Source organism: Pseudomonas sp. LBUM1670, assembly GCF_059695695.1.
Genome location: NZ_CP166783.1, coordinates 2504764 through 2562434 on the forward strand (window position 1 = coordinate 2504764; position 57671 = coordinate 2562434).

Below are 57671 nucleotides of genomic sequence, written 5' to 3' on the forward strand. Positions count from 1 at the left end.
GGTGGAAGGCAATAGCTACGAGCAAAACGAGCAGAGCCTGCCGAACAACCTGCGCGATGCGCTGCGCGAGCTGGACGACAGCGAAGTCATGGCCAAATACATCGACCCGCTGTACATCGACGTGTTTGTGGCGTGCAAGGAAAGCGAGCTGGCCGAGTTCGAAAACTCCATCTCGGACCTTGAGTACAACTGGTATTTGCACACGGTTTGATGGGCCAAGTGGTGTACGCATTCCCTGCCTGCACCACCAATCAAATGTGGGAGCGGCGGTGCGACGATTCGACTTGCTCGCGAAAGCGGTGGATCAGTCAGCACTGATGTCGCCTGACACACCGCTTTCGCGAGCAAGCCCGCTCCCACAGGGGGACCGCGTTTCAAATCATTGATTGAGCAGTACTCAGTTCCACTACCAATTCCTCTGCGTCGAGTCACAACAATGACAAACACTCGCAGCGACTGGGAACAACGCTTCCAGTCCCTAACCATCGAAAGCCGCGCCTTCATCGATGGCCAATACCGCGCCGCCCTCAGCGGTGACACCTTCGAATGCATCAGCCCGGTCGACGGCCGCTTTCTGGCCAACGTCGCCAGCACTGACGAAGCCGACGCCAACGAAGCCGTCGCCGTCGCGCGCCGCACCTTCGATTCCGGCATCTGGGCGCGTTTGGCGCCCGCAGAACGCAAGCGCATTTTGATTCGCTTCGCGGACCTGATCCTGGCCAATCAGGAAGAACTCGCCCTGCTCGAAACCCTCGACATGGGCAAGCCGATCAACGACTCGATGAACATCGACATCCCGGCGACCGCCAACGCGATCCGCTGGACCGCCGAAGCGATCGACAAGATCTACGACGAAGTCGCCGCCACGCCGCACGACCAACTCGGTCTCATCACCCGCGAACCTGCCGGCGTGGTCGCCGCCATCGTGCCGTGGAACTTCCCGTTGATCATGGCCAGCTGGAAGTTCGCCCCGGCGCTCGCGGCGGGCAACTCGTTCATCCTCAAACCTTCGGAAAAATCGCCACTGACCGCGATCCGCATCGCGCAGTTGGCACTGGACGCCGGCATCCCGAAAGGCGTGTTCAACGTCCTGCCGGGCTACGGTCACACCGTCGGCAAGGCGTTGGCGTTGCACATGGACGTCGATGTGCTGGCCTTCACCGGCTCGACCGCGATTGCCAAGCAACTGCTGATCTACGCCGGCCAAAGCAACATGAAACGCGTCTGGCTCGAAGCAGGGGGGAAGAGTCCGAACGTGGTGTTCGCCGATGCGCCGGATCTGCGCGCGGCAGCACAAGCAGCGGCCAGCGGGATCGCCTTCAACCAGGGCGAAGTCTGCACCGCCGGTTCGCGCTTGCTGGTCGAGCGTTCGATTCGCGAGCAGTTCATTCCGCTGCTGGTGGAAGCGTTGCAAGCCTGGAAACCGGGGCACGCCCTCGATCCGCAAACCACGGTCGGCGCGGTCGTCGATCAGCGTCAACTGGACAACGTGTTGCGCTACATCCAGGTCGGCAAAGACCAGGGTGCGCAACTGATCGCGGGCGGCAGCCGCACCCTCGAAGCCACCGGTGGCCTGTACGTGGAACCGGCAATCTTCGACGGCGTGACCAACGCCATGACCATCGCCCGTGAAGAAATCTTCGGTCCGGTGCTGTCGCTGATCACCTTCGACACCGCCAAAGAAGCCCTGGCCATCGCCAACGACAGCATCTTCGGCCTGGCCGCAGGCGTCTGGACCAGCAACCTGAGCAAGGCGCACACCTTCGCTCGCGGCCTGCGCGCGGGCAGTGTCTGGGTCAACCAATACGACGGCGGCGACATGACCGCGCCGTTCGGCGGGTACAAGCAGTCGGGTAACGGTCGGGACAAATCGCTGCACGCGTTCGACAAATACACCGAACTCAAAGCGACCTGGATCAAGCTCTAACACTTCTACAACGGCGGTCGCCGGCGAGTGTCGGCGGCCATCGGAGAAACCTATGAAACAAGACTCTGTTAAACAAAAGCATGTAAACAGCTACTACGCCGCCACCCGCAACTTCACCGGCGACTTCCCGGTGCTGGAACAAGCGGTGGACTGCGACGTCTGCATCATCGGCGCCGGCTACACCGGTTTGTCCTCGGCCCTGTTCCTCGCCGAAGCTGGCTATAGCGTGACCGTACTTGAAGCCGCCAAAGTCGGTTTCGGCGCCAGTGGTCGCAACGGCGGCCAACTGGTCAACTCCTACAGCCGCGACGTCGATGTGATCCAAGAACGCTACGGCGACAAGACCGCCGAAGTCCTCGGCAGCATGATCTTCGAAGGCGCCGACATCATCCGTCAGCGCATACAACACTACGACATCCAGTGCGACTACCGCCCGGGCGGCATCTTCGCCGCGCTGAACAAAAAGCAACTCAAAGGCCTGGCCGAGCAGAAAAACAGCTGGGAACGCTACGGCAACAAAAACCTGAAAATGCTCGACGCGGCCGACATCAAGCGCGAAGTCGGTTGCGACAACTACGTCGGCGGCCTGCTCGACCTGCAGGGCGGCCACATCCACCCGCTGAACCTGGCCCTGGGCGAAGCCTCGGCCATCATCGGTCTGGGCGGCAAAATCTACGAGCAATCGGCCGCCGTGGAAATCACCTACGGCGAACCGATCACCGTGCGCACCGCCAAAGGCCTGGTCCGCGCCAAGTACCTGCTGATCGCCGGCAACGCCTACCTGCCGCAAGACCTCGACAATCGCGTCACGCGTAAAAGCATGCCGTGCGGCTCGCAAATCGTCGTCACCGAACCGTTGTCCGAGAAAGTCGCGCGCAGCCTGATCAAAAACAACTACTGCGTCGAAGACTGCAACTACCTGCTCGACTACTACCGCCTAACCGCCGACAACCGTCTGCTGTACGGCGGCGGCGTGGTCTACGGTGCGCGCGAACCGGACGACATCGAGCAGTTGATCAAACCAAAAATCCTCAAGACCTTCCCGCAACTGAAGGACGTGAAGATCGACTACCGCTGGACCGGCAACTTCCTGCTGACCATGTCCCGCATGCCGCAATTCGGCCGCATCGAGAAAAACGCCTACTACATGCAAGGCTACAGCGGTCACGGCGTCACCTGCTCGCACCTGGCCGGCAAACTGATCTCGGAAATGATCCGCGGCGACGCCGAACGTTTCGATGCTTTCGCATCCTTACCGCACATGCCCATGATCGGCGGCCGCACCTTCCAGGCCCCACTCACCGCCATGGGCGCCGCGTATTACGCGCTGCGTGACCGCTTCGGCATCTAACCCCAGCGCAACCCCTGTAGGAGCAGAGCTTGCTCGCGAAGACGGCGGCACAGTCAACATTGATGTCGCCTGACACACCGCCTTCGCGAGCAAGCCCGCTCCCACAGTAGATCTTTGGTGTACACAGAATCTGTGCACCACCGGGACCAAACTGTGGGAGCGGGCTTGCTCGCGAAGAGACCATATCAGTCACCAACAACCTCACCTGACACACCGCAACCCCTGTAGGAGCCGAGCTTGCTCGCGATGACGCCATCCCAGTCGCTATCAATACCGGCTGACACACACTAATCGTACTTACAGTTTTCACGGCTGAACCGCCTGGCTTCAGGTCCGAACAACCTTTTCACCCACCCATTCATCGAACCTGCTGAGCAACACCAACAAACGTGATTTAATACCCGCCTTTCACAATTCCGGGACAGGGAAGCGGTACTTTCGCGGCCAAAAGTCGCCCGCCATCCACCCCCATAACCCTTAAGTTTTCCTCGCATAAGGCTGTCATGGACACGGGCTCACGACTCAAACTAGTACGCGAAAGCTACAAACTCTCCCAGCGCGAGCTGGCCCGGCGTAGCGGCGTCACCAATGCCACCATCTCCCTGATCGAACAAAATCGCGTCAGTCCCTCCGTCAGCTCCCTGAAAAAATTGCTCGAAGGCATTCCGATGTCCTTGGCGGACTTCTTCACCTTTGATCAGCCGCCGCGCGAGCATCAATACGTGTTCCGCGCCAATGAACAGCCGGATCTTGGGCGTCATGGCCTGCGGTTGTTGCTGATTGGCGCTTCGGTGCCGAGTCGGCAGATGCGGTTGTTGCGTGAGCAGTACGCACCTGGGGCGAGTTCGGGGGAAGAGCCGATTGTGCATTCGGAAGGGGAGGAGTGTGGGTTGGTTACGCGGGGGACGGTTGAGTTGACTGTTGATGGGCAGATTAGTGTGTTGAATGCCGGAGACGGGTATTACTTTCCGACGACGTTGCCGCACAAGTTTCGCAATATTGGCCAGGATGAAGCGGAAATCATCAGCGCGAACACTCCGGCCAACTTTTGATCAAAAAAACGGACGCCAGCCTGTAGCAGATGCCGAAGGCTGCGTTCGCCGATTTAATGATTCATGGGCTTAAATATTTTCTACTTTATCGACATAAGACTCGAAGAACCAGTCAGGGATATCTTCAGTACGGTATTCAAGGCTGTGCCCATCAGTAATCTCCGCAAGAAGAACTGCACTGTCACCGGAGTTATCGAAGATGTAAGCCCGATTGCAAACTGCAATGGCTTCCGGCAGTAGACCCAACGATTTGTAGTACCGTTCGCGCACCTTGTCAGATGCCACTGGATGGCCACCTTCGCGGACTCTGATTTGTACGCGGTCTATGTTGATTGCCGGGTTTTCAGTCGAAACGAAGTAAAGATATGTCCGATAACCGTGAGCTTGGGCTTCTTTCATGAAGTCGACCTTGCTGCGATGTGACATCACCGTTTCGAAGGTAAAACTCACACCTTTTTCCAGCAGGCGCTGGCGAATGAAGTCCGATATCACGGACGCCAGATAGGAATTGACGTGGACGTTTCGGTAGTCAACTTTGGTGCCCAGCAAACCAATTTGTTTGGCTTGATCGCTGAGTTCTTTGTTTCTTATCAGATAGTGATCGGCATGGAACGTGAGTAACTCAGGCAATGTAGTGGCGACTTCAAAGGTAGCCAAGTCGATGAACCCGGTAGCTTTTGCCTGCTTCTCGAGATCATCGGCATTCACGTACATCTTGATAAGGGCGGGATCAATTTCTCCCTTGATGGTGCTTTTGCCTGACCCGTTCGGTCCCGCAAATACTCGAAACCTAGGCACGACCACCAGCCGTTTGATCTTCGATACGGCGCACGGTGATCACCGCACCTACCTTGACTTTGCGGCGCGGCTTGGCTTTGGCTACAACCGTCTTGCTGCCATCAAGTGAGATCCATACCAAATCTCCGGAATCGACGCGAAGCACGCTATCGCTCACCAACAGTGCCCGAGCATAAGCAGTCTTGGTGGCTATTTGAGCGAGATCAGGTATCTGGCGCTCCAGAGCATCCATCTCCTTATCCGAAAGTTTTTTGGTTTTTGCAGTCATCGGGATTCTCCGCCTGAGCGAGTGCTCTGGTGCTTCTTGCCCGGATAGTACCGCATTAACCGGGCTTTCGAACGTCATCAGGTCCATATCAACTTCCTCGGTAGTGTAAGCCTTGATCACTGTGTGAAGGGACAGATTTTCCAACATAAAATGCGGGGGCTTTTGCCCGATAGCGCGCTGTAACGATCCACTGAAACCTGCTCACTGAAAAGAAAACGACCATTACCGTGTGTTCAAGCGACAAAAAAACCGCAACAACGAGGGTTGCTGCGGTTCAAAAGCTGTTCAGTATCCCTTGGGTGCCTCAAACCCCCGCTGCTCAAGCACCCGAAACACATCGCTTACATCCTGGACCAGAATCCGGGCGATGTTGGTGACGGTGTTGATGTCGTTTTCGGCGTAGTCGGGGAGGCTGGTACAGGCCATGAGGTTCAGGTATTTGAGGACGGCGTTGAGGCGTTCGCTGACGCAGTTGTGGAGTTCGCGGATTGGGGCGTCGCTGTCGATGAGGAGGACGGGGTAGTCCGTGGCGAATTGGGACATGGGGGTGAAGCGGCGCGGCGGATATTGGGTCGTCATGGATGTAGTCCTAAAAAGATGAATCACAATCGCCATTACTCGTTTACCGACGGAGGTCGGCTACGCGGGTCTGGCGGTCTTCGGTGTCTTCTCTTTTGGGCTGCGAATCCCGGTCACCGACAATGGCAGCGACGGGGGAAACTATAAGCTGCGATTTTGGTGCTCACAACCGGGCTGTAGGACGTTTTCGCGTTTGTTGTGACAAGGCTGAACGCCACTATTTTCGGGCTTGTCGCGGTGATTCGGGCTGTGTGGAGTGCCTTGGGAAATGGGGTGCAGGTTTTGGGGCTGCTTCGCGGCCCAACGGGGATGAATCCCCTCACCACAAAGGGTGAATTCCTACGAGATTTTCGGACGTCAGGTTTGAAAGTCGAGTGACCAGAAACGACAAAGCCCCGAATCATCGGGGCTTTGTCGTCTCAAATTGTGCAGTTTCTAAATCCTTAGCGTGGATTTTCCGGGGTCATTGTCTAGCCTGCGGCGAATGCGGATTGGGATCGGTGTGTTTCGGCCCTGCCATTGCCCACGCGATCAATCCGAACAGCGGTACAAACACGATCACCACCATCCATACGAGTTTGTTGCTGGATTTGCCTTCGGCTTTGCGCACTTTGTTGATTGCCCATAGCTCGACCAGCACAAGAACTGCGGCGAGTACGATCCAGATGGTTTCGGTTTGCATGGGTTGCCCTCCTGATGGTCTGTTAGTTAGGTGGGCAGGGGGCGGTGGGGTTCATTAAATTTTGAGGTTGTGGGTGTTTGGGGGGCGAGGCGCTGGTGGTTTGCTCGCGCAAGGTGAGACAGTCGAGGTTGATGTTGAATGTCCGGGCCTCTTCGCGAGCAAGCCCGCTCCCACAGGGGGGAGTGCAGGCGGACACTCTATTGCGTCCGCCTGTGATCCCTTTATACCGCGTGACCAATCACCTCGTTGATCCGCTGCGCAATGTAGTCCACGTGTGTCTCCAGGGCGAAGTGCTCTGTGTCCTAAACACGCCAACGCTTGCGGTAAATGGGCTCAACTCTTCACCTCTTGATTCCTGCCGTAGACATCTTCCAGACGCTTGATATCGTCCTCGCCCAGGTAGCTGCCGGTCTGCACTTCGATAACTTCCAACGGGATTTTTCCGGGGTTGGCCAGGCGATGTACCGATGCGATCGGGAGGTAGGTGGACTGGTTTTCAGTGAGCAGGAAGACCTTGTCGTTACACGTCACCTGGGCGGTGCCGGAGACGACGATCCAGTGTTCGGCGCGGTGGTGATGCATTTGCAGAGACAGTTGTGCGCCAGGTTTGACGGTGATGTGTTTGACCTGGTGGCGGATGCCGTTGTCCACCGAGTGGTAACTCCCCCAGGGACGATACACCGCGCAGTTGTTCTGGGTTTCCGAGCGGCCTTTTGCATCGAGCGCATTCACCAGTTTTTTCACGTCTTGCACGTTGTCGCGGTGCGCGACCATCAGTGCGTCCTCGGTTTCTATCACGACCAGGTTTTCCACCCCGAGCAGGGTCACCAGCTTGCTACTGCCATGGACGAAGCAACTGCGGCTGTCGTAGCTGACGACATCGCCTTTGAGCACGTTGCCATCGGCGTCCTTGTCATGCACATCCCACAGCGAAGACCAGCAACCGACATCATTCCAGCCGGCGCTGAGCGGGACGACCCAGGCGCGGTGGGTGCGCTCCATCACCGCGTAGTCGATGGAGTTGTCCGGGCAGCATTCGAAGGTGACGCGATCGATGCTGGTCACGCCTTCGCTGCTGGGGCTGCGCTCCAGGGCCATCACGCAGGTGTCGTACATGTCCGGTTCGTGAGTGCGCAGCTCTTCGAGGAAGCGGCTCGCACGGAACAGGAACATGCCGCTGTTCCAGAAGTACTCGCCGGAGCGGACAAATTCGGCGGCGGTTTGCGAGTCGGGTTTCTCGATAAATTTCTCGACCTTGAAGGCGCTGGCACCCGCATCGCAGCAGTCGGCCTTAATGTAGCCGAAGCCGGTTTCCGGGCGCGTCGCCGGAATGCCGAACAGCACGAGGTTGCCTTTGAGCGCTTCGTCCTGCGCGTTTGCCAGTGTGGCGCGCAAGGCGGGGACGTCGCTGATCACATGGTCGGCCGGAAGTACCAGCATGAGTTCATCGCGGCCTTCGGCGATCAGCTTGAGGGCCGCCAGTGCCACTGCCGGGGCGGTATTGCGGCCGAAGGGTTCGAGCAATATCGCCTGCGGCGTACAGCCAACGGCGGCGAGTTGTTCAGTGACGATGAAGCGGTGCTCTTGATTGCAAACCACGATGGGCTTGCCGATGCCGTCGAATGCCAGGCGCTGCAGGGTCTGCTGAAACAGCGACCCTTCACCCGCCAGACTCAGGAACTGTTTGGGATACAACTTGCGCGACAATGGCCACAACCGCGAACCACTGCCGCCAGACAGAATCACTGGAATCATTTCACTTTCCTCCCGCACCTTCATCACTCGACATGAAGGCGCTTCGACCAGCGAAGGACTGCCTTCCATTATTTGAAACAAAAGCTCAATTCAGAGCGGTCGCAATCAGGGCGTATTGGCTGTTGCACCTATTCTTTCTGTTCAGCAAATAGTTGGGTTATGTCGCCGCCCAGGCGGTAGTTTTTCATCGGTTCGACCGATTGGCGCCAGCGGTTGGTTTCCGCCGAGCAGTCGTACAGCGCGCAGTAAGGTTCCAGCCAGGCAAACTTGCCATCCTCGTTGAGGTCCTCGAGTTCTTGCTTGTAACCGGTCTTGCGTTCAAACGAGCGGGGATCCTTGATGCCTTCTTCCACCCGCGCCGCCAGACGCCGCATGGCACCGTGGTTTTCTTCGCGCAGGTCGATGTCATTGGCTTTGGCAAAGGACGCGATCATCATCAGCGGTCCCATCGCGTAGTTGTGGTAAGCGAGTGCGCGGGTGTCACGGCCCAGTTCGTTGGGCAGATAGCCGTCTGCATTGACCTGGGAAGCGCCGATGCGAAACTGCGCAACTGACCAGTCAAACAGGTCGCGCCGATCGACTACCACCGAGGCCGCCATGACCGACCATGCCGCCCAATACTGGTGATTGTTCAGGCGGTCCAGCGGCTGGTCGCGCCAGTCCCGCACCACCTGATCAGCGACCTGGCCGATCCAGGCCTCGATCGGCCGGGTCTGCGCCTCGCGGCCCCTCAATGGCTGCGAACGCGAAAACTTGAGCCGCAGATAGGCCGAAGAAATACTGCCCAGCGCCCATTTGCGCATCGACTTGCCGGTGTGGGTGTAGGTGGTACTCAGCAGCGCCTGCGCCTTGGCCCAATCGCCGAGCCAACTCAAAGTGCATTCCACGTGACCTGTGCGGCCGAGCCGTAAATAGGCGGCGACTTCTTTGTTGACGCCTTTTTCCAGTTCGTTGATATCGCCTGACATTTGCTTGTAGCGTTTGTTGGATTCCACGTTGAGCTGATCACGCGCCTTGCCCGAGCCCTCGTACTTGCTGGGGATCAACAGGTCACCGGTATAGGGTTTGGGCGCCGCCGGACAGCTCGGTGCGTCGCCTTTCTTGTCCACGGCCGGTGCGTAATAGCCCTGCGGCGGGCGAAGTTGAGCGGCCGCCGCCTGCACGGTGGGCGCCATCAAAATGAAGGCCACGCCAACGGCGGCCCAGTGCGTCTGACGGATCATTGCCCCTCCGATTGCGCGGTGCGCAGGGTAGGTGCCGCAGTGATGACTGGCTTGACACACAAGCGGGTCGAGAGCTCCCCGGAGGTCATTCCAGGCGGTGGCTGCACGTCCATGGAAAGGAAAGTCTGTTCGTCCCAGTCCCCGTCGGCGCGCAGCTCGAAGGCGAAGCGGCCCTGGGTATTGACCGTGGGCGAACGGCTCAAGCTGATGTTTTCCTGGCGACCGTTCATGTAGGTCATGGTCGCGTTCAACAGGTGCACGCCGGGATCAGCGAACTTGAGGTCGACCTGATAGCGATTGCCCTTGATCGGATACACATTGCCGCCACCGCCGTTGAACAGCACCTGATTGCGCCCGCTGTGCAGGGTCGAATTGCTTTTGAGCAGCGGTGCCTGGTTGTCGCAGCCATCGCCCAGCGCCGCCATCGCCTGCCGGTAGAAGCTGGATTTGCCGAGGCTGTCGAGATTGTCGGTTTCCCATACCAGCACCGCCGGCGGGGCTTTCTGGAAGTCGTCGCCGAGCAGGTAGGCGATCAACGAATCATCGTAGCCACCGCCCGGTACACTGAAGTTGCTGACCGGTGTCTCCAGGTACTGTTGGAGGAAGCCGGCAAAGTTGAACGCGTCACCGCTGGCGCTGGTGCCGATCAATGCGACCTTGGCGGGGCCTTTGGCGGTGCCCTCGGCCCGGGTTTGATAACGGGTGACATACTGCGCCGCATAGCCATTGCCGCAGATCTTTGCGGCGGCTTTTTGCAGCGTGCCAGAGCGTCCCAGCAGACCGGCGGGCTGGCTGGCGAAGACCTGATGCGGCAATGCCTTGAGCACATCGTTGCCCTTGAGCGTCTGGGCCACCAACTGGGCACTGCGTTCGGCACCATAGGGCGTCCAGTTGTGGTCGCCCTTGAAGTAGAAGGGCTGCCCGGCGGGCGGGGGTGCACTCAACAGGTTGGTAAAGTCGGCGACCTGAATGCCCAAGTCGCGCACCCGGTCCAGCGCTTGCAGATAGTTCTGCCGAGCCCTGGCCTGATCGAAGCTGGCCAGTGCCAGCGGTGTCAAGCGGTCGGCGTGCAGCAAGCCGCGGCTGGGTGGCATCACCAGCACCAGTTCGACCCCGCGTTGAGCCAGCCCGTCGCGCAGGCGCTTGAGTGCTTTATAACCGCTCTCATCCAGGCCGAAGTCAGTGCGAAAATCGCTACGGGTGCGAAACAGCCACTGGTCCTTGGCCTCCATCAGGGTCGCGTAGTTTTTCAGCTCCGGCTGCTCGTAATAGGTCGCCTGCGCTGCTTGCGGGCACAGCTGACAGCAGGCCTCGGCCGTGTACTGCGGCTGCGCCTGTCCCCACGTCGGAACGGACAGCAGGCATAGAGCGGCAAATCCATGAAGGGTGTTCATTGGCAGGCTCCTCACAGTTTCTCGGGCAGAATCAACGCGGCGGCATGGCGGCGCAGGAGGATGTCTATCAAGTCGCCCTGAACCTCCCCGAGCAAACCGGTGAAGGCAAGGCCGTCCTGTTTCTGTGGCGCCAGAAAGGTCAAGTTGTAAAGTTCCAGGCGCGAGGGTGAAAACACGGTGATGGGGCTGGAGCCGTTGCCGATCAGCTTGCCGCCAACCACGGTGAGCGACAGCCTGGCTTCGTAGGGGTCTTCCTTGAGATCGCGGTCAGTGCCGCGCAAATCCTTGATGTGGCCATAGATGCCGGTCAGGGCATTGGCCATCAGCTCGTTTTCATAAAGCCGCACGCCGGTACTGTTACGAATCCGGATACCGTGCCGGCCATTGTCGCTCGCGCGGTTGCGCCAGAGCAGGTTATTGCCGCTCTCATACAGGGTTACACCGTCGGAGAGGTTCTTGTAGGTCTCGTTGTAGGCCACAAGGTTATTGACGCTGGAACGGTCCAGGACGATGCCCGACAGGTGGTTGTTGTAGGCGCGGTTGTAGATGATCCAACTGTCATTGACCTCGCGCGATACGATAATGCCGTGCTTCTTGCGGGTACCAAAGGCGTCGTTGTGGGCAATGATGAGCCGGCGCGAACGGTCGTGCGGGTCGATACCATAGACGATGTTGTCGCGATAGGAATTGCCGAGGATCACCACGTCGTCGGCCTCATAGCAATAGAAGCCGTACCAGTTGTCGACAAACTCGGAATTGAGCAGCCAGCCAGTCGGCCGCTTGCGTTTCATCCTCGGCGCCATGCTCGGGCTGTACTGGGAAATACTCACCCCATAACTCTTGCTCGCGGTGTAGCCGAAGCTGGTGATGGTGCTATTGACGATGTAGGTCTGGGTGCCGCCCCAAGACACCAGGAAGGGCCGGAACTCGCCCTCCTTTTTGTACCAGGCCGGGCTGTCGTCCTTCTCGCTCCAGGCGCTGACTTTGGTATCGGTAATAAACAGCTTGCCGTCATTGACCAGGAATGAACCGCCTTCCTGGGACAAGCGCAGCTCCTTGACAGACTTGTCGATATGCAGGGTTGCGCCGGGACGTATGACGATCGGCAGGCGCACCAGAAACACCCCCGGCGCGGTTTCGCGCAAGGCGGTCGGTGGCAGGTTGCGCGCCAGTTGCGTCAGGCTCATGTAGCCACGGTCGATGAAGATCGCCACGGGCATTTGCTTCTGGCGCACCACCCATTCCTTGAGGCGATCCTCGCCGCCGATGAATTCGTCGAGCGCGTTTTCCTTGAGCATCGGCTGGATCAAGGCGCGGCCGGCGGGTTTGTAGGAAATCTTCGCTGCGACTGCCTCGGCCGTATAGCCCGACAGGTCGGGCATTTTCGGCTCCTTGATCAGCAACGGCTTTCCTGGAGCCTCAGTGATGGTGTAACGCGGCGCCAGGATGTCATTCGCCGCACTGGCCCCTGCCGCCTGCACCAACAGCAGTCCGGCGAGCAACAGCCCTATCTTGACGACACTGTCCATAAGTCTCACTCATCAAAAAATGCAATCTGGTGTGATCAGTGCGACGTTGCCCGCGATGGCATCATCGCGGGCAACACCCTTGGCCTAGATTTTCCAGACGAAATCAATGAACGCCCGGTGCATGCTCGAGTCGGTGTCGTTGGCGTAGGCGTCACCTGGGAAGAACACGCCGAGGCGCAAGCGGACCAGCGCCGAAGGTTCGTCGACCCAATCCACCATGCTCGCGGGCAACAGGCCTTGTTTGAAGTACTTGGTCATGACCAGATCGACTTCCTGGCCCAGGTCCTTCTCACCATCTACCAGCGCCGCATTGACGATCCCGTCGTCGCCGGTTTCCGTTTGGTCGTCTACCCGCCAGAAACGGTGGTAGACGAGGCTGGCGTCGTAGTCCTCGCGCATCTGCCAGGAGCCGAACAAAGTCGCCGACTGCAGATTGCTCAGTTCACCGCGAAAGGCTTCGCCGAAGCGGTGTACGCGCGAACGCGTGCCGGTGTAGTTCGAGCGGTTGCTTTGCAGGCCGGTTTGCTGGAACTGATTCTCCCCGTCGTCCCCGCCGCCGTCGCCGCGGGCGGCGGCGGCACCGAGGCGCCAGCTTTCATCAATGTTCCAGCGCAAACCCAGGTCCGCGGCCCAGGCGTTGACGTCGCCACTGGTGTGGCCCGTCGCGACCCGATCGCCGGCAGGGTCGAGCTCGGTCGTGAGGGTGTCGCGATCGCCGGTCAGCCAGGTTGCGTTGACCCAGTAATTGACTGGCATCGTCGAGCGATAGTTGTAGCCGTCACCGTTCGCTTCGAGACCGACCCAGGTCAGGCTGCCGGTGTTGGTCTTGTCGAGTGAATCGACCTGCTCGCCGGGATCGGGCAGGCTGCCGCTGTCCTCTGAGTGATGGACACGCAGGCCTACCCAATTATTGGGCGTCCATTGTGTAGAAATGTCGGCGAAGACATGGGAACGGTCTTCATCTTCGGGCGCCAGGTCGTCGAAATCGGTGCGATAGTCGGAAAAGCGTTGGGCGGCGCCGAGGTGGCTGCGCAGCAGGGTGGTTTCGAAGGTCCAGTTGAGCGCTTCGATGTTGGTGTCCATCCACTCGCCACTGTCCTCACGCAGACGCTGGCGCCCCAAGCGCAGATGCTCCCCCGGATAGGCCGTGATGCCCGAATAATCAACCCAGAACTCGCGAAGCGCCAGGTAGCTGTCATCCGCTTCACGGGTGTTGTTATCGTCGGCGCCGTTGTTCACCGTATCAGTGTCGATGGTATCGGTCGCCGCGACCGCCTGCGCCATCGTATAGGCACTCCAGTTTCCCCATTGGCCAAATGCCCAGGGGCGCAAGTCGATCCCTATATCGTTGAGGGTGCCACCGGGCGCAGTGCCCAGGTCCCGGTCGTCCTGTGACTCACCGGTAATCTTCACGTCCAGGCCGAAATTCTTCGGTGCCACTTCCGCTGCGAGCACCAGACTGGCGCTGCACATCAGTGAAACTCCCAGACCATAACCAGCCAATAATGCTTGCTTCATAGTAAGTCCTGTCCATTTTCCGGAGTTTGCAGCCTGGCTAAAGCAGCGCCCGTCAGACGGGCCTGGGCTTCTTCCTCAAGCAAGGGCTGCGCGAGTTTCCTTTCTGCCGGGGTCAGCCCCGACTGCAGGGCCGACAGCACTGGCCCTGCATTTACCGCACCTTTGCGTTGCGCAAGTTGCGCAAAGACAAAGGCGTTGATCCGATTGACCTTGACCCCGCGGGAGTCGGAAAACATGTGAGCCAAGGCCAAATCGGCGTTGGGCGAGCCGTTGCGGGCTGCCAGCAACAAATGTAGCAGGGCTTTCTGTGGTTCGACCTGGCCCAGATAACCGCGCCGGTATAACTGACCCAGGTAGTAATGCGCCCCGACTTCACCGCCCGCGGCCGCCTTGAGTAAATGCTCTTCAGCCAGGCGCGGATCCTGTGGCAACCATTTGCCGAGGTAATACAGTCGTCCGGTCAGCAATTCCGCCCGTGGGTCGCCTGCTTCGCGCCCGCGTTGCAAGGCCGAGAGCAGTTGCGGCGCATCGCCTTGCGCGGGGTAGTCGTCGATCAAACGTGCCAGGCTGGTCCAGGCCGGCGGATAGACCGGTGCCAGTTCCTCGAGCAGGCGCTGGGCGCTTTGCGGATCGGCCGGGCCTTCAAGGGCTGGCGACGACAGAACGCGCGCCACCGACTCGACCCGCAAGGGCGCTACTCGGCCCTCGCGCAAACCCTGGCGCAACTGCACCAGCAGGTCCGCTTGCGCCTTGGGCTGGGCGCGCATTCGGTTGATGGTGGCCAGCTCCACATAACAGGCATCGAGTACCGCCAGCCGAGCCCGGCACAACTGTTCGATCTGCGGCAGATGAGCGTTATAGGTGCCCTGATTGCGATAAATCAGAATCTGCGCCAGGTCCGCCTCGACAATGCCCTGAGCGCGCCAGCTATCGACTTTCTGCTGCGGATTCATCACAGGCGCCATTTGCGGGTAGCCCAGGTACAACAACGTCAGTGGCACTACCGCACTGAATTCGCCTTTGTCCAGCGCGCCTTCCAGCAATTGCCGGGCCTCGTGCACTTGCTGGGGATCACTCGGGCTCTGACGCAGCAACAAGCGACCCAGGCGTGACTGCGCCTTGACCGATTCCGACGCAGCCTGCCGGTACAAGGCTTCCGCCTCTTTCAGGCTCGCCGGGTCGCCCGCCGAGGCCGTCAAGTCGCCCATCCCGGCCTGGGCATCGGCATAGCCGTCCTCGGCCAGCGCCGAGTAGTTCTTGCGTGCCGTTTCATAATCGCCGCGCGCCATGGCCTCGCGCGCCAACCCTTGATCGGGCAGGGTGCCGCAACCGTGGATCATCGTCAGCGCAGCGGCCAGCGCAGAAAACCGCAGCCCCGATCGCCATGCGCCGTTCATTTTCCGGCCGCCATGACTTTATTCTCCCAGGCGTTCTTCACCCAGGTATTGGCCGCCGAGGCATTCTGCACCCAGACATTGCCCTGCAGGTCTTCGATACTGACCTCCACCGGGCGCCCGGCCTGGTCAGTCTGCAACGGGCTGTCAGGCTCAATGGTGACCCGCAGGTCGGAGGCCAGGCCGCCGTTGTCCAGCTCAACTGCGGTGATTTTGCCGGTGCGTGGCTGTTCTTCACCGATCAGTTGGAAGCTCGCTGACTTGCCAGGCTGGATCTTGGCAAAATTCTTATAAGGGAAGCGCGCTTCGATGGTTGCCACACCGTCGATCGGCATCAACTCGTAGACCGTGGTGCCCTTGCCGACAACCTGGCCATCCGGCACCAGCTGCGCCACCACCCGGCAATCGCAAGGGCTGGTCAGCGAACCTTGCAGGGTACGGCTGAACAGCCGCTCAAGGTTTTCCGGTGTCGCCTGCCCAGGCGGCAGGTTGCCTTTCATCACATCCAGCAACGAGGCGGAAAAGGTCGCCAACGGGGCCCCCTTGGGCACCACCGCCCCCACCTTGACCAACGATTTGACGCTGCCGTCACGCGGCAGGCCGATCAACTGGCCGGGCACATTGACCCGTGCGGATTCGGCGTGAGTGACGAAATAAATGCCATACAACTGGTGCGCCACATAACCAAAGGCAACCAGTCCCACCAGGAACATCAGGAGGCTCACCGTAGTCGCCCGCAAGCGTGCGAAAAAGCTCATGCCGTGGCCGCTTTCATGCTTTCGTGGCTTGGTGAAGGTGTCGCGCTGTTGGGTCGCGAGCATGTCTCCCAGGCTGATCACCCCTCCCGAGAGGTAGGAGGTGATGACATAACGCAATGCGGAGATCGCGCGCGGGCGCAGGTTGTGAAACTCGCAACCTATCCGCTGCCCCTCGTCGTCAATCGAGCGCACGACAAACTCCACGTCGATGGCAAACCCAAGTGCGTCGACCTGGAACACCAGTTTGCCTTTGTAATGGCGGCCCGCGATCAGTGGTGTATCCGGCTGATTCAGGCTGAAGCCACCGGCCGACAAGTCGATCAGCTCGCAATCGAACTTCTCCCGGTTCGGCCCGTGAAACTTGATCCGTGCCGGTAGATTCAGCCGCGCATGCTGACGCTGCACCTCTGACTCATGCACGACATTGTCATCAACAGCAATAACGGCTGTGTTCATAACGCGTCCCTTCCCATCCACGATTGAGACCGATCCGGCAGATCACAGCCGGTGTTACTGTTATCCGTTACCGCTATTTAAACGGCACGGCTTGTTCATTGCGCTGACACCTGCGCTACACAATCCACATCAGCAGCGCGCAAAACACACTGCCGGCCGAAAACGTCATGGCCCGCGACGACCAGGTATTGAACCAGCGCTGATAGCTCGCCAGTCCGCGGTCGAGCCGGGTTTTCTGGCGCGTCCACGATTGCCGGTCGAGACGGAAGAACACATAGATCTTCACGATGGCACCGACCAACTGGTTGTAATAGAGAATCAGTGGATAAGCCGGACCGACCGGGTGCCCCGAAACCAGCAACAGAAGACTCAGGATCAAGCGAGTCACGCCGATCCAGAGCAAATAGATCAGCAGGTAGGCCGCGCTGTATTTGAGGCTGGCGATGATCGCAACCGACGGTCCGATCAGGCTGGCCCACATCGATACGCGTTGGTCGAACAGCACCAGCGAAGTGAACCAGCCCAACCGCCGCACGCCCAGGTGCAGGGCCCGCGAGTTCTGCCGCAGGTTATTGCCATACCAGCGAAACATCAGCTTGCGGCTGGCCTTGAAGAAGCTTTTTTCCGGGGGATGCTCGACCGTGTTGATCGCCGCATCGGGCACATAAAAGGTGTCGTAGCCCAGCCGCATCAGGCTGTACCAACTGGACTTGTCATCACCGGTCAGGAAGCGGAAACGCCCCAGACGCCAGTGCTGCAGATAGTCGCGTTCAACGTCTTGAATAAAGCCGGGGTCGGTCACCACCTGGGCGCGGAACACCGACATCCTCCCTGTCATTGTCAGCACTCGCTTGCCCAGTGCCATCGAACACATATTGATGTGCCGCTGGGCGAACCGCAGCTTGTGCCACTGGCTCATCAGGTAGCTGCCGCGCACCTCGCAGAACTCATTGGTGGTCAGGCCGCCGACTTTCGGAAACAGCTTGAACCAGGGCACGGTCTGACGCACCAGCCCGGACGAGAGCACGGTGTCACCATCGACCACCGCCACCACTGCGTCGGCATCCGGTACGTACCGAGAGATCGCCCGAAAACCATGGGCCAGGCCATCGCGCTTACCAGTTCCGGGAATCCGCACGAAGCTCAGCTTGACCTGTTCCGGCGGGCTATAGCTGTCCCAGAGCGCTTTGATCAGCAGTTCATCCGCCAGCTCGACGATGGAACAGACCACCGTGGTCGGGTAACCACAACCGATGGCTTCTTCGATCACCGAGCGATATACCTGCGCCGTGGTCAACGCATCGATACGAAAACTGGTGACCAGCAAAAACACGTGCGATGGATCGGCACTGCTTCCGAGCCGGGTGACTCTGCGTTTGTAGTAAGGGAATACCAGATAAAGAAACAGTATCCCCCGCAGGTAATGGATCGCGCCCATCGAGTAACGCCAGATACCGACCGCCCCCAGCAACAGGAGAAAGTCCCTGGATTGGGGATCGAACACCGAACGCGGCAGCAACAATGCAAGCCCCATCAGCGCAGTGAGGTAGAACAGCCACCCCGCCGCTTCGCGCAAGTAACCCCTGGAATCAGCCATGCATGTGACCCCTGATCGATAAACCCATAGTGCTCGGGATGCCCCGGCGCCGTGCCTCGCTTACCAGCAGATACCCTCGAGCCGATCGTCACTGGCGTGTGGCATGAAGCCCACCAGATCAACCACCTGCTTGCCTTCGGGCACCTCAAGTGCAATGGCCTTGAAGGACTCGTCACCGTTACCCAGCACGATCACATCCGCCTCCTCGATCACTTTCGTAAGGTCAGCGCGTAACAGTGAAGCCAAGTGCGGAATCTTCGACTCGATGTAATCCTTGTTGGCCCCGTAGATACGCGCGTATTCAACGTTGCGGTCGAAGATATGCAGGTCGTAGCCCTTGCCGATCAACATTTCGGCCAACTCCACCAGCGGGCTTTCGCGCAGGTCATCGGTGCCCGCCTTGAAGCTCAGGCCGAGCAGGGCGATACGCCGCTTGCCGTAACTGGTGACAATGTCAAAGGCTCTCTGGACCTGCACCGCATTGCTGTGCATGATCGAGGCCAGCAGCGGGTGCTCGACATCCATTTGCCCGGCGCGGTAGTTCAGCGCACGCACATCCTTGGGCAGGCAGGAGCCACCGAAGGCGAAACCGGGGCGCATGTAATAACGCGACAGGTTGAGTTTGGTGTCCTGGCAGACCACGTCCATCACATCGCGACCGTCCACGCCGGCGGCCTTCGCGATATTGCCGATCTCATTGGCGAAGGTCACTTTGGTCGCGTGCCAGACGTTGCAGGTGTACTTGATCATCTCCGCCACTTCGATGCTCCGGCGCAGGAGCGGCGCGTCCAGCTCTTGATAGAGCGCGACGAGCATGTCCCCGCTGCGCTGGTCGAGTTCACCGATCACCGTCATGGGCGGACAGTTGTAATCCTTGATCGCCGTACTTTCGCGCAGGAACTCCGGGTTGATCGCCACGCCGAAGTCGACCCCGGCCTTCTTGCCGGAACAGTCTTCGAGAATCGGGATCACCACGTTCTTCACGGTGCCCGGCAGCACCGTGCTACGCACCACCACCGTATGCCAACTGTCCTTGGTGTGCAGGGCTTCGCCGATCTCGCGGCAGACGGATTTTATGTAGACCATATCCAGATCGCCGTTCTTCTTGCTGGGCGTACCGACGCAGAGGAAGGACATATCCGTGCCCATCATGGCCGCTTTCACATCACTGCTACCACGCAGGCGCCCGGATTTCACACCCAGCTCGAGCAGCGGTTCCAGACCGGGCTCAACGATAGGCGACTTACCCTGATTGATCAGGTCGATCTTGACTTGCGATACATCCACCCCGATGACGTCATGACCGCGAGCACAGAGACAGCCCGCACATACAGCGCCCACATAGCCCAAACCAAATATGCTGATCCGCATCGGTGAATCTCCCGTGTACCCTGATTCAGGAAGGCAGTCGGCATGCCGCGCAGGCCGACAGTTACACTGTCGGGCCAACTAAGCGGCAGATTGATATAACTTTTTCTTTGTCGTACTCGAAGAATTAAGAGTGTAGACAAACATTATTCAGGCACTGTCATTTTTTTTAACAGAAATTTCGAACATATCGTGCTGACAATATAATTATTAGGATCCAAAAAGCGAGCGCCAAACCATAAAGCACGATGACGTTAGAAAAACATCAATAAAAACAGCTAGATAAAAAAGCTGTCGCGATTGGTCATAGGGATGGAAGATGAATTTATGCACCAAAATCAGGCAGATTCTAATAGTGTTTTTCGAACTGGCACTGGCGAGGTGCAACGCCAGCGTTACAATTTTTTTATCACATCAATTAAATTTCTTTCGTGATGTAAAGTTGCTGAAACATGTCAAAATTTTTATGCCTGTTTTATTGGCGCTTGCATTACACGCCATAGTAAATACTTTGGAATTACAGAATATGAACAAGCATTAAAAAAACCGCATCAATGCGGTTTCTTTCAAATTCATGTTGTTCGATTACAGCGAGACGGCTTTGGGTTTGCTCGCGATGGGGCTCTGTCAGTTAAATCTATATTGCCCGACAGGGCCCCTTCGCGAGCAGGCTCGCTCCCACAGGGGCTTTGGGGGGTAGTTAGATCGAGTTGGCGAGTTTTCCGGTGGAGAGGCGGCGCTTGTAGGCGGTGTCGCGGTTGGCTAGCCAATAGTAGAGCGGCGAGGTGATGATCAGGCCCACCAGCCAGGAAAGGTCAGCCCCGTTGATGTGTTCGGATACAGGCCCGACATACAGCGGCGTGTTCATGAACGGAATCTGCACCGCAATCCCGATCGCATACGCCAGCAACGCCTGCGGGTTGTAGCGGCCATAGATCCCGCCATCGACCTTGAAGATCGAGTTGATGTCGTACTTGCCTTTGTGAATCGCGTAGAAGTCGATCAGGTTGATCGCGGTCCACGGCACCAGCACCACGAGCAGCACCAGCACCATGTCGACGAAGTGGCCGATGAAGTTGGCGGAAGCGCCAACGGCGGCGAAGCAGCAGGCGGCGAGGAGGATGATCGAGAGGATGGCGCTGAGCGCCGCACGGGGGGCGACGCTTTTCTTGTTGGAGTTGATGATGTGCGGTGGGGTGGGATAGATAAATTAGTAAGTTTGTTGGGATAGACGTTAAAAAAAGTAGGTCGATTGGAGTGGGGTGGTGCTGGGTTTTACGGCGCCCGCGCGGGCGCGCAGACAGGTCGTATAGATAGCCTGTAGGAGCGAGGCTTGCCCGCGAAGCCGGTGTGTCTGTCAACGATCATGTTGCCCTTCGCGGGCAAGCCTCGCTCCTACAGTGACCGTGTCAGCCGGAGAGGTAGGTCAGCATTCGTCGCAGCATTTCATCACAGCCGTTCAGTTGATCGAGGGTGACAAATTCATCCGGTTTGTGGCCCTGATCCATGCTGCCGGGGCCGATCACGACGGTGGGGATTCCTGCAGCATCGAAAAGCCCGCCCTCGGTGCCGAAGGCCACTGTGCCGAATGCTCGGGAGCCGGAGAATGCAGCGATCAACTCAGCCGCTTCGCTGTGTGCATCGGTCGCTAATCCGGGATACGCCGACAACTCGCTGAAGCGAATCTCACTCTGTTCACTGACAGCACGCATTCGCGGCAGTACGTGTTGCTCGGCGTAGGTTTTCAATGCCTGGGCGACGTCGCTCGGATCATGCGACGGCAGAGCGCGGATTTCGAAGTCGAAGCGGCAATCGGCGGGGACGATGTTCAGGGCTTTGCCGCCGGCAATGACGCCGGTTTGCACGGTGCTAAACGGCGGATCGAAACGCGCGTCGTGATGCTCGGGTGCTTTGAGTCGGTTGCCAATCCGTCCCAGTTCGCCGATCAATTCGGCGGCGTATTCAATGGCATTGACCCCAAGCGGTGCGTACGCCGAATGGCACGCTTCACCGTGAATTTCACAGCGCATCGCCAGTTTGCCCTTATGTCCGAGCACCGGTTTCAGCTCAGTCGGCTCGCCAATAATGCACAGTATCGGTTTGACTGGCCGTTGCTCCAACTCCGCCAGCAACGAGCGCACGCCGAGGCAGCCGACTTCTTCATCGTAAGACAGCGCGATGTGCACTGGCAGGCGCAGTTGCGCGTTCACCAAGGAGGGGACGAGGGCGAGCACACAGGCGATGTAGCCCTTCATGTCCGCCGTACCGCGACCGTACAACTTGCCATCGCGCTCAGTGAGTTCGAACGGCGCAACGGTCCACGGCTGGCCATCGACGGGCACCACATCGGTATGTCCCGACAGCACGATGCCCGGCAACTCCGCCGGGCCGATGGTGGCGAACAAATTGGCTTTGCTGCGTTGCTCGTTATAGATCAGTTCGCAAGGCACATCGAAGCTCGCGAGGAAGTCGCGGACAAACTCGATGAGCTGAAGGTTTGATTCGCGGCTCGTCGTGTCGAATGCCACCAACGTCTTCAGCAAATCACGGTGGGTGCTCATCGGTCGTCTCCGGCGACACCGTAGCCGGGGGATTTGTCTGGGGCGAGGGCGCGGTCGATGTAATCCTGAACCTGCGGGCGGTAAGCGTCCCACAGTTTTTCCAGCTGACCGATTGGATCGTTGTCCGCCCAGTCGACCCGCAGGTTGATGATCGGCCAGGTCAGTTCGCCGACCACCACCATCGCAGCCGAATGCACCGGCCCGGCCTCGCCACCGGTCGCGATGGCGGCTTTCATCGCGGCGAGCAAGCGGTCGGCCAGTTGGCCTTCGCCGTGCTCGAAGGCTTCAACCATGGCTTCGATCACCGAACGGTCCGCGAGCATGTTGCCGGCGGCGACGCATTGTTCTCCGGACACGGCGTTGTGGTTACCGAGGGTTTGCGTGCCGCTGAAGTGTGCGGTCTGGCCGAGGTGGTCGACGGCGGTGATCTGGCGGTATTGGCTGTAGCCATTGCGCGTGAGGACTTTGTCCAGTGCATCAAACGGGGCGAGGCCTTGCTCCAGGAGGGCGAGGACTTCCGGGCCAAGGGAGGGCAGGGTGATGTTCTGTGTGGAGACGGCACCGACACCCGGCAACAGCCAGGGGCAGCGGGCGCCGACGGCGATGCTGGAGGAACTGATTGCAATGCCGAACTGACCGGTTTCGGGGCAACGGGCGGCGATGGAGAAGGTCATGGGGTTTGCTCCTTGGTAAATGAGGTGTCTGGGCGGGCGCCTTCGCGAGCAAGCCCGCTCCCACAGGGGATCTTCGGTGGCCACAAATTTGTGCGCGACACAAATCAAATGTGGGAGCGGGCTTGCTCGCGAAGGCCGCGACTCGGTCTACTCGGGAATCACCGCAATCACATCAATCTCCATCAGCCACTGCGGCTGCCCCAGTGCCGACACCACCAACCCGGTCGAAATCGGAAACACGCCTTTGAGCCACTTGCCCACTTCCTGATACACCGGCTCGCGATACCGCGGATCGATCAGGTAAGTCGTGGTTTTAACGATGTGACTCAGGTCGCTGCCAGCCTCTTCCAGCAACTGCTTGACGTTGCGCATGGCTTGCTCGGCTTGAGCTCGCGGGTCACCGAGGCCGACCAGTTTGCCTTCGAAATCCGTCCCGACCTGACCCCGAACATAAACCGTGTTGCCAGCGCGGACGGCTTGGCACAGGTCATTGTCCAGGCTCTGGTTCGGGTAGGTTTCCTTGGTGTTGAACATGCGAATACGGGTATGGGTTGGCGTGGACATTTGTCGCTCCTGACAGAAAAAGGCTTAAGCACTGACCGTGGTTTTATGAGCGACCGGGGCTTTTTCAGCCTCGCGTTGCGCCGCATCGTGGTAGTCGAGATAGGAACGCTGGATAGCGATGTGATCAGCCACATACTTGGCATCGTGCCAAACGCCCCAGATGAACGAAGACCCGCGCCGCGACTGCCATGGCAGCCCGAGGAAATACACACCCGGTTCGCTCGACACGCCGCGCTGATGCTGCGGTTTGCCCTTGTCGTCGAAGGCGTCAACGTTGAGCCAGCTGTAATCCGTGGCAAAACCGGTGGCCCAGATGATCGAAGTCACGCCGGCCTTGGCCAGATCGAGTTGAAGAATCGGGTGGGTCACGCATTCCGGATCGGGGAAGGTAATGCGCGCTTCAGGTTCTACCGGCAAGTCCAGACCATTGCGTTCGATGTAGGCATCGGCGGCATTGAGCAGCGCCAGATAGTTCTCGTCGCCGCGCGCCAGGTTCTCGGCCAGGTTGGGTTGGAAAGTCGCCACGCCGCCATTGAATGATTGGGTCAGACCGACCAACGTCATCCCGCGATGGGCAAGGCCACGGAAGTCCACGGTGCGGCCGCCATGCGCGCCGCTCACCGCGATGGTGACGTGTTCACGGCCGGGCTTCATCGCCGCTTGGTCCCATTCGCCAAGCACACCCAGCCACCAGCAGAAATCACGGTTGCGATACGCGCGAGGAGGGCGGTCGTGGGCGCCGACGGAGAGGTAAACCTGCTTGCCGGCTCGCTGCAATTCATCGGCGATCTGCACACCGGACGAACCCGCGCCGACAACCAGCACCGCGCCTTCAGGCAATTGCGCCGGGTTGCGATAGTCGGCGGAGTGGATTTGCAGGAAGGGCTGATCTTTCGGTGCAATCGGCGGGATGACCGGACGCTGGAAAGGCCCGGTGGCAGCCACTACGCGGTTGGCCTCGATCACGCCTTCAGACGTTTCGATGGTGAAACCCGGGCGACCGACATTGTGCTCGACTTTCAGCACGTCCACGCCAGTGCGGATCGGCGCGTTGAATTTCTTCGCATAGGCTTCGAAGTAATCGGCGACACGTTCTTTCGGCGCAAACTCGTCCGGGCTGAGGTCGTCAAAATCAAGGCCCGGAAAACGGTCATGCCACGCCGGGCCATTCGCCACCAGCGAATCCCAGCGCCCGGTGCGCCAGCGCTCGGCAATACGGTTGCGCTCCAGCACCAGGTGCGGTACGTCAAGTTTGCTCAGGTGTTCACTCATGGCCACGCCAGCCTGACCGGCGCCAACAATCAGCGTATCTGTTTTTATTTTTTCAGTGGTCATCTCAATACCCTTCGAAGTTGGAATTAGGTCGCGAACGGCCTGCCATTTCTTGGGCTCAAGACTAGGGATGACCCTGGTATCGGTAAAATATTATTAAGCTGGCATTTGAGTATAAATAACTGATGCAGAGCGTTTGATTCAGCAGGGCGGTAAACTGGCCGCCTCCTTTATCACGTCAAACAAGAGAACCCCATGGCGAACCAAGACATCACCTTCACCCCCGATCCCGACGCGGATTCCATCTCCTCCGACGTTGCCGGCTTCAACGGCATCCTGGTCTCTACGCAGATCCCGACCCGCGCCGACGGCAGCCTGGAACTGGGCGATATCACCTTGCAAAGCGAATGCACGTTGCAGGCATTGAAGGTGGCACTGGAGCGCGCCGGCAGTTCCATGGACCGCGTCATGCACCTGACCATCTACCTCACCGACATGGCCGACCGCGCCGCGTTCAACGAAGTCTATAAGCGTTTCTTCGCCAAGCCGTGGCCGGTTCGCGCTGCGGTTGGCGTGGCCTCGCTGGCGGTTGAGGGTATGCGCGTGGAAGTGACTGCGATGGCGGCCAAGGGCTGAATTCCCTAGGCGGCGGATAGCGAGCCGCCGCCACCGGAGAGCAATTTCACCGAAAAAATTTCTACCTTCGAAATATCCCAGCTTATCTCAAAGAATTGGTTGGAATGGGTTATTAGTCTGCGCGGCAATTGTTAGAGGTAAAAATGGACTTGTGGACACTGCATTGGCTGGAAGCCTCGGGAAGCCTTGCCGAACTTCGTTCAGATTTGATCGGCGAATTTGACGCCGCTTACCAGACGGTCTCCCGTCTGATCACTCCTCCGCGACTGGATGTGTTGATCCAGAGGCTCCCTGGCGAAACCATTCCGGAAATGGGTCTCATGGGGCGAGCTTATCGCAGCTCCATGTTCACGATGACAATCGATCCCGAAAACCCGAATTGGGTACCGAGCCTGCGCAGTGGCGCACTGCATCGGCAAATTGTCCATGAAGTCCATCATTGTCTGCGCATGGCGGGGCCCGGGTACGGTGGGACGTTAGGTGAAGCCTTGATCAGTGAAGGACTTGCTGGCCACTTTGTCCGGCATTTGCTCGGGAGCGCGCCAGAGCCTTGGGAAAATGCCGTAACCACTGAGGTGCTTCTTCGCACGCCTATAGACCTGAAAACGCTGGAGTCAACGAACTATAACCACGGCGAATGGTTTTTCGGTTTTGGTGCTTACCCTAAATGGCTCGGCTATACGCTCGGTTATCAAATGGTTGGGCGCTGGCTTGCATCTGTTGGCGAAGTTGATGCTTCAACCTGGATCAACGTGCCCGCACACATTGTTGTCGCGTCAGCGCTAGAGGATGGCATTGTGTGCTCAACCCTGACGCCTACTTGATCGACCTGCTGGAAGAACTGACTGCGCGGGAACGGTGTTTTCAGTCTCGACAATCGTCTGGAGCTTTGCATGAAAGTTGGCGTGATCTCCGATACCCATGGCTTGCTCCGCCCTGAGGCCCTTGCCGCGCTGGAGGGTTGTGAACGGATCATCCATGCAGGCGACATCGGCAGCCTGGACATTCTCGATCAATTGGAGTCCATCGCCCCACTGCATGTCGTGCGCGGGAACAATGATCTTGACGCTCCCTGGGCAAAGGATCTTGCAGATTGCCTGCGTTTCGACCTCAACGGCTGGGAGACGTTGCTGGTGCATGACATCGCCGATGTCCCGGCCGTGCTCGATACCGCCATCACGTTGGTCATCACCGGGCATTCACACAAGCCACGCATCGAATGGCGCGGCGAACGGTTGTATCTGAATCCGGGCAGCGCGGGACGCAGGCGCTTCAAACTGCCGGTGACGCTGGCGCTGTTGGACGTACTCGAAACCTCAATAGAGCCGCGCCTGGTCTCGCTGCTGGAGTGATGTTCACGAAACAAAAACGGCTCGTTTTAAAAACGAGCCGTCGTTGTGCAGAGGCTTATCGGGGAAAGTACCCGGACGTCAGATCAATCTCAAAGTTGATCCGCATCAATCACCGCTTTGGCGAACGCCTGTGGATCTTCCTGCGGCAGGTTGTGGCCGATGCCGCCGCTGATCAGCCGGAACTCGTATTTGCCGGTGAAGCGCTTGGCGTAATCCTCGGGAGCAGGGTGCGGGGCGCCGTTGGCGTCGCCTTCAAGGGTGATGGTCGGCACGCTGATGGAAGGCGCCGTGGCCAGTTTCTGCTCGATCGCTTCGTATTGGGGCTCGCCCTGGACCATGCCCAGACGCCAGCGGTAGTTGAACACGGTGATCTCGACATGGTCGGGGTTGTTCAACGCCTTGGCGCTGCGGTCGAACGTGGCGTCATCGAACGCCCATTTCGGCGAAGCCAGTTGCCAGATCAACTTGGCGAAGTCGTGGGTGTTTTTCTCGTACCCGGCGCGACCGCGGTCGGTGGCGAAGTAGAACTGATACCACCACTGCAATTCAGCCTTGGGTGGCAGCGGATTCTTGCCGGCCGCCTGGTTGCCGATCAGATAGCCGCTGACCGAGACCAGCGCCTTGACCCGTTCTGGCCACAACGCCGAGACGATGTCGGCCGAACGCGCGCCCCAGTCATAACCACCGAGCACGGCTTGTTTGATTTTCAGCGCATCCATGAAGTCGATGACGTCACTGGCCAGCGCGGCCGGTTGGCCGTTGCGCACGGTTTTCCCGGACAGGAAATGTGTATCGCCATAGCCACGCGCATAGGGCATCAGCACTCGATAGCCCTTGGCGGCAAGCAGCGGTGCGACCTCGTCATAGCTGTGAATGTCGTACGGCCAGCCGTGCAGAAGAATCACCACCGGACCGTCCACCGGGCCTGTCTCGGCGTAGGCCACGTTCAGCAGTCCGGCCTTGACGTGTTTGAGTGGGCCGAACGGCGATGGGGCATAAGTGGCGTCGGTCTTGGTCTCGGCTGTCTGTGCGGTGGTGGTGGTTTGTGCGTGGGCTGCACCGACTGCGCCAAACAGAGCCAGCGCGAGGATCGACGAGCCGACCAGACGGCGGCGGGTAGTGCCGGTTTTGTTTTGCAGTGCCATCTTCATACTGATGTCTCCGTTGCATGCCGTTGGCCAGGGGTTCTGGTTGATCCCCTTGAAGCCTTGCGAGCATTTGAACGCGGTGACGTATCTGGCCTGTGTCGAATCGGCGGCCAGGTGAAAACTCATGTATCAAGAGGATAGACAGACACACTGTGATACACGGGATCGCTGCACCTGATCTTCGATCCGGAGTGACTGTGCGGTATCCGTTTGTACAGGTACGTGAAGCCTGCGAGAGTCTCGGCAGGGGGGGGAAGTGATCATCAAGATCGCTTGATAATGTCAGGCGCCGAAACGGCTGATGCCTGTCAGTCAAGAGGATTTGTAGGAGCGAGCTTGCTCGCGAAGGACTTCAGGATAACGCGTGTATCCAGAGAATACGCGTTATCGTTGGCGTCCATCGCGAGCAAGCTTGCTCCTACAAGAGTCAGCTTTCGCTTACCGAGATTGCATCACTCAGAAGCAAGCGCGGCATCCCCTTGTAACGGTTGAGTGTCAGCGGCGGGCTGGCGACCCACCTTGAACCATGCCGCGTACAACGCCGGGACGAAGAAGATCGTCAGTAGCGTCGCCACGGTCAGGCCGCCCATGATCGCAATTGCCATCGGCCCCCAAAACACACTGCGCGTCAGCGGGATCATTGCGAGTACGGTGGCCAGCGCCGTCAGCATCACCGGTCGGGCCCGGTGAATGGCAGCATCCAGCACAGCATTCCATGGGTCGCGCCCTTCGGCGATCTCGATCTGTATTTGATCGATCAGGATCACTGCGTTGCGCATGATCATGCCACCCAGTGCGATGATGCCCAGGATCGCAACGAAGCCCAGCGGCGACTGGAACACCAGCAGCGCCGGCACCACACCGATCAGACCCAGCGGTGCGGTCAGCACGACCATCCACATGCGGGAGAAGTTCTGCAGTTGCAGCATGAGCAACAGCAGGATGGTGATCATCATCAGCGGGGCCACCGCGATCAGCGCCTTGTTGGCCTTGTCACTTTCCTCAACGGCTCCACCCACGTCGATGCGGTAGCCCGACGGCAGTTTCGCTTCGACGTCCTTAAGCAACGGCAGGATCTCCTGAGTCACCGATACACCTTGCTCGCCATCCTTCACGTCGGCACGCACCGTGATTGCCATATCGCGGTTGCGGCGCCAAAGCACTGGCTCTTCCAGCTCCGAGCGCACTTGTGCGACTTGCGACAGCGGTACAACTGTTCCCTGGCGCGTGTAGAGGTTGATGTCTTTCAGTGTGTCGAGGTTCAAGCGCTCCTCAGGCACAGCACGGGCCACGATGTCGATCAGGTCCTCGTGCTCACGCAATTGCGACAGGGTTGCACCGTTCATCACAGTCTGGGTCACCAGCGACACGTCAGACGGCGTGAGGCCGAGCGAACTCGCCTTGTTCTGATCCAGTTCCACCTTCAGCGTGCGCACCGGGTCGTTCCAGTCAAGCTGGAGGTCGCGGATCTTCGGGTTGGACGCCACCACGTGTTCCACCTCGCGAGCAATCTGGCGCACCTTCTGGGTATCAGGCCCTACGACGCGGAACTGCACCGGGTAGCCGACAGGTGGCCCCAACTCGAGCCGGGTCACGCGCACCCACGCCTGCGGGAATTGTTGGTCGGCCGAGGCCACCAGCCGTGCACGTACCCGCTCGCGTGCATCCAGGTCCTTGGTCATCACAACGAACTGGGCAAATCCCGGATTCGGCAGTTCAGGGTTGAGCGAAAGATAGAAGCGTGGCGCACCGGCGCCGGTGTAGGCGGTATAGAAACGCACGTCCTCGTCCTTCGCGAGGAGCTCCTCCATGTGCTTGACCTGCTCGGTCGTCGCGGCGAACGAGGAACCTTCCTTGACGCGCAGGTCAATGACCAGCTCAGGGCGCGAGCTGTTGGGGAAGAATTGCTGCGGCACTAGCTTGATACACGCCAGAGCAAGCACCAGAGCGCCAACTGTCGCACCGATGACCACCCAGCGGCGCTCGATGGCGGCGTCGATCAGGCGGCGCAGGCTGCGGTAAAACTTTGTGTCGTGCGGATTACCGTGCTGGTGATTGCCCAGGTCATTGGGCAGCATCTTGACCGCCAGGTACGGCGTGAAGATGCCGGAACAGATCCACGAGAACAGCACCGCGGCGCCGACGATCCAGAAAATGCCACCCGCGTATTCGCCGGTGGTCGACTTCGAGAGGCCGATCGGCAGGAAGCCCACGACGGTGATGAGTGCGCCGGTCAGGCGCGGCATGGCGGTGGACTGATAGGAGAAGGCGGCCGCCTTCACGCGGTCCATGCCGGTTTCCATCTTCGCCACCATCATCTCGATGGCGATGATGGCGTCATCCACCAGCAGTCCCAGCGCGATAATCAGCGAGCCGAGCGAGATGCGCTCGAGGTTCCAGCCCATCGCCAGCATCACCAGCGCCACACCGCCGAGCACCAGCGGCACGGTGGCCGCGACCACGAGGCCTGCGCGCCAGCCCAGGCTGGCCAGGCTCACCGCGATCACGATGATCAACGCCTCGGCCAGTGCGCGACCGAAGTCCAGGATTGCATCCCGCACGGTGGTTGGCTGGTCGGCCACGAGTTCGAGTTCCACGCCATGCGGGAGCTCCGACTGGATTTTGGCGACGGCCGTGTCCATCTCCTTGCCAAGGTCCACGATGTTGCCGTCGCTGGTCATCGTAATGCCGAGCATCAGCACCGGCTGGCCGTTGTGGCGCACCGTGTAGGTGGGCGGATCTTCGAAACCACGTGTGACGGTCGCAATGTCGCCAAGCTTGATCAGCCGGCCGCCCGCGGTGATGGGCACGTTGCGGATAGCCTCTTCGCTTTCGAACTGGCCGCTCACGCGCACCATGACGCGGTCGCCATGGGTGTCGATCTGACCTGCGGGCAACATCGCGTTCTGGCTTTTGAGGCTTTCGGCGATTGCCAGCGGTGTAATGCCCAACGCTGCCAGGCGCTCGTGCGAGAACTCGACATAGATACGCTTGGCCTGTTTGCCGATGAGGTCGATCTTTTTGACCATCGGCACCTGCAGCATCTGGCGCTTGATGTTCTCGGCCGCGTCCGTCAGGTCGGCGTGACCGACGCCGTCGCCCTTGATGGCGTACATCAGGCCATACACGTCGCCGTACTCGTCGTTCAGGATCGGGCCGATCACGCCGTCAGGCATCTCGAGGCTCAGGTCATTGAGTTTCTTGCGCGCCTGATACCAGGCTTCGCGCTGGTCAGCCTTGGAAGTGCCGCCGCGCACGGTGAGCGTCATCCCTGCGTAGCCTTGCCGCGCGTAGGTGACCACCTTCTCGAAGTTGTCGATCTGCTCGAATTTCTTCTCCATGCGGTTGAGGACCTGGTCCTGCAACTGCTGGGCAGTGGCGCCCGGCCAGATGACCATGGCGGTCATGGAAGGCACGGAAAAGTTCGGATCTTCGAGCTGGCCGAGCCGGGTGAAGCTGAAGGCGCCGGCCACCGCAACAATGAGCAGCATGAACAGAACGATGGCGCGATGGCGCAGCGCCCAGTCGGTGAGGTTGAAGTTGTTCATCGGGCGGCCTGCTGCGTGGTATTCGCGTCAGCGATTGGCGCACCGGGGAGCGCGACCGTCAGTCCGGATGTCATCTTCTGGACGCCGGCGGTGACGACCAATGCGCCAGCCTTCGGCCCGGAGACGAGCACCTCATCGTTGCGGTAGCCCAAAACGGCCACATGCTCCAGTTCGACGGTGCCTACCGGATCCTTGCCCGAGGGCGTGACCACCCACAGCGCGGGCTGACCGGCGCTTTGCGTCAGTGCCGTGGCGGGCACTGCCGCCACAGCGGTATTTGTCATTACACGCTCGGCCATCACCGTGGCGGTGGCGCCCAGCGGCAGTGCCTGCACCGGCTTGAGCCGCGCGCGATAGGTGCGCGTCTGCGCTGCAGCCTGTGGCGACAGCTCACGCAGCGTGACATCGAAGACCTCGCTCGGCGCACTGGCCAGCGAGGCCTTGAAACGCGCGCCCTTGAAGACGGACAGCTGATCCTCGGGCACGTCTATGACGATCTCGGATTCATCGGGATTCGCAATCGAGACAACCGATTGACCCTCCGCCACGACCTGGCCGGCCTCAAAGCGCAAAGCTGTGACGACGCCGCTGCGCGAGGCGCGCAATACGGTGTATTTGAGACGGTTGCGCGCAAGCTCGAGCTTGCGCGCTTCGGCTTCGGCGGTCGCATGCGCGGTTTGGGCATTGGTCTGCGCGCGCTCTTCGTCGGCCGCACTGACCGAGCCGTCAGCCTTCAGCGCAGTCAGGCGCTGGCGGTCCGAGTCGGCTTGGCGTGTCTGCTCGACGGAAACCGTCCACTGCTGTCGCGACGCTTCCTCGGCGAGGCGGTAGTCGCTGTCATCCAGTACGGCGAGGATGTCGCCTTCGCGCACAAACTGGCCGACATCGACCTTGCGCTGAGCTACCTTGCCGCCTACGCGGAAGGCCTGGTCGACTTCATGCCGCGACTGTACGGTGCCCACGTAGCGACTGATGTTACGGGCATTGTCGTAGCTGATTTCAACGGTGCGTACCGGTCGTGGCGCTTGCACGGTCGGCTTGTCCGGGCTGCACGCGCAAAGCATGACGGCGACGGCCAGGGCGCCGGCCGCAGTAAGGGAGGTTTTCAAGGCGGTTCCTCTAGTAAAACGGCAAATTCTTAAGAAAGTGGTGGCAGGTCGGCTTTGGTGGCAGCGGTGGGGGTAGCGGGTTGTTCGAACACCTGCCAGCCCCCGCCCAGTGCCTTATAGAGCTGCACGCTATCGATCAGCAGGCGGGTGTTGCTTTCGTTGGAGTTCAAGCGTGCCGCCAGGCGCGCGCGCTGCGAATCCAGCAGTGGCAACAGGTCGATCTGCCCGCGGTTATAGAGTGACTGGGCGCGGTTCTGCGCAGCCTCGGCGGACGCGGCGGCCAATTGCAGCGACCCGGCGCGGCGCCGCTCCTGCGCCAACGTGACGAGGGCGTTCTCGACATCTTCGAGTGCCCGTACGATGCCGTCTTCGGCGCGCAGCACCGCCTCTTTTTGAGCGCTTTCGGCAGCATCGTTGATGGCTTGCGTGCGCCCGGCGTTAAAGAGCGGCATCGCCAGCAGGCCCGCCACGTTGGTGAAGCGTGCAACGCCGAGATCGGCGCCGTTCAGGCTCAAGCCCTGGCGGCCGAAGGAGGCATCGAGGAACAGCCGCGGAAACCACTCGGCCGCGGCCACCTTGCGGCGCGCATTGGCTGCATCGAGCTGCGCCATCAGCGCCAGCACGTCAGGTCGGCGTTGCAGCAGCTCGGCGGGCTGACCCGGCTTGGCCTCGGGCACCACGGCCACATCGCTAATCGAAGTCTGGATGTTCGCGGTATTGAAGGACTGGTCGGCAATAAGCACCGCAATACGATGGCGCGACACAGCCACCTGCGTTTCCAGCGGCGGAATCTGCGCCCGCGCCGACAAGGCGTCGGTCTGCGCGCGTTCGACGTCGAAGGCGGACGCCAGGCCCGCCTGCTGGCGAGCGGCAACCAGGCGCAGCGTCTCGTCCTGCATCGCTGAGATGGCGCGCAGCGTCGCGACTTGGCGTTGCGCACCGAGCAGTGTGAAGTAGTTGCTGACGACGTCGCTCATCACCAGCAGGCGTACGCCGCGCATGCTGTGCTCCGCGGCCATCGCATCGGCGTCGGCCGCCGCTGCGCCGGCGCGCAGGCGGCCACTCAGGTCGAGCTCCCACGAGACGTCCAGGCCCGCACTGGTGCTCTTGGTATCCGGATAACCCTGTTTCGTGGCCGAGCTGTAGCCGCTGCTGCGATCGCTGCCGGAGGCGGATGCGCCGACACTCGGGAACAGCCATGATTGGCTGACCGTTTCGCCGGCACGCGCGGCGCGCAGGCGCTCGGCGGCAATCTTGACGTCGCGATTCTCGCGCGCTGCCCGGCGCACCAGATCCGTCAGCACCGGGTCGTGGTAGACCTCCCACCACGCCGCCTCGGGCTCCATTTCGGAGGCCGTGCTCGCGGAGAAGTTGCTCGGCAGTTCTACCGACGGCGTGAGCACCTCCGTGGAGCAACCGTTCAAGACCAGGGCAACAGACGCGGTGAGCGCTGCCCCCATGATGACGCTAACCACGCGTTCGGCATATTGCAGGGGCGTCTGCCCGCTGCGGGTCAACAGATGGGAAGTTGGAAGTCGCGACATCGGATTGGACTCGTAAAGATTCGAGGTTGCATCAGCGTAGAGCCCAGGGTGCGCGAAGTCGTCAGCGAAGGGTCGCCGCTCGGTCGCCATATCGGGCTCTCATTCAGGTTGGAGGCGTCACTCGCCGTCGGCATCTGCCGCGTGCTCACCGGCCGCGGACGCGAGGTCTGAGGCAATCGACTCCAGCAGCTCTTCGGCGGACGAGAACTCGCGCTGACGCCCGGTGACCAGGTTTTCGAGGCGGCCCACGAGGGCCTCGGGCGTGGCATCGCTACGCAGCTTGACTACGTACGAGCGGCGGCTCGGGTACTTGGATTCAGGGTTCAGGCTCATGGCGGACCAGGGGATCAGGAAGTTCGGCGACAGCGTATGCCGCCCCCTGGGTGGAGTCGTAAGCAAAAGGTCGGAATTCGGTCGGGACAGTACCCGCCGAACAGAGGCGGCGATCAGCGGAACGCTGGTGGCCGCACGGTTTTCAGCCCACGCTGAGTGGGCGCGATCTCAGTCCACCAGACATGCAGGGTACGTCTTGTCGCTTCAAGTCGACTGGGCAGCCTGAAGCAGTGAGCGTGCACGTTTCACCAGTTCGGTTCCGTGAGTTTCAGGCAATTGCTCAATCAGCGTCGACAATGCCTGGTCGTCCTCGGCCGCAGCCTCGTGGTGTTCGCACAACTCCACCAGCGCTTGCAGCTCCAGCCACGGTGCCTCCTGGGATCGAGCTTCCACAATTGAGCGCCGCACCGCAGCACTGCCTGCGTCCCACCGACCCTGCGTTCGCGCGATCACTGCCTCCAGTAACCATAGCTGCGGCAGGTACACGCGCTCGCCCAGTTCCTCAACCACCCGAAGTGCTTCCTGTAGTTCGACTTGCGCTGCAGTGCAATCACCTGCCAGCAGCAACGCCTCGGCGGCGTAACCGAGTACCTCGCTGGCGCCGGAGCGCATGCCGAGCCCGGTGTGTTCTTCGTAGGCCTCGCGGATGCGTCGGTAGCCGTCGCGCGGTGCACCGTTGCGCGCGTCAGCCCAACCGCGCCACCAGCGGCAAGCCGTCCGCCCCAGTGCGAGTGAAGACTCATCGACCAACTTCTGCATGTCGTCAGCCAGCGCCGCTACACGCAGAGGGTTCCCCAGCCGCACCTCGATCAGCACCTCCTGCCAGGTGGCTATCAGCCACGTCATAGGCTGACGAAGCGTTTGCGCGCGGGTTCGCGCCCGCTGCATATGAGTTCGGCCTTGCTCAACCAGGCCTGAGCGCACCAGCTCTATGGCCAGCATGCCGTGCAACATCACCTGAGGATCGGCGGCAAAAATCTCGTTCGTCGCGATGTCCAGCGGCTCGGCGATCGCGAGGGCGCGCTCCAGCCAACGGCGAGTCGTTTTCGTGCGTCCCTGGAGGTGATGCACATCGCCCTGGACGAAGCACGCCGCCAGCATGAGCTCTTGATCATGTGTGTCGCAGGAGAGGGCTTCCGCACGCTCCGCCACCTCAAGCGCCAGCGCATAGTCGCCGCGCAGACCCAGCAGATAGCCGAACCCGTGCAGCAGGCGACCGCGCATGGGGTGTTCGGGTACATCTGCCAGCAGCCTGTACGCACGTTCGAAGGCGTTCTTGGCTTCGCTACCGACACCGAACATATGGAATGCCGAAACCCCCTGCAGCGTCGCCAAGGTAATTTCGAGCGCATTTCGCTCCGTCCCTTCGGGTGCCTGTGGGAGCAGGACCAAGGCGCGCTCAGTGAGGCCAATGCACAAGTCCGGGCTGAAGTGCAGAAGCGCAGCTTCTGCGGCCTCGGCGTAGTAGCGCAGTGCGATCATTGGCAGCCGGGCGCGGTCAAAATGCATCGCCAGTTCCGAGGCAGCAACCTGTACGCCGGTCGTGCGCTCGCGTTCGAGGGCAGCGCCGACCTGGCGATGGAGATGGGTGCGCAATGAGCGTGGCGTGCGTTCATACAGCACCTGGCGAAAGAGGGCATGCCGGAACGAGTAGGGTAATTCTATCTCTTCAGCGTCGGTGGCCCGGGACTGTGTGAGCCAGACCTGCGCGCGCATCAGCTCCTCACAAGCGCTGATGACCCAGGAATGGTCGCGTTCGAGGGCCAGCGAAACCGTTTCAACCCGGAATTCGGCCCCGCAAACTGCTGCTGCCGAGAGGAGTGTTTGTTGCTCCGGATTCAGCTTGGCGATGTAGTGATCGATGATGGCTGCGAGGTTTTCTGGAACCGCCAGATCCGCAAGCCGAGCCTCGACGGTGGCTTTGTCGTCCTGTGGGTCCATCACTTCACCAATGATTGACGAAACGAACAACGGCACACCGTCGGTCCGCTCGTGCAGGGCGCGCACGAAGGCTTCATCGCCTGCCAGCGAGGCTGAGCGCAGCGCAACATAGTCAGCGACCTCGGTTTCCGAGAACGGATCGAGCACCACTTCTTCGCACAAACGCTGCAGGCGCAGTTCATGGCGCAACGAACTGAGCGGATGCTCGAGTGCCACGATCTCGGCAAGCCGGAAGCTCGACAACCACATAAGCCGCGCGCGGCCACGTCGCCGCGCCACATAGTCGATTAGCTGAACCGTAGCTCGATCGCTCCAGTGCAGGTCTTCGGTCACCAGCATCAGCGGGCGCTGCTCGGTGTAGCGGTCCAGCAGTTCGCCCATCTCCCTGAGCATGCGCTCCGGGCCGACGCCGGCAAGCTCGCGCCGCAATGCGTCTCGCTCCTCCGTAGTACTCAGCCACGGAAGCTGCAGCAGCCAGGTCGGTGCCACGGCGCGCATCAGCGCCGGCAGGGTGGGGTCGTTGCGGCACAGATCGGCTAACGCCTCCAGCACCGGCAGATACGGCTCGCCGGTGCCGTAGTGCTCCACGCAATGGCCGCGAGCGCAGGCGATGTCGCCAAGGTTTTCGAGGAAGTGTTCGATCAATGTCGTCTTGCCAATCCCCGGTTCTCCGGCGAGCCAGACCACTGCACGCTGGCCGCCACTTGCCCGCTCCCAGGCCCGTTGCAGCCTGGAGACCTCGTCGGTGCGACCGATGAATGACGGTGACGAATGTGTGCCGGGCGCCGTAACCGTCGCGGATGCAGGCAGCATCGAAAGTGCGGAGGAGGGCGGGGCGATGAAGCGATAGCCGCGCCGCGACACAGTCTCGATGAAGCGAGGATGCCTGGGGTCGTCGCCCAGCACCTTGCGCAGATCGCTGATGGCCGTCTTCAGGACCGAATCGCTGACGAACCGATGCCCCCACACGGCATCAAGCAAGGCATCCTTGGTGACCAGCGATCCTGGCTGGCGTGCCAGCACGCATAACAAACTGAAGGGAGTCGGCGCTAACGCCACCGCTTGTCCGTTACGCAACAAACAGGCGTTGGATTCGTCGAGCTCGAACTCGACGAAGCAGAGCAATACTGGGTTCGAATGGGACTGCGGACGTGCCACGGTTGATTCCTAAAAACTAAAACAGGGTTATGCGCTGCGAAGCTTCACATGGGGTTCGATACTAAAAACCGGGGTGTACCCTAATGCTGATCAGTTAAAAGCTGACTCTTGTAGGAGCGAGCTTGCTCCGGGCGGCGTTCCGACGATGGACGTCAACGATAACGCGTACTCTCTGGATACACGCGGCGTCCTGAAGTCCATCGCGAGCAAGCTCGCTCCTACCCTGACAGGCATTAGGGTGTGGCCGGTTTCCTGGTGCTATTGACCCGCTTTTTTTTCAACCGTTCTCCTGCCTCGGCTCAATTTGATCCCTTGACGCCAGTCACGCTGCTCTTCTGTTCTGGGCCAATGCTCCAATGACAACGCTGATCGGTTCTGAAGCCAAGCGTCGTCGGTCGGAAACTGGTACACGCACAACTTAACGTCACCCGGCAACCCGGTCGGAACGCGGCCCGTTGACGCCTGACATTTCGCCTTCTTGTATGGGCCTGAGGCGGCTTGGCAATGATCCCAAAAAATAATGACAAAAACATCAATATTGAAATATCTCTCAATATTGCATACCTTTCACATTGCCTGACGATGAGACCACGCTTCTCACGACTTCAATCACAACAAGGGCTCGAGATGAACAACAACAAAAAAGTTTCCGAATTGCCTCCCGCCGCCGTTGACGTGCTGGTCATCGGTTACGGTCCGGTAGGTGCGACAATCGCGGCGCTGCTCGGCCGCTATGGGATAACGACCCTGGTACTGGACAAGGTCCATGAGATCCTGTTGATGCCTCGTGCCATTGTTCTGGACAACGAGGCACTGCGTATCCTGCAACTCGCCGGTTTGTCGGAAGACGCGTTCGAGAAGATCGTTATTTCTGAAGTGAAGATGCACTCCCCGGTGGTCGGGCAGTTCGGTCGAGCCAATACCGAGGGGTGTATCGACGGCCATCCCAAGCTTGTGACTTTCTATCAACCCGACCTTGAGCGAGCGATGCGCTGCCAGGTTTCCCGGCTGAAGTCCGTAACCACCCTGGGTGGTTTTGAGCTTGAGAGCCTGGTTGAGATGTCGGATGGCGTCTTCGCTTCCGTACGGGATGAAGATGGGCAGTCGCATTCCGTTCGTGCCCAGTACCTGATCGGTGCGGATGGCGCAAGCTCCAGGGTCAGGGCGCTGATTGGCCAGGAGTTCGAAGGGCAGACCTATGCGGAGGATTGGCTGATTGTCGATGTCAAGAACCGGCACAAGTCAGCGATTGATCACGTTGAGTTTATCTGTGATCCACGGCGCCCAACGCCGCACATGCCTGCACCCGGCGGCAGGGAACGTTGGGAATTCATGCTGCAACCCGGCGAATCCCGGGAAGAGCTGGAAAGCCCGGAAAGCATAGCCCGGCTGATCTCGCCATGGATCAATCCGCAGGAGCTGGAAATCGAGCGCAAAGCGGTGTATCGATTCCACGCGCGCTGCTGCGACAGATTCAGCAAGGGTCGCGTCTTTCTTGCTGGCGATGCAGCCCACATCACGCCTCCTTTTGTCGGGCAAGGTCTCGTAGCGGGACTTCGAGACGGTGCCAACCTTGCATGGAAACTTGCTTGGGTCCTTCGCGGCCATGCTGCGCCTGCAATACTCGAGACCTATGACGTAGAGCGCCGCCCCCATGCCCAGGCGATGATCAATCTGGCGAAACTCATGGGCCGCCTGGTGATGCCCAAGAACAAGATCGCGGCTTTCTTTATCCACGGCCTGATGCGTACGCTGGCGTTGGCTCCCGCTACCAGGAGGTACTTCGAACAGTTGGACATCAAGCCGAAGAACATCTTCAAAAACGGCCTGTTCGTGAAGCATCGTCGGGGCGACAAGCTGGTACGTGGCGGCCTGTTCCCCCAGGCCTGGGTTCGCAACTTCCAAAAGCAGATCAAGCTGAGCGACGATGCGCTTGGAGATAACCTGACCCTGGTTGGATTCGGTGTTGACCCGTTGTCACTGCTGACCACTGAACAGATCGTTTCCTGGGAAAAAATGGGAGGCCACTTCCTGGAGGTCAGAGCACGAGGCCAGCGCTCCGACGGCAGCTGTGATTTCATCGAAGACATGAATCATGAAATTCTGCCTTTGGCTGCCAAGGGAACGCTCGTCGCGATTCGTCCCGACCGAATCATCATGCACCACGCCCCTGGCGCAGAGGCAGGCAGTTTCATTCAAGTGTGCAAGGGCTTGCTGGCTAGCGAAGACGCCACTTCTACCAGCGTTTCCGCTACCATCAGCGAGCCCATTAGATTGCGAGCTTGATAATGCATTCCCCCACTCTTCCTTTAGAAGCGGCTACGCCAGAACCTCTCTCGAGAGGTCACAAGAAGCGTGAGCGCACCCGTCGCGGTCTGGTCGACGCGGCATTGCGTCTTATCGCACGTAAGGAAGTGGGGGAGATTGCACTGCTCGAGGTGGCCGCGGAAGCGGCGGTATCCAACGGAACCATCTACAACTATTTTCGAACTCGCGACGAGGTGCTGGAGGCGGTGGGCATTGCCATGGCCGCCGAGTTCTCCGATGCCATTTCCGCCGTGAGTAAGGACGTAAGCTGCGGCGCACAGCGGCTTTCGATTGGCGTGCGCATGTTTGTATGCCGGGCCGCCACCGACCACCAATGGGCGAATGCGCTGTTGCGAATCATCCATTTCGACCAGGCCATGCGCTCGCGTTTGGCTGGCCATGTACTTGGCGATCTGCGAGAGGGGCTGCGTGAGGGCACTATTGCTTACGAGGACGAAAGGGTCGCCCTGGACATAGTTTTGTCGTGCACGACCGGAGCCATGCGCTCGGTTGTCGAGGGGCGTGCAGTGGTGGAGTACGATCTGCGGGTCGCCGAAATGGTTCTCCAGGCTCTGGGTGTAACACCTGCCAGAGCCAGGAGAATCGCCGGCAAGCCGCTACCGGCCTGAACTGATGACTTCCTTGATCGGTCTGGCTTGATCAATCCATAGCCGATAGTTCTTCGCCTGGCGACGAGACTTCAACTGATTGCCGATCAAGGCCAGGAGGGGTGAGGTCCCGGGTTTTGTCCCTTTCCCTTTGCTCAGCAAGCCGAGCTGCTTCTTGACCACCGACGCCACTGCAAGCGATGCCAGTGCCTTGTTCTTCCAGCGGACGACGACGGGCTCCACTTGAGTGTCCTGGCCTGCCATCCATTGGCTTGGCAGGGTCGGCTCGATTGCCAACGCAGTGGCAAGCCCCACCATCGACACTGAGCCGCTAACCACGCGCTCCGCGACCTCCTTTCTACGCACGCCGCCGGTGACCATCAGTGGCATGCGCGCTATTTCTCCTATTTTCTCCGCGAATTCGAGAAAGTAGGCTTCTCGAGCCAGGCTGCTGCCATCGCGGGTCTGTCCCTGCATTGCCGGGCTTTCGTAGCTGCCACCCGACAACTCGACCAGGTCGACCGCCTTGGCGTTAAGCATTTCCACCACGCGAGCCGCATCCGCGGCATCGAATCCGCCACGCTGAAAGTCCGCGGAGTTGAGTTTCACTGCGACGCAAAAGATCGGTGCCACTCGCTGACGTATTGCGTCGATGGTTTTCAGAAGAATTTGCGCGCGGTTTTCCAGGCTGCCGCCCCAGCGGTCGTCACGACGATTGGTCAGGGGCGAAAGGAATTGGCTGAACAGGTAGCCATGCGCTGCGTGAATCTCCACGCCGGTGAATCCGGCACGTTCGGCCAGCACCGCCGCTTGGGTATAACGCCCGATCAGCTCTTCGATCTCCTGCTCCTCTAAAGCCCTGGGCAGCACAAACGCTTTTGAAAGTCCGGGGATATCGACCGCAACTGCGGAGGGGCCCCTTGCCGATTGCCCCATTGAAGCCAATAGCTGCCGTCCGGGATGATTGATTTGCATCCAGACCTGGGCTCCGCGACTGCGGCAGGCATCGGCCCATAGCCTGAATTTGGCCAGGTGTTGATCGTCCTCAAGCACTACGCCAGCGGGGCCGGTCAAGGCGTGACGGTCAACCATGACGTTGCCAGTGATGATCAGGCCGGCGCCACCCTCGGCCCAACGCCGATAAAGGTTAACCAGCGCTTTCCCGGGAGCGTGTTCCTCATCCGCAAGGTTCTCCTCCATGGCAGCCTTGGCGATTCGGTTTGGAATCACCGTGCCGTTAGGTAATCGAAGCGGTTTGAAGAGCTTTGAGCCGGTCATATTCTGTCCTTGAGCTAGTGAAAAATCGGCCAGCCATCGCTACGTGTCAAACCGTTTGAGCGCCGTCTGCACAGTGCTTGCTCAGTTTGTTGAAGTCCTGGTTTTCATCGATGGGCAGGGCTGGATAGCTTGCCGGGAAGGCGAGCCTGAGATAAAACCGTAATTGAACACGCGTGTTCATTTGTGTCAATGTGTATAGCGTTTGCTGGCCCGGTAACCTCGATCAAACCATCCGGGTCATTAGGTTGTAGAGCGGTTTTCAGAGATAAAAACCTACATCCTGAAAAATGTTGTTGACGGAGAATGAACACGAGTGTTCAATCAAGCCATAAGGTAATCCTGGAGAGAGCCGTGGAATCCCTGAATCCAACACAGCGCCGCATTCATCAGGCTGCCTTTCGCCTGTTCGCCGAGCGGGGCACCTCGCAAGTGAACATCCTTGACCTCGCGCAAGAGGCAGGCGTGGCGCGCGGAACGGTCTATAGCAATATCGAAAGCATGGAAAGCCTGTTCGAGGCGGTTGCCAGCCATCTCGCGAGGGAGATGCATCAGCGCGTCAACAAGAGCTTCGATTCAATTTCCGATCCGGCACAGCGCCTTTCCAATGGTATTCGTCTGTTCATTCGTCGAGCTCACGAGGACTCTCAGTGGGGGGCGTTCATACACAAGTTCGCCATGAGCAATGCCGCGTTGCGCGAAATGTTCAGCAGCCAGGCGACCAAAGATCTTCTCAGTGGGCTTTCCAGTGGACGGTACAGGTTTGAGCAGGAGCAAATGCTCTCGGTAATGACGCTGATATCGACCAGCGTCCTTGGCTCGATCTTTCTCGTGCTGGAAGGTCACAGAACATGGCGCGAATCGGGCTCGGACACCTCCGAGCTGATTCTGCGGGCATTGGGTGTACCGCCAGAGGAGGCGCGTGCGTTGGCGACCCTAGAGTTGCCGGCACTGCCATCTCTCGACTGAGCTCGTAACTGACTTGACTGGACAAACCCCTGATTTTTCAGGGGGGCGGGACAACTTTGCCCTAAAAACCCGGAAAACAAGAACAATGAACAACAAAATCGAATTGCACCGGTTGGCGACACCACAACCCGCACGGCATCCGCAGCCGACGGTGAAGGCCCAGGACCTGACTCACCTGATCTTTCAACGGCCGGACTTGAATGAGGCGGCGCGTTTCCTGACCGACTTCGGACTGACGGTCAGTCGGCAGGATGCCGATACACTCTATCTGCGCGCCACCGAAGCCACCTCATACTGTTACCGTGTCCAACGGGGCGAAACTGCACGTTTTATCGGGTTCGGACTGGCAGTGCAGTCCCTGGAAGACCTGGAAAAGCTCGCTCGAATCCCGGGTGCGTCACCGGTAGAGAAGTCGGAGCATCCTGGCAAAGGGCATTGCGTCAGACTGACTGATCCTTCCGGTTTCATTGTCGAAGCCGTCTGCGATCAGACGCACGGCGAGCCTCTGGCACATCGAGCGCCTCTGCACTGGAACCTGGTGCACGAGCAACCGCGAATCAACGCGACGCAGCGCCCGCCGATTGCTCCCCCTGAAGTCCTCAAACTGGGTCACATCGTCATTGAAGTGGCCGACTATCAGGCGACCTGTGCCTGGTATACGCAGCATTTCGGGTTTATTCCCAGCGATGTGCAGGTACTTCCTGACGGCACGCCTATCGTCTCCTTCATGCGCCTTGACCTCGGCGACATTCCTACCGATCACCATACGCTCGCGATTGCGCAAGGGTTCATGGCTGCCTATAGCCATAGTGCCTATGAAGTCGTCGATGCAGATGCCGTGGGAATGGGGCAACGCGTCCTGCGCGAGCGCGGCTGGGAGCACTCATGGGGCATTGGCCGACACATTCTGGGCAGTCAGATCTTCGATTACTGGCAGGACCCATGGGGCGATAAGCACGAGCATTACTGCGACGGGGATCTTTTCACGGCCACCCGGCCTACGGGCATTCATCCGGTGAGTGCCGAGGCAATGGCGCAGTGGGGGCAACGCATGCCCAAGAGTTTTACGAAGCCCAAAATGAGCCTGGCCAATGTGCGTGCGCTGATCCGTAACCTGCGACGCAGCCCGGACGTATCCTTTCGCAAGCTGATAACACTTTTGCGGATGTTCGGGTAGAGCTGCCGCTATGTCGGGCAATTCAACCAGATATGGCCGGCGCGATGTGCTCAAAGCCGGCGCTGTGATTGCCGGCGGCTCGTTGGTTTACAGCGTCACCAGCCCGCCTTCAGAACAACACCAGAATTCTCGCGCCATCGAGCACGGGAACAACACTGCTCCAGGAGTGCCTTCAATGTCCGCAGTACACGTAGTCCGCTTTGAATTTCAGAATGGTATCCATTGGGGCGTGCTGCGCCAGGGCCGTATCACGGTTGTTCCCGGTACTTTTGAAACCACCGGTGACTTCATTAGCCAGAACAGTATCGCCGACCTCGCTCAAATCAAAGGTACGGAGCTGGATGCGGGCGAAGTGAAACTGCTGTCGCCGGTGACCCGTAACCAGCAGTTCGTCTGCCAGGGCGCCAACTATCGTCAGCACATGATCGAGTCGGGCATGGACCCGGATGCGAAGAAATTCAACATGATCTTCACCAAGGCAACGAGTTGCCTGGTAGCCGCTGACAGCGACCTGATCAAGCCGAGCCACGTGCGCTTCCTTGACTACGAGATCGAACTGGGCCTTGTGATGAAACGCGCGATCACCGGCGCTGTTGCTGTCACCGACGCCAATCTGCATGAGTTCATTGCAGGCGTCGTCATTGTCAATGACTACTCGGCTCGTGACATTCAGATTCCGCAGATGCAGTTCTACAAGGGCAAGAGCTACCGCACTTTCGGCCCGGTCGGCCCGTACCTGTGCCTTCTGGATGCCACGAACATTCATTACCTGAAAGATCTGCAGCTGCGCCTGACAGTCAACGACCAAGTGCGCCAGAACGACAGCACCGCCAACCTGGTTTACGGCCCTGCTGAAACCCTTACCGAACTCTCCGCCTTGCAAGATCTCGCCGTTGGCGACCTGATCGCCACCGGTACGCCTGCCGGCTGTGCCCTGACGATCCCTTCGCCTGGCAAAATGCGCATTGCAGCCCTGTTGCCAGAAGCCACCAAGTGGAAGCTTTTCCTCAAGGCGCAGGAAGGCCGGACGCAGTACCTCAAGGCCGGTGATGTGGTCGAAGCGCGCATCCGCAGCGCCGATGGTGTGATCGATCTCGGCGTGCAACGCAACCGAGTCGTGGGGGAAGCCTGATGGTCGTACAGACTCTGAATGACATCGAAAGTCTTGAACGAGTCCCCTTGTCGGAGCGCGGCCTGGCGTCCAGCACTTATGAAGCGCTGCGTCAGGCGGCCGAGCGCACCCCCGAGGCACCGGCGCTAAGCTTCTTCGCCGATGCCGCCGATTTCAAGCGCACCCACGAGTGGAACTACTCCCAGCTTTTCGCGGATATCACCCGCGCGGCAAACGCCTTCCACGACCTGGGCATAAAACCGGGTGAGGTGATTGCCTTCATCCTGCCCAACCTGCCAGAAACCCACTTCACTATATGGGGCGGGGAGGCAGCGGGCATCGCCATGGCGATCAACCCTCTGCTTGAGGCCAAGCAGATGGCTGGCTTGCTGAATGCCGCAAAGGCATCCGTGGTGGTGACACTCGCGCCGACTGCGGGCAGCGACCTGTGGCCCAAACTGGTTTCGCAGCTGGATGAGTTACCCACGGTCAAGTCTGTTGTCTGGGTCAGCATGGAACCCTATGTCGACGGGCCTGTGCGTGAGGCTCTCAAGGCCGTGGCACTGAAGGAACGCGACTTACACAGCGGCATCGCGATCCACGATTGGCAATCGCTGATGAATGCTCAGCCGCACACACACCTGAAGAGCGGTCGGCAAATCCGTCAGGATGAGTCCTCGTCGTACATCTGCACTGGCGGCACCACCGGGCTGCCCAAGATCGCCTCGCGTACCCATGGCTCTGAAGTATTCAATGCATGGGCCGTGGCCGCTCACTTGCAGCCACGCAGTGGTAGTCAGGTTATCTTTTGTGGCCTGCCGTTGTTTCATGTCAATGGTCAGCTGGTGACTGGACTGATGCCTTGGACTCTAGGCGACCATGTGATCCTCGGGACGCCTAACGGGTATCGTGGCGAGGGCGTGATCCCACGCTTCTGGGAGATGGTCGAGCACTTCGGTATCAACCTCTTTTCCGGCGTGCCAACTGTCTACGCTGCGCTTCTGCAAAATGAATGGCAGGGCCGCGACCTGTCCAGCCTTCGCTATGCAATGTGTGGCGCCGCGCCCATGCCGGCTGAGCTTTTCCGAGAGTTCGAGCTCCGGACCGGGGTCAAGATCCTTGAAGGTTACGGTCTTACTGAGGGCGCCTGCGTCTCTACGATCAATCCGCCCCATGGCGAGCGCCATATCGGCTCCATCGGGATTCGGATCGCCTACCAGGATATGCGCGCGGTCGTGCTCGATGATTCTGGAGAGTATCTGCGCGACGCCAACGCGGATGAGATCGGCCTCATCACGATCAGTGGTCCGAACCTCTTCGAAGGCTATCTGGATGAGCGTCATAACCAGGGCCTCTGGATCGATATCGACGGTCAGCGCTGGTTGAATACGGGCGATTTGGGTCGCCAGGATGCGCAAGGTTACTTCTGGCTGACCGGACGCAAGAAGGAGTTGATCATTCGCGGCGGCCACAACATCGATCCCAAGCAAATCGAAGAGGCTTTGCAGGGGCATCCCGCTGTCGCGTTGGCCGCTGCAATCGGCAGCCCCGATGCCTACTCGGGCGAGGTGCCGGTCGCCTACGTTCAACTGCGTCCCGGGCAAGCCTGCAGCACCGAAGAACTTGAGGCGTTCGCTCAACTCAACATCAGCGAGCGGGCAGCGGTTCCCAAGCGCATTGAAATCCTCGAAGCGTTGCCACTGACTGCCGTGGGCAAGATATTCAAGCCGGCTTTGCAGCAGCGCGAAATTGCCAAAGTAGTCCAGCAGGAAGTGGAGCGCCTGGGGCTTTCGGATATTGCGGTTGAAGTAGTGCAGGACAATCGTCGTGGGTTGGTCGCCCGCATCCGGGCCGGAGCCAACCAGGAAGTCCTGGCTCCGCTCTTGGGGCGCTATAGCTTTCAAATCGAGTGGCTTAATTGAGTTTCTGATTCACCCAGGCCCTGTTCAGTCAGGGCCTTTTACACAACTTCGATCAGTTCCAACCAGCGCTGAAAGTGCACGGGAAAGCGAAGCCTTGCCTGCGTGCAATCAACAAAAACAATAAACAAGAGGTGGACAATGAAACTGAATAGCCGTGTGATCCCATGTGTCTCTACTCAGCGTAAGTGTGCTGTCTGGATTGAGCTCAGCAGCGCCATCGCACTACTCAGCGCCTCTACAATTGCAAGCGCCAATGGCATTGCATTAAACGAACAAAGTGCAAGCAGTGCGGGGACTGCGTATGCGGGAAGGTCGTCATCCGCGCTGGACGCCAGCACTATCTTTGGAAATCCCGCAGGCTTGACGAAGTTGAAACGCCCTGAGATTTCCGGCGGGGCAGCGGTCGTCTCGGTGAGCGACGACATCAGTGATGCGCAGGGCGGTGCCCCAGGAACGAATAAAGGCGATTCGGTACCTTTGGGGGTCGTACCTTTCGCTTACATGTCGACGCCCCTTGATGATCGTTTTTCGATTGGTCTGGGCCTCTACGCGCCGAGCGGCCTGATCAATGATTACGAGAGCTCTTTTCAGGGCCGCTACCATGGCTCCTATAGCACGACCAAGGAAGTAACCCTTCAGCCCACCATTGCCTATCGGATCAATGATTACGTATCCATTGGTGGTGGACCGACCATAAACCGTTTCACTGCAAAGCTTCAGAATGACCTGGCCACCGGCTTCCTGAACAACGGCGTGGACACAGAGGTCACCATCAAAGGTGATGACACGGCACTTGGCTACAACGTTGGCATCCTGATTGACTTTACTGAGGCAACCAGTTGGGGGATTAACTATCACTCGAAGGTGGACTATGAACTCGAAGGGCATACTCAGGTTACTGGCTCCCCGAGCGTTATTCCGCTGGACGGAAATTATGACAACAAGATAGACCTCACGATGCCCGAATCCGTGGACACGTCTATCACCCATCATTTCAATGATCGCTGGACGGGATACCTGGGGACCACCTGGAAACGCTGGAGCCGGATCCAGAAGGTCGAGGCAGTCAACAGCGGTCTTTCCCCCGTGGGCCAGGCGATGGGCATGAGCACGGTGATCGAAGAAATGAACTGGCGCGACACTTGGAGCACCGCAGTAGGCGCCGCCTATCAGGTGAACCAGCAATGGGTGCTGCGCGCAGGATACGCCTATGATCCGTCGCCAATCAAGAATGCCGATCGCAGCGTGCGCATTCCGGTTGGCAATCGCCAGGCCGTGACTTTGGGCGGCGCTTATTCGCCGAATTCCGACCTGACGATAGACTTTGCTTATGGTTATCTCTGGGATTCCAAAGTCTCGGTAAAGCAGCCGGACAATTCTGGTCTTCAACCTGAATACAGTGCCACTTACGACAATAGTGCGAATGGGGCTTCCGTGCAGGCAACTTATCGGTTCTAAGCGACAGGACTCCATTTTTAAATGGAGTCGATTTCCGCGAGCCTTTCTTAAGGTTCACCTTTCATCGTTACTCAACTATCCCGACGGGGGTAATGCAGTTCTGTTTGTCACTCAGTACCCACTACCGCGAATACTCGCGGTAGTGGTCGTTCTCCATTTTTATTACCTCTAATCCATCGAGTTTGCCAAGTGAACCTTCTGAATCAGTCCAAATTCTCGACCAAGCTTTTGACATCGTTTGTCATTTGCGCCCTGATCACCCTCGCCGTGGGTGGGTTGGGAATGGTGGGAATCAACCGTTTGGCGACTGCGCTGTCTTTGACCTTTTCCAACAGCCTGGTTTCAGTGGGCAATATCAACGAAACCATGACCAGCCTGGTCGCGCACAACCGTGGGCTTTACCGGTTGCTTGACGCTTACGCCGGCGACGTGTCCGAAGCGGACAAGACGCGTGTTCGCCAGAACCTGGCGAAGGATCTGGCTCGGGCGGAAGACGCCTTCGCGACCTACCGTGCCACACCTCTGGCGGTTGATGAGCGGACAGCGGGAGACAAGTACAAAGAACTGTGGCCCGGTTATGTGGCAGGTGCCGGGAAGGTCCTTGAGTCGGTAGACGCCGGCGATCTTGATCTGGCACGCGATCGCTTGAACGCGTTGTCGGTTGACGTGTTTATTCAAGCCCGCGATTACCTGCGGGTGATGATTGATTCGAACAAGCGGCAGATCAAAGAAGGTGCCGAGGAGGCGCAGGAACTCGGAGCCAGCGCTACGCTGATGCTGTTGCTCGGGATCGTGATCGCCTTTCTGGTGGCTGTCGCCCTGGGCATTCTGATTACGCGCATGATCACTCGCCCGATGGCGCAGGCGGTCGCTAGTGCCCGGCGCATTGCCGGTGGCGATCTGACCCAGAGCATTTCCACTACCCGCGGCGATGAAGCGGGGCAGTTGCTCAATGCCTTGGCGGAGATGCAGGGCGGTTTGAAACGCACCCTTCAGCAGATCGCCGATGCCGCGGATCAGTTGGCCTCGGCGGCCGAAGAGCTGAGCACTGTGACCGATGAAAGTACCCGCGGCCTGACGCGGCAGAACAGCGAAATCGAGCAGGCGGCCACCGCTGTCAACGAAATGACTGCGGCAGTCGAGGATGTGGCGCGCAACGCCATGTCGACGTCCGAGGCCTCTAAAGCTGCAACCGAAGACGCTGCTCATGGCCGCAGTCAGGTTGATCACACGCTCGTGGGCATCAGCACCATGGTGCAAGAGATCACCGAGTCGACCGAGACGGTGACCGAACTGGCCGGGCAAGTTCGGGAAGTCAGCAAGGTACTGGACGTGATCCGCAGCATCGCCGAACAGACCAACTTGCTGGCGCTCAACGCTGCCATTGAAGCCGCCCGTGCTGGCGAACAGGGGCGCGGGTTTGCAGTGGTGGCCGATGAAGTGCGTGCGCTCGCCCATCGTACCCAAGCCTCCACCGTAGAAATCGAAGGGATGATCCATACCGTGCAGGCGGGCGCTAACGGGGCCGTCACCGCCATGGGCAAGAGCCTGTCGCTGGCTTCCAGCACTCAGGAACTGGCCCAGAGCGCCGGGGCGGCGCTGGAGAAGATTACAGACAGTGTCGTCACCATCAACGAGCGCAATCTGGTGATCGCTTCGGCATCCGAAGAACAGGCCCAGGTCGCCCGTGAGGTGGACCGTAACCTGTTGAATATCCAGGACCTCTCGACCCAGACCGCTGCGGGTGCCAATCAGACCAGCGCTTCCAGCCAGGAACTGTCGCGACTGGCTGTCTCCTTCAATACCCTGGTGACGCAGTTCAAGCTTTAAGGTTCTGAGGAGCGAAGAAGCCGTCGTTTGTCTTGAGGATTGTGATGCAACTATCCGCCACTGACTTTCCAGTGTTTGACATCATCGGCGAACACCATCTGCTTCATCTCATGAGCAATGCCGTAGGCCAGCGACTCATGTGCAGCGATGACTTTTTCCTCCGCAGACAGGCAATGGAAAATATCGAGTTTGGTCGCCGCCTCGGCGGTTTCGAGCGTGAAGATTTGTACGTAGCGCGCGAGGTCATTGTCGAGGCTGGACAGGTATTCCCGAAGTCGTTGATGGTCGACTGATTTCTGGCTGAAGTACCAGTTCATCGGATGAATCAGAAACCTGGCATGAGGCGAAGTGATGCGACGGCCCGCCGCCAGAAACATGATGATCCCCATCGACTCGATATTGCCGGCGTTGATGGCGCACAGAGGTACTGGCAATGACTTCAGGAACGTGTAGAGGGTGAAACCAAAGTTGGTGCTACCTCCACACGTAGACAGGTTCAGGAGCAATGAGGTGGCGCCCTGATCGATGGCTTCAAGGCAGCAATCCCTGAAGCGCTCAGTCGTTGCCTGATCGATCTGGCAGTGATAATGCACGATGTGTTCTGTCATCGACTGGCCTCCTGAGGGTGATGTTTGGAGGGCTTCCTACGGATTATTCATTCTAGTAAACATTGACACTGTGTTGGAGAAATCCGGCGGCGGGTGATCTCTAGGCTTCGCAACCGTCAGTCGAATTCGCGCATTTTCAATGGAACCAAATATCTCCATCCATTCGTCGCGTGCTCGGTGTTTTATTTCAAACTTTCGATTTTCTGCGTCCTCCGAATTAGACGAGCCCATGCTCGTGCTAACGATGTAGAGGTGAACAGAAATGGCCAATACAGGAAAAAACGATCCAGGCAGTTTTTCTGACCGGGACAAGGCTTCTGAAGCAGGCAAGAAAGGTGGAGGAGCCTCTGGCGGAAATATTGCCAACGATCCACAACGGGCGTCTGAAGCCGGCCAGAAAGGCGGTCAAGCTTCGGGTGGACAACAAAACCGCGATAAGGACCGCATGTCCGGAGGCGGGCAGGCGAATCGCGGAGGCGAATTCGCCGACGATAAGGCAGATACCTCCAAACCAGGCCAAAAAGGCGGCCAGGCTTCGGGCGGACGCCAATCCAATCAGGCTGATCAATCGACCAGCGGTGGGCAGGGAAGCGGACGCGGCACCAATGTGACTGATGACCGCGACAAAAAATCTGAAATGGGACGCGATGGCGGCGGGACAAGCGGAGGGGGAGGACGCAAACCCTGATGCAGTGTGACCCTCATCAAGCCCCGATTTCTTTCGGGGCTTGATTCTTTTTGGCCGATTACTTCCGGTCAGCCAGCCCGCTCTTTTTTTCGGGCGCTTCAGGCCAGGCATTGATGACCGACTGCAGGAACTGCTCGGACAACTCAGGGTTGTCCAGCGCCCTGGCAATCAGCATCGCCCCCGCTATGGATGACAGGATGCGCAGCGATTCCTGGTACTTCTCGTCATGGTTTTCCCCTTCGACCAGCGCCATCAGCGTGTCGATCAAACGCTCCACGCCTTGGGTGAAGGAGCTGCTGACGGCACCGCCCGAGCGGGCAACATCGGCGGCCAATGCCGGAATGGGGCAGCCCTCGGTCCAATTGTTCAGATGCCCTTGTGTCAGGTAACCCTTAATGAGTTCGGGAATGGATTTGGCGTCTTGCCAGTTCTGGATATTGGACTCGAACGTCCGGGTAACGGCCTCTGAAGCCAGCTGTTCCTTGCCGCCCGGAAACTGTCCGTAAAAGCCGCCATGGGTCAGGCCCACGGAACGCGACAGTTCACCAATGCCGATGCCGTCGATGCCTTTTTTCCGGTACAGCCGGGACGCGGCCGTGAGGATTGCCTCTTTGTTCGCGGCGGCCTGGTCTTTCGTGACTTTCATGAGACTGCTCCTGTAGCCCGTTTGGCTTCGCTTGCGCAAAGCTTCGTTGAGAGGCTGGTATTGATGATGCGCGTCATATAAAGTTGCTGCAATGGCTTTGTCGGCATCGACGCCAGTCTGGCGATCCCGGGCCTGTGGCTCAAGTCAAAAATCCCTACGTGGACCTGACCCATGAAACGTAACGATCTGCGCAGTATCGATCTGAATTTGCTGGTGGTATTCGAAGCGCTCATCCAGGAACGCAACCTCACTCGCGCAGCTGAGCAATTATCGCTGGGTCAGCCAGCCGTCAGCGCGGCGCTGGTGCGTTTGCGAAGGCTGTTCAACGATCCTTTGTTCGAGCGCATCGGTCGTCGGATGGTGCCCACCGCACGGGCATTGAGTGCGGCACAGATACTGGGGCCGGCGCTGGATTCCGTTTGTACTGCGATCACCAATACAAAGGTTTAACCGGGTCGATCCCTTTTTTTGCCCTTATACATGATAGCTATCATTATTGATGATAGCCAACTTCACTCCGTTCGATTCGTCGCGACCTCGCGCGAGGCCGAGAATCCGGAAATTCCCAAATCGTCTGGCGGACACACCCCATGGAACAGTCACTCAAACCTTTGCGTTATTCCTTGGCTGCGTTGGCGCTGGTGGCGCTTGCCGCGTGTGAACGCACACCCAGTGCCGCCCAGGCTCCGGGGGCGCCGCGCGTCACCGTCGCCAAAGTGCTTGAGCAACCTATTACCGAATGGGATGAAGTCACCGCTCGCCTGGAAGCGCCGGAAACCGTAGAGGTTCGTCCACGGGTTTCGGGCCAGATCGAACGTGTGGCGTTTACCGATGGCGTGCTGGTGAAGAAGGGTGACTTGCTGTTCCAGATCGATCCGCGGCCGTTCGAACATGAAGTGCATCGCATCGAGGCGCAGCTGCAACAGGCACGCGCCGCCCTGGTCCGCACCGGGAACGAAGCGCAGCGTGGCCAGCGGTTGTTGAGCAGCAACGCGATCTCCGCCGAATTGGCCGACACTCGCACCACCACCGCACAGGAAGCCAGGGCCGGTGTCGATGCCATTCAGGCGCAGCTGGATCTCGCGCGTTTGAACCTCAGCTTCACCCGCGTCACCGCGCCGATCAACGGCCGCGTCAGCCGTGCGGAAATCACCGCTGGCAACATCGTGACCGCCGACACCACACCACTGACCAGCGTGGTCTCCACCGACAAGGTCTACGCCTATTTCGATGCGGACGAACGCCTGTTCCTCAAGTACAGCCAGCTTTCCCGCCAGGGCCAGCGCGGTCAAGCCACCCCGGTGTACATGGGCCTGTCGAACGAGGAGGGCAACAGCCACCTCGGGCAGATGAACTTTGTCGACAACCAGGTCAATCCGAAAACCGGCACCATTCGTGGTCGCGCGGTGTTCGATAACACTGACGGTCAGTACACCCCCGGTCTGTATGCCCGGTTGAAACTGGTGGGCAGCGCCGCCTATCCCGGCCTGCTGATCAAAGATGAAGCGGTGGGCACCGACCTCGGCAAGAAATTCGTACTGGTGGTCGATCAGGACAACAAAGCCGTTTATCGCAGCGTCGATCTGGGGCCGAAGCTTGAAAGCTTGCGCATCGTGCGCAGCGGCTTGCAGAAAGAAGATCGCATCGTCATCAACGGCCTGCAGCGCGTGCGGCCCGGCGCGGTGATCGATCCTCAGGATGCCCCAATGGCCAGCCCGGAAACGGTCGCCACACTGGCCCGCCAGCGTCAGGCGATCGATGGCTCCAATCAGCCAACTTCCGCTAAATCACCCGCTCTGGTGAAAGCGGAAACTGCCACTGCGCCTCGCGAATAAGGAGCCTTGACATGAAGTTCTCCCAGTTCTTTATCACGCGACCGATCTTCGCAGCGGTGCTGTCGCTGCTGATCCTGATCGCCGGCGCCATCTCGCTGTTCCAGTTGCCGATCAGCGAATACCCCGAAGTGGTGCCACCGACCGTCGTCGTCCACGCGAACTATCCGGGTGCCAATCCAAAGGTCATCGGTGAAACCGTGGCGGCCCCTTTGGAGCAAGCCATTACCGGCGTCGAGAACATGCTGTACATGTCCTCGCAATCCACGGCTGACGGCCGGCTCACCCTCACCGTGACGTTCGCCTTGGGCACCGATCTGGACAACGCCCAGGTTCAAGTCCAGAACCGCGTGACCCGCACCGAACCCAAGCTGCCCGAGGAAGTGACGCGCATCGGCATCACCGTCGACAAGGCTTCGCCCGAGCTGACGATGGTTGTGCACTTGACCTCGCCGGACAAGCGCTACGACATGCTGTACCTGTCCAACTACGCGATCCTCAACGTCAAGGATGAGCTGACTCGCCTGAACGGAATCGGTGACGTAAAGATGTTCGGTATCGGTGACTACTCGCTGCGTATCTGGCTCGATCCGAACAAGACCGCTTCACGCAACCTGACCGCGACAGACGTCGTCAACGCGGTGCGTGAACAGAACCGTCAAGTCGCGGCCGGGCAACTGGGTTCGCCCCCTGCGCCCAATGCCACGAGCTTTCAGATGTCGATCAACTCCCAGGGGCGGTTGGTCAGCGAAGAAGAGTTTGAAAACGTGATCGTCCGCAGTGGCCCGGACGGCGAGATTACTCGCCTCAAAGACATTGCCCGGATCGAACTGGGTTCCAATCAATACGCCTTGCGCGCCTTGCTCAACAACCAGGAAGCGGTGGCGATGCCGATCTTCCAGCGCCCCGGCTCCAATGCGATCGACGTCTCCGACCAGGTACGGGAGACGATGGCCAGGCTCAAGAACAACTTCCCGGAAGGCATGGACTACGAGATCGTCTACGACCCGACCATCTTCGTCCGCAGTTCGATTGAAGCGGTGGTGCACACACTGTTCGAAGCACTGATCCTGGTGGTGCTGGTGGTGATCCTGTTCCTGCAAACCTGGCGCGCCTCGATCATTCCGTTGGTGGCCGTGCCGGTGTCGCTGATCGGTACGTTTGCCGTGATGCACCTGTTCGGCTTCTCGCTGAATGCCTTGTCGCTGTTCGGTCTGGTGCTGGCCATCGGCATCGTGGTCGACGATGCGATTGTGGTGGTGGAGAACGTCGAGCGAAACATCGAGTTGGGCCTCAATCCAATGGAGGCCACCAAAAAAGCCATGGGCGAGGTGACCGGCCCGATCATCGCCACGGCGCTGGTGTTGTGTGCGGTGTTCGTGCCGGCGGCGTTCATCTCTGGCCTGACAGGACAGTTCTATAAACAGTTTGCGTTAACCATTGCCATCTCCACGGTGATCTCGGCGTTCAACTCCCTGACCTTGTCACCGGCGTTGGCGGCGGTGTTGCTCAAGGCCCATGGCGCGCCGAAAGACCGTTTCTCCAAAGTACTGGATCGCCTGCTCGGCGGTTGGTTGTTCAAACCGTTCAACCGTGTCTTCGAAAAGGCCAGCCATGGCTATGTGGTTGCGGTGGGCAAAATCATTCGCGGCAGCAGTGTGGCCTTGCTGATTTACGCTGGACTGATCGCCATGACCTACATGGGTTTCAGCACCACGCCGACCGGCTTCGTGCCGACCCAGGATAAAAAGTACCTGGTGACCTTCGCGCAACTGCCGGATGCCGCAAGTCTGGATCGCACGGAATCGGTGATTCGCCGCATGAGCACCATCGCCATGAACGAGCCGGGTTTCGACAGCGCCGTCGCATTCCCCGGACTGTCGATCAACGGCTTCACCAACAGCCCGAACGCCGGCATCGCCTTCATCGGCTTGAGTTCTTTCGATGAGCGTAAAGACCCGAGCCTGTCAGCCCGCGCGATTTCCGCCTCGCTCAACGCCAAGTTCGGTGGCATTCAGGACGCCTACATCGCCGTATTCCCGCCACCGCCGGTGCAAGGCCTGGGCACCATCGGCGGTTTCCGTCTGCAGATCGAAGACCGCGGTAACCTGGGCTATGACGAGCTGTACAAAGAGACCATGAACATCATCGGCAAGAGCCGTAGCGTTCCGGAACTGGCCAACCTGTTCACCAGCTACACCGTCAACGTGCCGCAAGTCGAAGCAGCCATCGACCGGGAAAAAGCCAAGACTCACGGCGTGAAGATCAATGACATTTTCGACACCTTGCAGGTCTATCTGGGCTCGCTGTACGCCAACGACTTCAACCGTTTTGGCCGCACCTATCAGGTCAACGTGCAGGCCGAGCAACAGTTCCGCCAGGAGCCTGAACAGATCGGCCAGTTGAAGGTGCGCAATGATCGCGGCGAGATGATTCCGCTGTCCACGTTCGTCAAGGTCAGCCCGACATCAGGCCCAGACCGGGTTTCCCACTACAACGGTTTCCTCACCGCAGAAATCAACGGCAGTGCAGCCCCTGGCTACAGCTCCGGCCAGGCACAGGCCGCCATTGAAAAACTGCTGAAGGCAGAATTGCCCAACGGCATGACCTACGAATGGACCGATCTGACCTACCAGCAGATTCTGTCCGGCAACACCGCATTGCTGGTGTTCCCGCTCTGCGTGTTGTTGGCGTTCCTGGTGCTGGCTGCGCTGTATGAAAGCTGGAGCCTGCCATTGGCGGTGATTCTGATCGTGCCGATGACCCTGCTGTCGGCGATTGCCGGGGTGATCATTTCCAAGGGTGACAACAACATCTTCACCCAGATCGGCCTGATCGTGCTGGTCGGCCTGGCCTGCAAGAACGCGATTCTGATCGTCGAGTTCGCCAAGGACAAACAAGACCAGGGCATGTCGCCGCTGGATGCAGTGCTGGAAGCCTGCCGCATGCGTTTGCGGCCGATTCTGATGACGTCCTTCGCGTTCATCATGGGTGTGATTCCATTGGTGACATCCACTGGCGCCGGCTCGGAAATGCGTCGTGCGATGGGTGTCGCGGTGTTCTCCGGGATGCTCGGCGTGACCTTCTTCGGGCTGCTGCTGACGCCGGTGTTCTTCGTTCTGATTCGTCGCTACATCGAGCGCAAAAACGCGCGCAACGTCAACAAGGCTCATCAGGCAAACGCACTCAATCAGGAGGCACATCAATGAACACCTTGAAGCTTTTTTTACCCAGCCTTCTGGTCGCCGCGCTCGCTGCCTGCACCGTGGGCCCCGACTACAAAACACCGGACACCGCGCCTGCCAAAATCGTGTCGGCGCAAACCGGTCACTACGATCAGTCGCGTTTTGAATCGGTGTGGTGGCAACAGTTCGATGACCCCACGCTGAACCAATTGGTGAGCAAATCCCTGGAGGGCAACCGCGACCTGCGCGTGGCGTTTGCCCGCTGGAAAGCGGCGAGGGCGATTCGCGACGACATCAGTAACGACAACCTGCCGGTGGTCACCAGTCGCGTCAGCAGTCAGCAAGGTCGTTCGCAGGTGCCGGGTCAGACCGAGAGCCGGGTGAATCTGGAACGCTACGATCTGGGGCTGGACATGGCCTGGGAAATCGACCTGTTCGGCCGCATTCAGCGTGCGCTTGAGTCGAGCGACGCCCGGGAAGACGCGGCGGCGGCGGATCTGTATCAGCTGCGGGTGGCCATGATCGCCGAGTTGGTCGATGCCTACGGGCAACTGCGAGGTGCTCAA

General features: G+C 59.4%; 45 protein-coding genes and 2 pseudogenes (2 of these 47 only partly in view). 20 read left to right on the forward strand and 27 right to left on the reverse strand.

All coding sequences use genetic code 11. The annotated features are described in order from the left end of the window. The 4 genes from ACA073_RS11400 to ACA073_RS11415 form a co-directional block, all read left to right on the forward strand. Positions 1 to 211: the 3' end of a glutamine synthetase family protein gene (locus tag ACA073_RS11400; RefSeq protein WP_497403486.1), read on the forward strand. The gene continues 1166 nt to the left of window position 1, outside the view; 211 of the gene's 1377 nt are visible here — the last part of the coding sequence; its start codon lies off the left edge, out of view; the stop codon is at positions 209 to 211. A gap of 225 nt (positions 212 to 436) precedes the next feature. Beyond that, positions 437 to 1927, forward strand: a complete 1491-nt coding sequence (locus ACA073_RS11405; RefSeq protein ID WP_497403488.1) for an aldehyde dehydrogenase — start codon at positions 437 to 439, stop codon at positions 1925 to 1927. Positions 1928 to 1979: 52 nt separating this feature from the next. Further along, positions 1980 to 3278 carry an NAD(P)/FAD-dependent oxidoreductase gene (locus ACA073_RS11410; protein ID WP_497403490.1) on the forward strand — a complete coding sequence of 433 codons (1299 nt, stop codon included), beginning with the start codon at positions 1980 to 1982 and terminating at the stop codon, positions 3276 to 3278. A gap of 503 nt (positions 3279 to 3781) precedes the next feature. Next, a complete protein-coding gene (locus tag ACA073_RS11415; RefSeq protein WP_007946335.1) occupies positions 3782 to 4330 on the forward strand; it encodes a cupin domain-containing protein in 549 nt (182 codons plus the stop codon). Positions 4331 to 4399: 69 nt separating this feature from the next. On the opposite strand, the gene ACA073_RS11420 is transcribed toward ACA073_RS11415, so the two are convergent. The 18 genes and pseudogenes from ACA073_RS11420 to ACA073_RS11505 all read right to left on the reverse strand — a co-directional run bounded on the left by ACA073_RS11420 (position 4400) and on the right by ACA073_RS11505 (position 24783). Next, complete coding sequence (locus ACA073_RS11420; RefSeq protein ID WP_497403492.1) at positions 4400 to 5134, reverse strand: ATPase; 735 nt, start codon at positions 5132 to 5134, stop codon at positions 4400 to 4402. After that, complete coding sequence (locus tag ACA073_RS11425) at positions 5121 to 5483, reverse strand: hypothetical protein (RefSeq protein ID WP_497403493.1); 363 nt, start codon at positions 5481 to 5483, stop codon at positions 5121 to 5123. Before ACA073_RS11425 ends, ACA073_RS11420 begins: the two co-directional genes overlap by 14 nt. 198 nt (positions 5484 to 5681) lie before the next feature. Continuing rightward, the gene (locus tag ACA073_RS11430; RefSeq protein ID WP_497403495.1) at positions 5682 to 5975 is read right to left on the reverse strand and encodes a fructose-bisphosphate aldolase; all 294 of its coding nucleotides are present in this window, start codon (positions 5973 to 5975) and stop codon (positions 5682 to 5684) included. A 463-nt stretch (positions 5976 to 6438) separates the two neighbouring features. Then, positions 6439 to 6657, reverse strand: coding sequence for a PLD nuclease N-terminal domain-containing protein (locus tag ACA073_RS11435; RefSeq protein WP_497403497.1), 219 nt, complete (start codon positions 6655 to 6657; stop codon positions 6439 to 6441). 333 nt (positions 6658 to 6990) lie between these two features. Further along, complete coding sequence (locus ACA073_RS11440; protein ID WP_497403499.1) at positions 6991 to 8412, reverse strand: mannose-1-phosphate guanylyltransferase/mannose-6-phosphate isomerase; 1422 nt, start codon at positions 8410 to 8412, stop codon at positions 6991 to 6993. 128 nt (positions 8413 to 8540) lie between these two features. Next, positions 8541 to 9632, reverse strand: a complete 1092-nt coding sequence (locus ACA073_RS11445) for a mannuronate-specific alginate lyase (RefSeq protein WP_497404059.1) — start codon at positions 9630 to 9632, stop codon at positions 8541 to 8543. Then, positions 9632 to 11029, reverse strand: a complete 1398-nt coding sequence (locus tag ACA073_RS11450; RefSeq protein WP_497403501.1) for an alginate O-acetyltransferase AlgX-related protein — start codon at positions 11027 to 11029, stop codon at positions 9632 to 9634. Before ACA073_RS11450 ends, ACA073_RS11445 begins: the two co-directional genes overlap by 1 nt. An 11-nt stretch (positions 11030 to 11040) precedes the next feature. Continuing rightward, a complete protein-coding gene (algG, locus tag ACA073_RS11455) occupies positions 11041 to 12558 on the reverse strand; it encodes a mannuronan 5-epimerase AlgG (protein WP_497403502.1) in 1518 nt (505 codons plus the stop codon). An 84-nt stretch (positions 12559 to 12642) separates the two neighbouring features. Beyond that, a complete protein-coding gene (locus ACA073_RS11460; protein ID WP_497404060.1) occupies positions 12643 to 14031 on the reverse strand; it encodes an alginate export family protein in 1389 nt (462 codons plus the stop codon). Between the two features lie 41 nt (positions 14032 to 14072). Beyond that, entirely contained in the window at positions 14073 to 15473 is a 1401-nt protein-coding gene (locus ACA073_RS11465) for an alginate biosynthesis protein AlgK (protein ID WP_497403503.1), read from the reverse strand. Further along, the gene (locus tag ACA073_RS11470; RefSeq protein ID WP_497403504.1) at positions 15470 to 16684 is read right to left on the reverse strand and encodes a PilZ domain-containing protein; all 1215 of its coding nucleotides are present in this window, start codon (positions 16682 to 16684) and stop codon (positions 15470 to 15472) included. Before ACA073_RS11470 ends, ACA073_RS11465 begins: the two co-directional genes overlap by 4 nt. Before the next feature lie 115 nt (positions 16685 to 16799). Next, a complete protein-coding gene (locus tag ACA073_RS11475; RefSeq protein WP_497403506.1) occupies positions 16800 to 18281 on the reverse strand; it encodes a glycosyltransferase family 2 protein in 1482 nt (493 codons plus the stop codon). A 60-nt stretch (positions 18282 to 18341) separates the two neighbouring features. After that, complete coding sequence (locus tag ACA073_RS11480) at positions 18342 to 19652, reverse strand: nucleotide sugar dehydrogenase (protein WP_497403508.1); 1311 nt, start codon at positions 19650 to 19652, stop codon at positions 18342 to 18344. Between the two features lie 697 nt (positions 19653 to 20349). Then, positions 20350 to 20805 (reverse strand): annotated as a pseudogene (locus tag ACA073_RS11485) (cytosine permease); the annotation flags it as partial. Positions 20806 to 21058: 253 nt separating this feature from the next. Further along, positions 21059 to 22210, reverse strand: coding sequence for an acetylornithine deacetylase (gene argE / locus ACA073_RS11490; RefSeq protein WP_497403510.1), 1152 nt, complete (start codon positions 22208 to 22210; stop codon positions 21059 to 21061). Beyond that, positions 22207 to 22884: a DUF1028 domain-containing protein gene (locus ACA073_RS11495; RefSeq protein ID WP_497403511.1), complete on the reverse strand. Its 678-nt coding sequence runs from the start codon at positions 22882 to 22884 to the stop codon at positions 22207 to 22209. The genes argE and ACA073_RS11495 overlap by 4 nt, the downstream gene beginning before the upstream one ends. A 147-nt stretch (positions 22885 to 23031) precedes the next feature. Continuing rightward, a complete protein-coding gene (locus ACA073_RS11500; protein WP_059405554.1) occupies positions 23032 to 23448 on the reverse strand; it encodes a RidA family protein in 417 nt (138 codons plus the stop codon). 24 nt (positions 23449 to 23472) lie between these two features. Then, on the reverse strand, positions 23473 to 24783 hold the full coding sequence (locus ACA073_RS11505) for a flavin-containing monooxygenase (RefSeq protein ID WP_497403513.1): 1311 nt from the start codon (positions 24781 to 24783) through the stop codon (positions 23473 to 23475). Positions 24784 to 24975: 192 nt separating this feature from the next. Between ACA073_RS11505 and ACA073_RS11510 the strand changes: the two genes are divergently transcribed. From ACA073_RS11510 to ACA073_RS11520, 3 genes are all read left to right on the forward strand, one after another. Then, positions 24976 to 25356 (forward strand): RidA family protein, encoded by a 381-nt coding sequence (locus ACA073_RS11510; protein ID WP_008027160.1) that lies wholly within the window; start codon positions 24976 to 24978, stop codon positions 25354 to 25356. A gap of 143 nt (positions 25357 to 25499) precedes the next feature. Then, positions 25500 to 26180, forward strand: coding sequence for a DUF2268 domain-containing putative Zn-dependent protease (locus ACA073_RS11515; RefSeq protein ID WP_497403515.1), 681 nt, complete (start codon positions 25500 to 25502; stop codon positions 26178 to 26180). 69 nt (positions 26181 to 26249) lie between these two features. Next, on the forward strand, positions 26250 to 26708 hold the full coding sequence (locus tag ACA073_RS11520; protein ID WP_497403517.1) for a metallophosphoesterase family protein: 459 nt from the start codon (positions 26250 to 26252) through the stop codon (positions 26706 to 26708). An 89-nt stretch (positions 26709 to 26797) separates the two neighbouring features. Here ACA073_RS11520 and ACA073_RS11525 read toward each other — a convergent pair whose 3' ends face one another. The 6 genes from ACA073_RS11525 to ACA073_RS11550 all read right to left on the reverse strand — a co-directional run bounded on the left by ACA073_RS11525 (position 26798) and on the right by ACA073_RS11550 (position 37489). Further along, positions 26798 to 27859, reverse strand: coding sequence for an alpha/beta fold hydrolase (locus ACA073_RS11525; RefSeq protein WP_497403518.1), 1062 nt, complete (start codon positions 27857 to 27859; stop codon positions 26798 to 26800). A gap of 449 nt (positions 27860 to 28308) precedes the next feature. Then, positions 28309 to 31404 (reverse strand): efflux RND transporter permease subunit, encoded by a 3096-nt coding sequence (locus ACA073_RS11530; RefSeq protein WP_497403520.1) that lies wholly within the window; start codon positions 31402 to 31404, stop codon positions 28309 to 28311. After that, positions 31401 to 32513, reverse strand: a complete 1113-nt coding sequence (locus tag ACA073_RS11535) for an efflux RND transporter periplasmic adaptor subunit (protein WP_497403522.1) — start codon at positions 32511 to 32513, stop codon at positions 31401 to 31403. The genes ACA073_RS11530 and ACA073_RS11535 overlap by 4 nt, the downstream gene beginning before the upstream one ends. A 29-nt stretch (positions 32514 to 32542) precedes the next feature. Further along, a complete protein-coding gene (locus tag ACA073_RS11540) occupies positions 32543 to 34057 on the reverse strand; it encodes a TolC family protein (RefSeq protein ID WP_497404061.1) in 1515 nt (504 codons plus the stop codon). 117 nt (positions 34058 to 34174) lie between these two features. Further along, positions 34175 to 34390 carry a hypothetical protein gene (locus ACA073_RS11545; RefSeq protein ID WP_497403523.1) on the reverse strand — a complete coding sequence of 72 codons (216 nt, stop codon included), beginning with the start codon at positions 34388 to 34390 and terminating at the stop codon, positions 34175 to 34177. A gap of 204 nt (positions 34391 to 34594) precedes the next feature. Continuing rightward, a complete protein-coding gene (locus ACA073_RS11550; protein WP_497403525.1) occupies positions 34595 to 37489 on the reverse strand; it encodes an AAA family ATPase in 2895 nt (964 codons plus the stop codon). Between the two features lie 627 nt (positions 37490 to 38116). On the opposite strand from ACA073_RS11550, the gene mhpA reads away from it, so the two are divergent. Then, positions 38117 to 39775, forward strand: a complete 1659-nt coding sequence (mhpA, locus tag ACA073_RS11555; protein ID WP_497404063.1) for a bifunctional 3-(3-hydroxy-phenyl)propionate/3-hydroxycinnamic acid hydroxylase MhpA — start codon at positions 38117 to 38119, stop codon at positions 39773 to 39775. 2 nt (positions 39776 to 39777) lie between these two features. Further along, positions 39778 to 40425, forward strand: a complete 648-nt coding sequence (locus ACA073_RS11560) for a TetR/AcrR family transcriptional regulator (protein WP_497403526.1) — start codon at positions 39778 to 39780, stop codon at positions 40423 to 40425. Here ACA073_RS11560 and ACA073_RS11565 read toward each other — a convergent pair. Continuing rightward, complete coding sequence (locus ACA073_RS11565; protein WP_497403527.1) at positions 40414 to 41682, reverse strand: NADH:flavin oxidoreductase/NADH oxidase family protein; 1269 nt, start codon at positions 41680 to 41682, stop codon at positions 40414 to 40416. The genes ACA073_RS11560 and ACA073_RS11565 overlap by 12 nt on opposite strands. Positions 41683 to 42033: 351 nt before the next feature. Between ACA073_RS11565 and ACA073_RS11570 the strand changes: the two genes are divergently transcribed. The 6 genes from ACA073_RS11570 (at position 42034) to ACA073_RS11595 (ending at position 50146) form a co-directional block, all read left to right on the forward strand. Beyond that, on the forward strand, positions 42034 to 42648 hold the full coding sequence (locus ACA073_RS11570) for a TetR/AcrR family transcriptional regulator (RefSeq protein WP_497403528.1): 615 nt from the start codon (positions 42034 to 42036) through the stop codon (positions 42646 to 42648). Positions 42649 to 42733: 85 nt separating this feature from the next. Then, positions 42734 to 43825, forward strand: a complete 1092-nt coding sequence (locus ACA073_RS11575; RefSeq protein WP_497403530.1) for a VOC family protein — start codon at positions 42734 to 42736, stop codon at positions 43823 to 43825. 175 nt (positions 43826 to 44000) lie between these two features. Then, on the forward strand, positions 44001 to 44957 hold the full coding sequence (locus tag ACA073_RS11580) for a fumarylacetoacetate hydrolase family protein (protein WP_497403532.1): 957 nt from the start codon (positions 44001 to 44003) through the stop codon (positions 44955 to 44957). Continuing rightward, positions 44957 to 46858, forward strand: coding sequence for an acyl-CoA synthetase (locus ACA073_RS11585; protein ID WP_497403534.1), 1902 nt, complete (start codon positions 44957 to 44959; stop codon positions 46856 to 46858). Before ACA073_RS11580 ends, ACA073_RS11585 begins: the two co-directional genes overlap by 1 nt. A 138-nt stretch (positions 46859 to 46996) precedes the next feature. Further along, a complete protein-coding gene (locus ACA073_RS11590; RefSeq protein WP_497403536.1) occupies positions 46997 to 48316 on the forward strand; it encodes an OmpP1/FadL family transporter in 1320 nt (439 codons plus the stop codon). Positions 48317 to 48505: 189 nt separating this feature from the next. Further along, on the forward strand, positions 48506 to 50146 hold the full coding sequence (locus ACA073_RS11595; protein ID WP_497403538.1) for a methyl-accepting chemotaxis protein: 1641 nt from the start codon (positions 48506 to 48508) through the stop codon (positions 50144 to 50146). Between the two features lie 50 nt (positions 50147 to 50196). Here ACA073_RS11595 and ACA073_RS11600 read toward each other — a convergent pair whose 3' ends face one another. Continuing rightward, the gene (locus ACA073_RS11600; protein ID WP_497403540.1) at positions 50197 to 50754 is read right to left on the reverse strand and encodes an ATP-dependent Clp protease proteolytic subunit; all 558 of its coding nucleotides are present in this window, start codon (positions 50752 to 50754) and stop codon (positions 50197 to 50199) included. 307 nt (positions 50755 to 51061) lie between these two features. Here ACA073_RS11600 and ACA073_RS11605 point away from each other — a divergent pair. Further along, positions 51062 to 51175, forward strand: a pseudogene (locus ACA073_RS11605) (KGG domain-containing protein); the annotation flags it as partial. A gap of 325 nt (positions 51176 to 51500) precedes the next feature. Here ACA073_RS11605 and ACA073_RS11610 read toward each other — a convergent pair. Next, a complete protein-coding gene (locus tag ACA073_RS11610; protein ID WP_497403542.1) occupies positions 51501 to 52088 on the reverse strand; it encodes a TetR/AcrR family transcriptional regulator in 588 nt (195 codons plus the stop codon). 171 nt (positions 52089 to 52259) lie between these two features. On the opposite strand from ACA073_RS11610, the gene ACA073_RS11615 reads away from it, so the two are divergent. From ACA073_RS11615 to ACA073_RS11630, 4 genes are all read left to right on the forward strand, one after another. After that, complete coding sequence (locus tag ACA073_RS11615; protein WP_497403544.1) at positions 52260 to 52538, forward strand: LysR family transcriptional regulator; 279 nt, start codon at positions 52260 to 52262, stop codon at positions 52536 to 52538. 140 nt (positions 52539 to 52678) lie between these two features. Next, the gene (gene mexE, locus ACA073_RS11620; RefSeq protein WP_497403545.1) at positions 52679 to 53923 is read left to right on the forward strand and encodes a multidrug efflux RND transporter periplasmic adaptor subunit MexE; all 1245 of its coding nucleotides are present in this window, start codon (positions 52679 to 52681) and stop codon (positions 53921 to 53923) included. Between the two features lie 11 nt (positions 53924 to 53934). Then, positions 53935 to 57129, forward strand: a complete 3195-nt coding sequence (locus ACA073_RS11625) for an efflux RND transporter permease subunit (RefSeq protein WP_497403547.1) — start codon at positions 53935 to 53937, stop codon at positions 57127 to 57129. Next, positions 57126 to 57671, forward strand: partial view of an efflux transporter outer membrane subunit gene (locus ACA073_RS11630; RefSeq protein WP_497403549.1) — the beginning only. 873 nt of this gene lie beyond the right edge of the window; 546 of the gene's 1419 nt are visible here — the first part of the coding sequence; its start codon is at positions 57126 to 57128; its stop codon lies off the right edge, out of view. Before ACA073_RS11625 ends, ACA073_RS11630 begins: the two co-directional genes overlap by 4 nt.

Excerpts from the sequence above, each read along its gene's own strand:
- ACA073_RS11405 (WP_497403488.1), top strand. The coding sequence starts at position 437 with ATGACAAACACTCGCAGCGACTGGGAACAACGCTTCCAGTCCCTAACC.
- ACA073_RS11410 (WP_497403490.1), top strand. The coding sequence starts at position 1,980 with ATGAAACAAGACTCTGTTAAACAAAAGCATGTAAACAGCTACTACGCC.
- ACA073_RS11415 (WP_007946335.1), top strand. The coding sequence starts at position 3,782 with ATGGACACGGGCTCACGACTCAAACTAGTACGCGAAAGCTACAAACTC.
- ACA073_RS11425 (WP_497403493.1), bottom strand. The coding sequence starts at position 5,483 with ATGGACCTGATGACGTTCGAAAGCCCGGTTAATGCGGTACTATCCGGG.
- ACA073_RS11430 (WP_497403495.1), bottom strand. The coding sequence starts at position 5,975 with ATGACGACCCAATATCCGCCGCGCCGCTTCACCCCCATGTCCCAATTC.
- ACA073_RS11435 (WP_497403497.1), bottom strand. The coding sequence starts at position 6,657 with ATGCAAACCGAAACCATCTGGATCGTACTCGCCGCAGTTCTTGTGCTG.
- ACA073_RS11440 (WP_497403499.1), bottom strand. The coding sequence starts at position 8,412 with ATGATTCCAGTGATTCTGTCTGGCGGCAGTGGTTCGCGGTTGTGGCCA.
- ACA073_RS11450 (WP_497403501.1), bottom strand. The coding sequence starts at position 11,029 with ATGAACACCCTTCATGGATTTGCCGCTCTATGCCTGCTGTCCGTTCCG.
- algG (WP_497403502.1), bottom strand. The coding sequence starts at position 12,558 with ATGGACAGTGTCGTCAAGATAGGGCTGTTGCTCGCCGGACTGCTGTTG.
- ACA073_RS11460 (WP_497404060.1), bottom strand. The coding sequence starts at position 14,031 with ATGTGCAGCGCCAGTCTGGTGCTCGCAGCGGAAGTGGCACCGAAGAAT.
- ACA073_RS11465 (WP_497403503.1), bottom strand. The coding sequence starts at position 15,473 with ATGAACGGCGCATGGCGATCGGGGCTGCGGTTTTCTGCGCTGGCCGCT.
- ACA073_RS11470 (WP_497403504.1), bottom strand. The coding sequence starts at position 16,684 with ATGAACACAGCCGTTATTGCTGTTGATGACAATGTCGTGCATGAGTCA.
- ACA073_RS11475 (WP_497403506.1), bottom strand. The coding sequence starts at position 18,281 with ATGGCTGATTCCAGGGGTTACTTGCGCGAAGCGGCGGGGTGGCTGTTC.
- ACA073_RS11480 (WP_497403508.1), bottom strand. The coding sequence starts at position 19,652 with ATGCGGATCAGCATATTTGGTTTGGGCTATGTGGGCGCTGTATGTGCG.
- argE (WP_497403510.1), bottom strand. The coding sequence starts at position 22,210 with ATGAGCACCCACCGTGATTTGCTGAAGACGTTGGTGGCATTCGACACG.
- ACA073_RS11495 (WP_497403511.1), bottom strand. The coding sequence starts at position 22,884 with ATGACCTTCTCCATCGCCGCCCGTTGCCCCGAAACCGGTCAGTTCGGC.
- ACA073_RS11500 (WP_059405554.1), bottom strand. The coding sequence starts at position 23,448 with ATGTCCACGCCAACCCATACCCGTATTCGCATGTTCAACACCAAGGAA.
- ACA073_RS11505 (WP_497403513.1), bottom strand. The coding sequence starts at position 24,783 with ATGACCACTGAAAAAATAAAAACAGATACGCTGATTGTTGGCGCCGGT.
- ACA073_RS11510 (WP_008027160.1), top strand. The coding sequence starts at position 24,976 with ATGGCGAACCAAGACATCACCTTCACCCCCGATCCCGACGCGGATTCC.
- ACA073_RS11515 (WP_497403515.1), top strand. The coding sequence starts at position 25,500 with ATGGACTTGTGGACACTGCATTGGCTGGAAGCCTCGGGAAGCCTTGCC.
- ACA073_RS11520 (WP_497403517.1), top strand. The coding sequence starts at position 26,250 with ATGAAAGTTGGCGTGATCTCCGATACCCATGGCTTGCTCCGCCCTGAG.
- ACA073_RS11525 (WP_497403518.1), bottom strand. The coding sequence starts at position 27,859 with ATGAAGATGGCACTGCAAAACAAAACCGGCACTACCCGCCGCCGTCTG.
- ACA073_RS11530 (WP_497403520.1), bottom strand. The coding sequence starts at position 31,404 with ATGAACAACTTCAACCTCACCGACTGGGCGCTGCGCCATCGCGCCATC.
- ACA073_RS11540 (WP_497404061.1), bottom strand. The coding sequence starts at position 34,057 with ATGTCGCGACTTCCAACTTCCCATCTGTTGACCCGCAGCGGGCAGACG.
- ACA073_RS11545 (WP_497403523.1), bottom strand. The coding sequence starts at position 34,390 with ATGAGCCTGAACCCTGAATCCAAGTACCCGAGCCGCCGCTCGTACGTA.
- mhpA (WP_497404063.1), top strand. The coding sequence starts at position 38,117 with ATGAACAACAACAAAAAAGTTTCCGAATTGCCTCCCGCCGCCGTTGAC.
- ACA073_RS11560 (WP_497403526.1), top strand. The coding sequence starts at position 39,778 with ATGCATTCCCCCACTCTTCCTTTAGAAGCGGCTACGCCAGAACCTCTC.
- ACA073_RS11565 (WP_497403527.1), bottom strand. The coding sequence starts at position 41,682 with ATGACCGGCTCAAAGCTCTTCAAACCGCTTCGATTACCTAACGGCACG.
- ACA073_RS11575 (WP_497403530.1), top strand. The coding sequence starts at position 42,734 with ATGAACAACAAAATCGAATTGCACCGGTTGGCGACACCACAACCCGCA.
- ACA073_RS11580 (WP_497403532.1), top strand. The coding sequence starts at position 44,001 with ATGTCCGCAGTACACGTAGTCCGCTTTGAATTTCAGAATGGTATCCAT.
- ACA073_RS11585 (WP_497403534.1), top strand. The coding sequence starts at position 44,957 with ATGGTCGTACAGACTCTGAATGACATCGAAAGTCTTGAACGAGTCCCC.
- ACA073_RS11590 (WP_497403536.1), top strand. The coding sequence starts at position 46,997 with ATGAAACTGAATAGCCGTGTGATCCCATGTGTCTCTACTCAGCGTAAG.
- ACA073_RS11600 (WP_497403540.1), bottom strand. The coding sequence starts at position 50,754 with ATGACAGAACACATCGTGCATTATCACTGCCAGATCGATCAGGCAACG.
- ACA073_RS11610 (WP_497403542.1), bottom strand. The coding sequence starts at position 52,088 with ATGAAAGTCACGAAAGACCAGGCCGCCGCGAACAAAGAGGCAATCCTC.
- ACA073_RS11615 (WP_497403544.1), top strand. The coding sequence starts at position 52,260 with ATGAAACGTAACGATCTGCGCAGTATCGATCTGAATTTGCTGGTGGTA.
- mexE (WP_497403545.1), top strand. The coding sequence starts at position 52,679 with ATGGAACAGTCACTCAAACCTTTGCGTTATTCCTTGGCTGCGTTGGCG.
- ACA073_RS11625 (WP_497403547.1), top strand. The coding sequence starts at position 53,935 with ATGAAGTTCTCCCAGTTCTTTATCACGCGACCGATCTTCGCAGCGGTG.